Here is a 55486-nt window from a genome sequence, read left to right as displayed (position 1 = left end):
TGGATTTACCCACTACAGAAATTATAGAGCCGCAATTAGTCGCCTCACTTGCACTAGATAATCATGGTGCCAAAATGAAATATTTACTGTTTGCACCAGGCTATATGGTGTGGTACTGTCAGATGAATGCCATTACCATTGCCACAACCTTTATCCCTGCAATTAAGACAGTCTTTGGCTTTGCTGGTAAGGGGACATGGGTAAGTCCAACTCGGACTAAGATGACCAAGAAGGAAGGAGAGAGCTAATGAATTTTTTAGTTGCCATGCCTAGAGAAACAGATACGTCTTTGTTTACGAGTCGTGTCTCACAAGGTCTTTTCCTAATAGTTTGTTTGACTGGTTTAGTCCTGAATATCCTTGTTTTTTTGCAAAATTATCAGAACTTTTCTGATAGACGAAAACAAGAATATGATGATGAAGCAACTCGAGCTGAAGCTATGACATCCAATCGACACGATTTTATTTTCAGTACCTTTATCAATCTAATCATTCTGGTTATCTTCGTCTTTCTGATTGTTAAATTTACCATACTTCTTCTTGGTTTTTAAGTGGTAATGTAGGCTTTACCTGCTCAGATATCGAAAGCGCCAAGAAAGATGAAGATGTCATTATGCCAGGCACGAACCTTTTTCAGGTTATAAATGCGCCATGATTTTGGTTAATCAACAACCCATTAAATTGATTGAGACAAGGCTCACAGAAAAAGAAATCTGGGGTGACGGTATTTTTAAAGATAGTTTACTTTATCTAAACAATCATTTGAAGCAAAAGTCATGATGGCGTATTTCTAAGATAAGATTGATAAGAAAGCTGAGTTTATCTCAGTTTTTTTGGTATAATAGAAGAATGGAAATTGAAAAAACCAATCGGATGAATGCGCTGTTTGAATTTTATGCGACTTTGCTAACAGAAAAACAGATGAATTATGTCGAGCTTTATTACGCAGATGATTATTCATTGGCGGAAATCGCAGAAGAATACAAAATCAGTCGGCAAGCCGTCTATGATAATATCAAGCGGACAGAAAAAGTCTTGGAAACATATGAGACCAAACTCCATATGTATTCAGACTACATTGTGCGCGAGCAAATTTTTGCCGAAATTTTAGCAAAATATGCGGATGATACTTATCTGGTTGACAAAATCACGATTTTACAAAGTTTAGAAAATGAATAGCTATAAAATAAAAAATAGAGAAGTAATCATCTATAAGACTTCAAGTCTATTAAATATTCTAGAAATTGTTTTTGCTTGGCTACTTGTTTTTGTTTTTTTAGTAATTTTAATCAGTGATATGGCTGGCATATTAAAGATATTCCTATCTTCAATAATTGTTTACTTCTTATTTTTCATTTGTAAAGCTATTTTGAAACTTAAGCGTATCACTTTATTAACAAATGAAGAGATTTTGATTGTTGAGCAAATTGGTAGAAGTAGAACGATTTCACTGAGTGAAATTGCCTATGTGACAGCGGATAACAAATTAGAGATTGAAATGGGAGGGGGACCTCACAAACTTTTTCAATTCGTCTGGTCAACTTATCCAAAAATCGTTTTGAAACCCATGATGAATAACCTAACTTTTGTAGCAAACGATAATAGGTTTCTTTACATTCCGGAGTATATGAACACTCACAAGAGAAAAAATTTAAGTCAAAAATTAAACTGTCCCTACCTAAATTATAAAAAGAATCGAGAATAGAAAATTATGGCATTTGAAAATTTAACAGAACGATTACAAGGCGTTTTTAAAAACTTACGCGGAAAGAAAAAAATCACTGAAAATGATGTTTTAGAAATTACCAAAGAAATCCGTGTGGCATTGCTAGAGGCCGATGTCGCGCTACCAGTTGTCAAAAAATTCATCAGAAATATCCGCACACGTGCGATTGGTGTTGAAGTTTCTGAAGCTCTGCAACCGGCGCAACAAGTCATCAAAATCGTTGATGAAGAATTGACAGCAATCTTGGGTGGTGGGGAAGCAGAGCTTGCTAAGTCACCAAAAATCCCAACGATTATCATGATGGCAGGTCTCCAAGGGGCCGGTAAAACAACCTTTGCAGGGAAATTAGCCAAACGCTTAAAAGAAACTGAAAATGCACGGCCTTTAATGATTGCGGCTGACGTTTACCGGCCTGCGGCAATAGAGCAGCTGAAAACAGTGGGGAGACAAGTCGATGTACCGGTTTATGATGAAGGCACTGACGTTAATCCAGTAGAGATTGTTCGTCATGGTTTGGCTTTGGCGGCTGAAAAGCGTAACGACTATGTTTTAATTGATACGGCTGGTCGACTTGAAATCGATGAAAAATTGATGAACGAGTTGGTACAAATCAAAGATTTGGCACAACCGACTGAAATTCTATTAGTTGTTGATGCTATGACCGGTCAAGTCGCAGCCGATGTCGCCAAGAAATTCAACGAAACATTGGAAATTACTGGTGTTATCATTACTAAATTGGATGGTGACACGCGTGGCGGTGCTGCATTATCTATCCGAGAAATCACAGGTAAGCCGATTAAATTTGTCGGGACGGGTGAGAAGTTAACTGACTTAGAAGTTTTCTATCCTGACCGGATGAGCTCACGCATTCTTGGCATGGGTGATATGCTGACTTTAATCGAGAAAGCACAAAGTCAATTTGATGAGGCGCAATCTGCTAAGATGGCAGAAAAAATGCGTGAAAATTCCTTTGATTTTAACGATTTTATCGAGCAATTAGACCAAGTCCAATCAATGGGTCCTTTGGATGAAATCATGAAAATGATTCCAGGTATGTCAGAAATTCCAGGCGCTGCCAATATCAAGGTAGATGAAAAAGAGATTGCCAGAAAACGTGCGGCAGTCTTATCCATGACACCAGAAGAACGTGCCAATCCTGATATTTTATCACCGTCACGTCGTCGTAGAATTGCTGCAGGCTCAGGTAATACTTTTATCGAAGTTAATAAACTCATCAAGCAATTTAATGAGTCTAAAAAGATGATGAGTGGCTTGATGAATGGTGATATGGGCGCCATGCTCAGTGGTATGGGTGGTCAAATGCCAAATATGCCAGGTGGTATGCCAGATATGAGTACGATTGGTGATATGAGCGCCATGTTTGGTGGTGGTCTAAAAGGTAAGGTTGGAAAAATGGCGATGACCGCTGCTATGAAACGTGCCCAGAAGAAAATGAAAAAGGGCAAGAAGAAGAAAAAGTAAGACCTATATTCAATAATATTGTGGTGTGCCAAGCATGATAAAAATAAGGTATAGCTAAGAAGGAATGGAAACTGAGATAGATGACAACATTTTTAATAGGCTTTATGGGGTCGGGCAAGACGACCATTGCAAAATTATTAGCAGAAGACTTTATTGATATGGATGATGTTATCGTTAAGCGTATCGGTATGCCGATTTCGACTTTTTTTGCTGAGGTAGGTGAAGATGCTTTTCGAGAAATTGAATCACAGGTCTTAGAAGAATTGTCACAAAACGAAGGTGTGATTGCGACAGGGGGGGGGATTGTCATGTCTGAAGATAATCGCCGTATTTTAGGTAATGCTGATGCAGAAATCATTTACTTAAAATCAGATTTTGACACCCTTTATCAGCGAATTTCTGCGGATACGACGAATGTTAGACCGTTATTTATCGATAAATCACGAGAGGAACTCCAAGAAATATTTGAAACTCGTGCCCCCTTGTATGAAGCTATTGCGACTCAAATTATTACTATTTCAGGGAGAACACCTGAGGAAATTATAAAGGAAATTAGACGATGAAAATTGGTTTTTTGGGTCCTAAAGCGTCCTTCACTTACGCGGCAGCTCGTGCGGCATTTCCAGATAGTAGCCACCAACTCATTGCCTTTGACTCGATTACTGAGGTCATTAGAAGTTATGAGCAAGACTTAGTTGACTATGCAATTGTTCCTGTTGAAAATTCGATTGAAGGTAGTGTCCACCAGACTGTTGATTATCTCTTTTTACAATCGGATGACACTCGAGCTCAGGCTGAAATCGTCCAACCAATCAAGCAACAGCTTATGGCGACAAGTGCGGATAAAAAGATTGAAAAAATCTTTTCTCATCCCCAAGCGATTGCGCAATCGCTGAAATATTTGCAGTGCCATTTTCCTGACGCAAAAATCGAAAGTACTGATAGCACAGCTTATGCGGCAAAGTTTGTCTCGGAACATCCCGAGAAAAATTATGCGGCAATTGCGCCCACTGCCAGTAGCTTGGAGTATGGGTTGACGATTATAGCTCAAGACATTCAAGAAATTGATGAAAATTTCACAAGGTTTTGGTTATTGGGACATACGACACCGAAAATTCCGCTGCCAGTTGAAACAGAAAAGATGACATTAGCCTTGACACTTTCGGATAATCTACCGGGTGCACTTTATAAAGCCTTGCAAATTTTTGCAGACTTCGGGATTAATTTAACCAAAATTGAATCTCGACCGCTAAAAACTTTCCTAGGAGAGTATTTCTTTCTTATCGATGCCCAGTTTTCTGAGAACTATCTTTATTTGATTCACGCGCTCGAAAAGCTTGGCATTACAGTTAAGCGTTTGGGTAAATATAAAGTCTATAAGATGTCATAACAAACATATAAACTAGCAGAGCTTTCATTATCTGTTAGTTTTTTTTAATAGCAATGCTTAAAATTCCTCTGACTTACATTTTCGTAAGAAAGAAATAGTGAGGTGTAAGGTAGGTGATGATGTAGTATGCGATAATAAGAGTGTTAAGAGGAAAATAAATGAGTTTCAATAACTTAAAATCAAAGGAGTTACAATGAAAAAATTATTAGCAGTTTTTGCAGTGCTTGCGCTTATCGGCAGTGGGCTCTACATGGTTTATAAAAAGAGTTATGGGGGCGATGCTTACTATGTGAAGATTACACAAGATGGTGTAACGACACAAGACTCAGACAGTAGTGGTCGTGTTTATACAACGTATAACTATGAGCTACCTGCTGTCAATAAACGTAACGTTAAGAAAGCAACTAAGTTTACGGCAGACCACAATCTTAGAAAAGGTGCTTACTTAGCATTAACGGTTAACAAAACTAAAGGCGTGACCGGTTACAAAGAAGTCAAAAAATCAGAAATTAAAGCGAGTATCTTAAAGGAGATCAACTAATGTTCTTAGAAGTCAATCATTTAGAAAAAACATTCCAAACACGTTTTTCAAAAGAGAAAACACAAGCCTTGCGAGATGTGAATTTCATTGCTGAAGAAGGTGAATTCATCGCTATCATGGGTGAAAGTGGCAGTGGTAAAACAACACTGTTGAATATTTTAGCTACTTTAGAAAAACCCAGTAGTGGTGAAATCGTTTTAGAGGGCAAAAAAATTAGCACGATTAAGGAGCAACAGTTAGCAGAGTTCCGTCGTGACCACTTGGGGTTTGTTTTCCAAGATTTCAATTTGCTTGATACGCTGAGCGTGCGGGATAATATTTTCTTACCACTTGTTTTGGGGCGTTATAAATATGATGAAATGGCTAAACGTTTGGAAGTTTTAGCACCTAAGCTCAATATTTCAGATTTACTAGACAAACAACCTTTTGAGTTGTCTGGTGGTCAAAAACAGCGTGTGGCTGTTGCGCGTGCCCTGATTACAAATCCAAAATTAATTTTAGCGGATGAACCGACAGCTGCACTTGACTCTAAAAATTCAGATGGCTTGCTTGAATTATTTGAGCAAATCAACGCAGAAGGTCAAACAATTCTCATGGTGACGCATTCAAGTTTGGCTGCTAGTCATGCTAGTCGTGTACTATTTATCAAAGATGGTCAAATCTTCCACCAACTCTATCGGGCTGGTAAATCTAATAATGAGTTTAACCGGGATATTACGACAGCCATCACAAGCCTTTTAGGAGGAGAATAATGTTCTATCTCAAACTAGCTTTTCAAAATATCCGAAAGTCTTTATCTAATTTTTCACCGTTTTTACTCGCAACAACATCTATGTTTGCGATGACGCTAATCTTGTCAAACCTTGCCTTTTCTGAGAGCTTGGACCAGTTAAAAGGTGCTGATGCCGTCAGGATGATGATGAAATTTGGACTTGCCATTATTGTCTTGTTCTCAGTTATCATCGTGAGTTATAGCTACCGTTTCTTACTTAAGCAAAGAACCAGAGAATTTGGACTCTATAATATCTTGGGGTTGAACAAGCGAAATATCGCGACGATTTCATTCTGGGAATTGTTAATGACCTTTGCTGCGACAGTTATCACAGGTACTGTTTTGGGCTTGATTTTTTCAGAATTTCTCTATCTGATTTTTGTTCACCTTATCGGTGGCAACTACTTTAACTTAAAAGTGTCATTCACAGCCATTTTGTTAACATTGCTTGTCTTTGCAGCTATCTTTGCCTTGCTTATGTGCTTTGCCATGGTGACGATTAAACGGAACTCAGCTATCAGCTTACTGAAAGATAACACACGCAGTGAGCGTGAACCTCGTGGTCGTTTAATCATGTCTATTCTCAGTGTCCTGATGCTTGCCGTTGCTTATTATCTGGCGCTTAGCGTTCAAGGACCGATTGAGGCTTTACTTAAATTTTTCATCGCAGTTATCTTGGTTATTTTGGGGACTTATCTACTCTATATCGGCGTAACCATCTTCGTCTTGAAACGTCAGAAAGCCAATAAAAACTACTATTACAAACCTGAACATTTTATCACGACAAGTAGTATGCTTTACCGCATGAAAACCAATGCAGTTGGTCTTGCCAATATCACGATTCTCGTGACCATGACGTTTGTCACACTTGCGACATCTGTCGCTCTCTATGTCGGTGTTCAAAAAGTCGTAGCAGACCAATATCCCAAGAACACAAATATTAGTTTTGCAGGAAAAAGCATTGACGAAAATAAAACAGCCCTGGATAACTTCATTCAAGAAAATGACATAGATCATACAAAAATTGCACCATATTCGACATTTATGGTTATGACAAATTTAAGTGTTGGCGCTGATAAAAAAGCAGTATTACCAGCGGAAAATGCGAAAATGAATGATTATTCAGTAATAAGATTTGTCACGCGTGACGATATGGTTAAATTAGGTAATGATTTACCAGAGTTAGCCCCCAATCAAGTTGTTCTTTATAAAGCATTTGGTGATAGAGATGTCAAATCAGTTGATTGGTTTGGTGAAAATTTAGAGATTGTTAAAGAAGTACCGTCGCTTAAAAACCTCCCTAAATTTCCTGGAGTATTTGATGTCTTTGTACTCGTTGTCTCTGATGAACAAGAACTTACAAAATTGAACGAGCTCAATAATCAAGATACGATTAAGAAAAATTCAGACAATCCAAATGTTGATGCTTTCACAACACCTATTAGCACAGAAATCCTTATTGACTTACCGGCTAAAGAACGTGAGGTGTTAAGTAAAAAGACAACAAATGATACTAACCAAATCAATCAAGTCATTGTTGCAACTGAGAAAGAAAGCAGAGAGGGCATCATGGCATTCACAGGTGGCTTCCTATTCATTGGCTTTATGCTTGGAATTACCTTTATTTTAGGTGCTGCTTTGATTATCTACTACAAACAAATTTCAGAGGGTGCTGAGGATAAACGCAGCTACCGTATTCTACAAGAAGTTGGATTGACTAAAAAAGAAGTTAAAAAATCAATTGATTCACAAGTGTCAATCGTTTTCTTTATGCCAATCATTGTCAGCATCATTCACTTTGCAGCAGCCTTTGTGATGATTTCTAAGTTAATCAACATTTTTGGTATCACTGACATGGGCATGATTGCTAGTGTCAGCGGCATAACGATTCTAGTTATTTCAGTAATCTATTATCTGATTTATCGTAAAACATCAAAAATTTACTATCGCATTGTTGAAAGATAAGTTGTTACCATAGACACCTCCAGATTTTGGAGGTGTTTTTTGTATGGTTTCAAAAAATCATCTTTTTCACGTATTATTTGAAATTAATTAGAAATATGATAAAATAGTAATAGGAATAATATGGTTAAAGATGCTGAAAATCGACATCACTAAGAGAGACGATATAAATTTTTAATCGCCGTGATACACAAACTTAAGGAGGATTGATGATGAAAAAAGTAGTTGTGATGATGATAACCCCTGTACTGGCAGCCTCACTTTTTACGGCATATAAGATGAGTGGCGGTAAAAATATACCTGATTCCCCAGGTAAGATAGCGACAATCAGTACTTTGCGAGAACGTGAGGAAAAAGGTGAGTACGCAGCAACAGAGTGGCCGAATAATTTGCAAACACAACAAATTCCTGAACCGCCATTTGAAATTGTTGGTGAAAATACAATCATTGAGGATGTTGGAGAGGGGACTTATGAAAAAGCTTGCGGTATTCATTTTACCGATGTATCCAGACAGGATGTTAAAACATATGTTAAAACAAGTGTCAAATCTGTGGGTTTTGTTGGGAAAACGATCAAGGATGGTAGTGCGTCATATCATTGGCAAGGAAAAAATGCCAATAAATTAAGTATTGATATTGAGTGGTATGAGGGTGGAAAAATGGTGATGACATTTTTCCAAAACTGATGAATCGCTTATTTGAGTATCGTATTGGTCATAACTGACACAACTCTCTCTTTTCTGGTAAAATAAAGATATGAAAAATAAAATCTTTATCGTTGAAGATGATGAGACGATTGTTAAGCTCTTACGTGAAAAACTTCAAGAAGAATTCCTGGTGACGAGTGTCATGAATTTTCGTGCCGTAGCAGCAGAAATTTCAGAATACCAACCAGATTTGGTCTTGATGGATATTACTTTGCCTTATTTTAATGGCTTTTATTGGACAACTGAAATTCGAAAAACCAATGATTTGCCGATTGTTTTCATCTCATCGGCATCTGATGAGATGAATGCTGTCATGGCAATGAATATGGGGGCAGATGATTTTGTCAGCAAACCTTTTTCTGTTGAGGTGTTAGTTGCTAAAATTAACGCGCTTTTAAGACGGACAAAGGGTCAAGTCAACCATTTAAGTTTTGAACAATTCACGTTAGATTTAGATGGTAATTTTTCGGATGGACAAGAAAAAGTTAGCTTGACTAAGACAGAGATGATTATTTTGAAAGCATTGCTAGAGCAGGCAGGGCATATTGTCGACAAACATGATCTTCTGAAAAAAATCTGGGAGGGTGATGACTATATCGACGACAATACTTTGAATGTCAATATGAGTCGCTTGCGCAAAAAACTCCTGCAAGTCAACTTTGATCACATTCACACCGTTCGAGGTGTCGGGTATGTTATCAAATGATGCCTTATCTACGACTTATTGCCCGTTTTTGTCAGGAGAAATTTAGCGAAATTGCCATTTTTTTGCTCACTGAGGGCGTGATTGTGCTTGTTTTATATCTACAAAACATAGATTTAGCAGCTTTTAAAGTCGCTTTCTTGCTACCCACGTTGATTTTTGTACTTTATCTGAGTTTTGCCTGTCAACGCTTTATTCAGCTCCACCAGTTTTTAGCACGGACTAGTGTGGAAAATTTACCCTATTTTCCTGATACGAGCTTAATTGGTGAAGATTATCAACAGCTACTTATTGGGCTTGAGCAATGGCATCAGGAGAAGTATCAAGAATTGTTGAAATTTGACAAGGATTTGTTAGATTTAACTAGAGTTTGGACGCATCAGATGAAAGTGCCGATTGCAGCGCTCGACTTGATGGCGCAAACAAATAACCTGACACAATCGGATGTACAGCACCAATTATTAGAATTGGATAATTATCTCAATATTTTATTGAGTTATCTGCGGTTACAAAATACATCAACTGATTTCCGATTTGAAACCTTTGATGTGGCAGATGTCACGCGCGACATTATCAAAAAATATGCCAATCAGTTTATTATGAAAAATCTCTCTGTCAGGATTGAGGGGTCTTGGCGACTGACGAGTGATAGAAAGTGGCTGACTGTCGCCTTGGAGCAAATTATTAATAATGCGGTCAAATACACTAAGACTGGTGGTGTGAGGATTAAGTTTGACGAGAGCATCACGATTGCTGATACAGGTATTGGTATTTTACCTGAGGATTTACCGCGGCTCTTTGAACATGGCTTTACCGGCTATAATGGGCGTCATCATCAAAAATCAACAGGACTTGGTCTCTATTTGACTAAAGAAATTCTGGATAAACTTGAGTTGACAGTGACGATGACTAGCCAAGTTGAGCAAGGGACAGAAGTCAAGATTAAAAAGAACTAGTGATGTTACTGTGGCTAGTTCTTTTTTGATTGTTAACGATTTGATATTGTCTGTTAGCCGTGTGTTTCCAAGCGTTAAGAGTAGGTTAAAAACAATGCTAATTAATAGAGAAAAAATAAAATATATGATAAAATAATAAATGATAATAGTGTTTTAAAATGAGAATAAAATATCTTTGTAATAAATATTTTTATCTTAAATTAGAAACAGAAGAAAAGAGGAAGTAACCATGAAGAAAGGGACACTAGAGAGGGCTGAAACCGATTATAAAAAACGGTTTGTGCTTCGAAAAGTGAAAAAAAGATGGGTCGTGACCGGCATTATTTTTGCGACCATTGTACCTAGTTTGTCTTTTGCTGAAAGTGATGTCCTAGCAGACGATGGTATCGTTAAATCAAGTTTTCCAACTTTGTTTGGTCAGACATTGACACCAGTCAAGGCAATCAAGCAAACAGCGTCTATCGTTCCCTATGCAGCGGTTAGCACACCAACGATTGATATGTTGGAAGATACCGAGACTGATTTAAATGAACAACGGACTGTCTCTTATGATAATAGTAATTATCAAAACGTTTTTACGGTCAGTGGTACTGGTACAGATGATTTGGCACATAACGAAACCATCAATGGGACAAATTATACCATTCTTACCCCAACTAAAACTGATGTCAATAAGAAAACGGGTGCCGTTGCTTTTAATCAGCAGATTGATATGACGAAAGATTGGTCTTTTAATTTTAACATTGACCTTGTCCGATTAAATTCTGCTGGTTTTTTAAGCGGTTATGGTGTTGGTGATTTTATCGGTCTAGTTTTATCACCAACAGCACCGAGTCAACTTGCAAGTGCAGGTGGTGCCAAACAATTTGGGGGTGGTTTAGGGCTCAATGGCTTGCCGAACTCATTGAACTGGGGCATTGATTTTTATAACAATAGTGCCTCTCAGGATTCTAACTCAGCTAATTATACACCTGTTGGATTTGGTGATTCATCGCTTGGTATCAATCCAGGTGCGCTCTCTAAAATGGGGAATCAGGTCATGGGATGGCGTAGCACTGGGGCAAACGGACTTTTAAATACTGCCAATTCGACGACTGATCAGCAACAAGCGATTACTACCTTGAATAATGTAACAACAGGTTCAGGAAATAGTGACAACCAATGGGGTGGCTCAGGTGGTGGCCCTAATCTGAGCGCTCCTGTTGCGGTCAGCTATACTTACAATGACGCTAACAACACAGGAACATTAACTGTTAAGGTGACGACAAGCTCACCCCAAACGTTTACAAGAACAATTAATCTGACCAATACCTCAATGTCTGTCGGGGTCATGGCAGGGTATAATTTAGCCTATACCCAAATGGGCACACATATTACTAATTTCACACTAGAGCTTGGTTCAGGCACAACAACAGTCAACTATCTCGACCAAAATAATCAACCGCTTAGAGCGGCAACTCAGTTTATTGCCAATACGACTGATACGATTGGCATTACAGGTGGTTCGCCTAATGCTGATGCGGATACTTACGCTTTTACGGCACCAAGTTTACAAGGCTATTCACTTGTAAAAAATGGGACAGCTGATGTAACAGTCGGTTCAGATACTATCAGCAATGGGGTAACAGTTCCGGGTAATACGATGAATATCCAATATCAAGGCGATTACCAAGCTGCCCCACTTTCTGCTGTGTCTAAGACTGCAGGTGTGCCTGTGCCTGTCAATTTGCCAAAAAGCGATACCGATTATTCGGGTGCAACAAAAGAGCCGATTGCCTTTACCTCAACGGATGCAACTCTGAGCGTGCCGGGCTATACCTATACAGTCACAGGGCCAAATGGCAGAAATTATGATACTTTAGCCGAAGCGGTAGCAGACAATCCAACATTTGATGATACAACAAATGGCTATGTAAAAAACGATGTTTCCCCTCAACCCTTTACGGTCAATTATACAGCGGATAATGTCACTGTTAATTATGGTCTAGTAGATACGAGCGGTAGTGTCGACACTTCAAAAGCCAGTGTGCTTCAGTCAAGTGACACCTTGTCGCCAAGTCAACCCACGATTGGTCAAACACTGACCTCAAGTTTAGCGACGGATGTCACAGCCTCACCTGATATTGAAACACCGAAGTTACAAGCCAGTGGCATTGTACCAAATGGCTATCACCTGACGGGTAAAGTCTACTGGAGTAAGGATGGTGGTGCAACGACGACTGCTGTGCCAACGGTGGCGCTTTCTGTCGATGATGTTAGCAGCAGTGATACGGCTACCTTGCTTTTTGAGGTGGCGAAAGATTATCAAGCTGCTAATGTGACGATTAATTATGGCAATAGTGGTGGGGGAACACCGCCTGCATCAACGACGCTTAGCCAAAATGGCCTGACAGGTGGGACTTTTAGTTTCAACTTGTTAGGTTTGCCGGTACAGGGTTATCATTTGGTGGGTGCTACGGATCCTTCTGGTGCTAATCTATCTTTGCCATTGGCGACGATTTCAGGTCAGTATGATGCTACTAATAATCTGCAAGCAAGCAGTGATAGCGCACCTCAAAACTATACCCTGACTGCGGCGGCGGACTTACAACAGCTCAATATCAGCTATAATTTCCCAGCTGGTCATAATCTATCTAGCCATTTGACAAATGATCAAAAAATGCAGATTGGGACGACAGCAAGTACGTTTGCTAATGTGGCTGTGCCAACAATTGCAGGTTATACAGCGGAGATTACCTATCCCGACGGGACAAAGCAAACAAGTGATACCATCACAGGTATTGTAGCAGATAATACGAGCAATGGGACGAGTCAGATTGACAGTGTACCACAAACAGCGACCGTTAATTATGTCGCCAATGCTCAGACAATTACGGTCAACTATACCAACCCTATTGATGGTACGACATCAACTGATACAATTTCAGGGGTAACAGACGGCACGTATGCAGCAATCCCTATTACACAGATTTCAGGTTATTCATCTAATGTGTCTATCAATAATGGCACATCACAAGTGATGACGACAGTGCCGAGTGGCTCATTCGGGTCAACGCCGATTGTGATTGATGTGACTTATGACCCATGGTCTGCTCAAGTTAATTACTATTCTCAACAAGTAGATAGTGCGGGCAGTCCTATCGGTGCTCTAGATGCCTTACCTGGTAGTTTTGCTAGCCAAACCAGTGGCATTAATTTTGGTTTTGATATTTTATTTGGTACAACAAGTGGGACACAAACAAGTGGTTTGCAAGCAGTTACAGCCATTCCTGCAGGCTATCATGTCTCTAATTTCTATTGGAGCGATAAACCAGACGGGACAACACAAGATAAAACACCACCTTATCATACCGATCAGACTTGGGATAACATGACCAATACGGCAAGCGGTCTTGTGCCAAGTTATCAAGCCGCCATTGTCTACCAATATACCAAAGACGTCCAACAAGCGAATATCAACGTAGCAGGTGCACCAAGTGGGCAAGGTGTGACCAATGGTCAGAACACCCTTTCTGGCATGAATAACGCTCCTTACACTGGCGTCACAGGTGGGACACAAGTCGTCAGCGTGCCTCAGATAAATGGCTATCTGGCGACTGTTACCGATAGTAGCGGCAAGGTTGTCAGTCTGACTAATAGTCAGTTTACCATTACCTATGATGCAACGAATAATGGCACAAGTGCCACAGATAGTGCGCCACAAGACTACACGATTACTTATACTGCAAGAAGTGCCAAAGTCTTGGTGAATTACACCTACGCCAATGGTATCAACACCAACGTGTCATCAAGTTCTTCGGTCGATACCACAGCCTATACAGCACCTATTTTGCCACAAAGTGCGACAATTAATACGCAGACAGATGGCACTTACTCGCTGACTGTACCGACGGTTGACGGCTACACATGGACGGTGTCAGACGGCAAGGGCAATAGCTATACAAGTAGCACCTTACCAGCAAGCTTTACCAGTGATGGGACAAATGTGACCTATACGGTCAGTTATACAGCCAGCAATGCGACACACGTCATCAATTACTATGAAGCGACTTATGATACAAGTGGCAAATACACCTTTACTACAACGCCTGTGCCAAGTCTACCTGCTCAAACAGTGACAGGACCGATTGGTAGCATTCAAACCTTTGGTGTGACAAGTGCCAATATCGCTGTCCCAAGTGGTTGGAGTTTAGATCCGATGGGCGCTTCACTTAGTGCTTTGACAGGGGATAATGATAACCTAAATGGTGGTGACACCGCAAAACGGTTAACCTTTACACCGGGAATGACCGATTATGCTGTCTATCTTTCTCGTGATATCCAAAGTGTTCAAGTGAAATTTGTCAATGATCCGAAAAACAGTAGCACGATTTATCAAGACGGCAAGACTGGCAAGACTTATACCGTGCCAACGACTGGTTTTGCTCGCTCTGGTTATGATTACACCATTAAAGACGCTAGTGGTAATGTCGTGACCGCTATCAACGGCACTTATGATGATACAAGCAATGGCAATGCCAGCAGTCCAGTGTATAACAACGGGGACGGCGACAAGACACCACAAGTCTATACAGTAACCTATACATCGCAAACGCAAGAGGCAATCTTAAAAACAGATAGCTCAGACCCTGACAATGCTGGCGGTTTGACTTATCCATCAGCAACAGGTGCAACCAATAGCAATATTGCATTTGCAACAACAGATAAAACCTTAGCGCGTGCTGGCTATAACTACAATGTGACGGTCAGCTATACAAACTCAAATGGCGATGCTGTTTCGGCAAGTTATCCAAATTTGGCACTCGCTCTTGCGGCTAATGCGACTTATAACGACAATGATGTGGTAGGTGGTCAAGATAGCAATCCACAAATCTTTACGGTCAGCTATACACCAAGCAGTCAAACGGCTATCTTGCAGACTGATGCAACGGATCCAAAAGGTGCGCAAACTGTTGATACCCAAAACGGTCTGACCGCTCAAACCATTACTTTCTCAAAATCTGACAGTGACTTGGCGCGTGCTGGCTATACGTATCAAGTCAAGGTGCCAAATGGCACAGACTATCCGACTTTGACAGCAGCACTTGCTGCTGCTGGGACTTATGATAAGACGCCAAATGGCACGAGTGTAACTGATAGTGAACCGCAGACCTTTACGGTCAGCTATACGGCTAACCCTTTAACGGTGAAGATTAACTATGTTTATGGTACACCTAAAAATGGTGATGTGCCATTAGGTGATTTTAGTACACAAGATGTGCCAACCCAAGCGATTGGTGTAACCAATGGTACGACTTATACCACAGATGTCAATACTACCCCAACACCGATTGCGACAGGTATCACTGTCCCGACTATTCCAGGCTACACGCCAAATGTGACAACGATCACACCGAAATTTACCGTGGATAGCAATGGCAATCCGACAGAACCAGAAATCACTGTGACTTATAATGCGAGTCCGGATTCAGCGACGATTACCTATTCAGATGAGGCAGGTAATAATTTGCTGTCTTACATTGGCAGCAATCCAACCAGTCAAAATGGCTATACAGATGGTGTCATTATGACGAGTGGTCCAAGTGTGCCAGGCTATACGCTTAAAGGTTTTAAATATAATGGTGGCGCACTAGATACCAATCTCGCTGATTTAAACAATGCGTACTATACGACAGATGCAGACAACATTGAATTTGTTTATACACCAGATACACAGACAGTCGCGATTCATTATCTCTATAGCAGTGATGACAACTCTCCGAAAAATGGTGAAGTCCCACTTGCTGATTTTGGTAGCCAAACTGTGACGGACTCTGCTAGTGGTCCGACAAACTCGACAGGGTCAGAAATTACTGTACCAACAATTCCAGGTTATACAGCCAGCGTCTCTAAAGTGACACCAGACTATGCTATTGATCCAAAAACAGGCCAACTCGTGACACCTAGCCTAAATGTCACTTATACGGCGAATAATCAAAATGCTGAGATTTCTTATCTCATTGCACCAAATGCGACGAAAAATCCTGATGGTAGTTACAATGTTGATCCAAATGATTTAGTTTCTGCAACAGCAAGTCAAACTCGAGGCGCAGCGACTAGTGCAGTCGGTGTGACAGACCAAGCGATTGGGGTTTCAGCACCTATTATTCCGGGCTATACCATTTATTCTCGAACAGCTAACGGTGTCACAGTGCCTGATATTAGTACAGTGACTTTTGATGCGACAGCTTACCCAGATAAGTTAGAAGTCATTTATGTCCCTAATCAGCAGACTGTGACGGTTCACTATGTCTTTCAGTTGCCAGCAGATTATAGTGGGTCTTATGGGACTGGTACGCCGATTGATTATGCCACTAACAATGGCAAAGCAGTACCAGGCTTAGATGATAAAGTCGTCGTTGGTTACAGTAATCTCCCAAGTACGACGGATACACTCCCAACAAATATCGAACCGGGTTGGGAAATCAATCCAACGCCTCAAACTATTGATTGGACGACAGGAACAGATGGTAATCTGACTAAGACCGATTATTATTACTATGTTGCGCCAAATACAAATGAAATTGACATTCAATATCTGTCAACGGTCGCTAATACTAATTTAATTGACCTTATACACGCCAATAATATAAATCCAATCTTAACGACAGAAGTCCAAACAGGGTCAAGATTTACTTATAGTGGTGCTTTCGATATTCCAGGTTATGGCTTTAATAAGTATACCTATGGAACTACTGATTCAACAACGAGACCGGATACTAGCACCACGACCATGCCTTATCAAAATGGTGCAACTGCGCTTAATCTCTATTATCAACCCAGCGCACAAAAGGTAGCCATCAATTATGTCTATGATCAAAATGATGGCTCATCTAAACATGGACCAGTCCCATCATCAGACTTTGCATCGGGTTCATCCGTTGTGACTGAAGCTGATGGTGTGACGAGTGGTACGACCTATACGACTAATCTTGATACTAGTACTCAAATACCTGTGGCAACGCCGATTACAGTCCCAACAATTCAAGGCTATGCACCGAATGTGACAAGTATCAATCCAAGTTTTGCCATCAATACAGATGGGACACTGGTTAACTCAACGATTACGGTAACCTACACCGCTAATCAGGATAATGTTGCGACCATGCAATATGTGAATGAAGATGACAACGACAAGGATATTTCACAATATGCCAGCACCCCAGTTTCGCTTAATGCCAGTGGTACGACAGATCAAGTCATTCCGACAAGTGGCGCCGTTAACATTCCGGGTTATACCTTTGATCATATCGAGTATAAAACAGCAGCAGGTGTGACAGATCCAAATGCTGATTTGTCAAACCTCACATTCAGTGGTGGTGGTGCAACACCTGATAATGTTAAGTTTGTCTATAAAGCCAACGACCAAACAGTAAATGTGCATTATCTCTACTCAGGTGGTGGTTTTAATGGGCAAGAAATTCAAGGCTTGACACCAGGAAAAATTCAAGGCAAGAGTAATCAAGCTGCTACAACAACCACTGCACCAAATGCGCCAGTGGGTTATGATTTGGTTAAAACGGGTCTAGTTAATGGCAATAGTCAACCCGTCATGTGGACGACTGTTAACGGTACACTTGTGACACCAGATATTTATTTCTACTATCAAGCTCAAGTGACCCAAGCGACGATTAACTACACGACCACGACAGGTGGCAGCGACCTTAACGCCGTTGTGCCAACAGGAACTGTGACAAGCACAGTCAACGGTCAAACAGACGCCACCATTCCAGTAAGTGGTGCAGTACCAATTGCCGGTTATACGTTCAAGAGCATGACAGTCAATGGTGCTGAAAAGGCGACAAGCGTCGCAGACGCGAATGCTGTCACGTCAGTCTTTACACCAAATGCAACAGTGAGCGATAAAACAGCAATCGAGTACCTCTACACGCCGGATACGCAAAAAGCTATTGTTAAGTTTGTAGATGCGTCTGGTAACCCAATCGTTGATGCATCTGGTACAGCCATTCCAGATGTCACATTGACTGGTACAACAGGTGGCACGATTGATTATAGAGGCTTGACAGATACATACTCAGGTTACAGCTTGACGACAGATGGTCGGGCAACGACAACGACTTATGATAGCAAAGATGATGCTGATCAAGTCGTTTATATGGTCTATCAACCTGATGTCGAAAAAGTAACAGTCAATTATAAAGATAGCAATCAGAATGTCTTGAAATCATCAACTGAGTTAACAGGTGTTTCAAATGGCGTGATAGACTATGCGTCAATTGATGCTAACCTACCAGGCTATACCTTGATGACAGACGGTCGGACAACGACAACGCATTATGATATCGATTCTGGCACAGATCAGACAGTTGATTTGGTCTACCAAGCTAATCAGCAGCAAGTCATTGTTAATCTAAAAGTCAGTCGTGATGGTGGTCAGACATGGGAAAACTTGACAAAATCGATAACATTATCAGGAAACTCTAACGATTCGATTGATTATAAGGCATTACAGACAGCTTATCCAGGCTATAAATTGATAGATGATAGTCAAGAAAATAGCACCAAAAATTATGACACAGCAGATGGCGTGAATCAAATCGTCAACCTTTATTATGCACCACTCAAACAAGTTGCGATTTTGCAAACTGATGCGACTGACCCAGATTATACCGGTGGTAAAAATATCACGACAACGTCAGACGGTTATTCATTTGGCAATCTAAAATTTGCCAGTGATAGTGAGCAAAATCTTGTGAGAAAAGGCTTTACTTACAAAGTTTATGGACCAGATGGTGTTTGGTATGATACGCTAGCCAATGCGATTGCTGCTAATGCGACCTATGACGGAACTCTTAATTCAGATGCGATTGATACGATAGTACCTACAACTCGCGCTCTAGGTCTGGGTAGTGCTCTAGGATTAGGCAGAAGTGTTGCCCCAATCAATCCTGGCATTGATCCAGCTAATCCCGGCATGCAAGCAGACGATTTGGTACCGCAAGTCTTTACAGTCAGCTACACACCAATGCCTGAAAGCATGGTCGTTCAAACCATTAATGACCCAGCCGGTAATAAAGTCTATCCAACAGCCACAGGCGTGACAGGTTTAGACGATAACAATCAGCCGATTGCAAGTACATCACCGATTTATCAATCTGGTATGCAATTGTCACTCGTACCGAATGTTTCTGTTCCCACTAATTTCTACAATGTCAATGTCGTTGATACGCAGTTACAAACAGCGGCATCAGGATTGCCAAATCTGACTAGAAATGGTTATACCTACGTCGTCAAAGCACCAGATGGCACAGAATATCCAACCCTGCAAGCCGCAACGAATGCGGTGCATGTCTTTGATAATGACCCAAGTAGCAATCAAGTCTTTGAAGTCGTCTACACAGCGCAATTGCAAACGGTGAACTTGATGACTGACAGTAGTGATCCTAAAGGTGCACAAACGATTGAATCGACACATGGTCCAAGTGATTCAAATATTTCACTTAATTCAGACGACTCAAATCTGAAACGCAGCGGTTATGTTTATCAAGTCACTGGACCAGATGGCAAAGTCTATCCTACCTTGGCAGATGCTTTGAAGAACAATCCAACGTATGATGCCAATGCTATTGATTCGACAACTGGTATTGATGCAACACCACAAAACTTCACGGTTACCTATACACCAGTCAAACAAACCGCTAATCTAATCGTTAACGGCAAAATATTTGATACAGTGACGGGTGATAGTGACTCAAAACTGATATTCAATAAAACGGATAATGACTTGTATCAATCAGGTTACACCTACAAAGTAACTGCACCAAATGGCAAAGTATACAATTCGTTAGCAGAAGCGCTTAAAGCAGTTGGCAGTTATGACCATAACAATTTAACAGATGGTCAAGATACGACACCACAAAACTTCATCGTTGTCTACACGAAAAATCAAGACAAGGATAAAGAAAATCCATCAGTACCTCGTGCTCAGGGAACAGATGGACATGAATTCGGAAGTTTTGGTGAGAAAATCGAACAATACGGTCTTCTCAGTGCACTATTACTAACCATCCCAATTCTGATTTTCTTAGGTTTAAATAAACTAAAGAAAAAATCTGAATAGAAAGTTAGCTTGAAGTTTAAAAAAGTTAGCTTGAAGTTTAAATCAGTACAAAAAAGACTCACAGATTGATGTGAGCCTTTTTTGGATTGATTAGTGGTTAATCAATCTAAGAAATATTATCAGCGTCTTTTGTCTCAAAAAAATGACTGTAACATGATATAATGGATAGTAATCAACTAGAAGGAAACTAAAGATGTCAAATCATATCAATGTTATCGGCGCAGGTCTTGCAGGCTCAGAAGCCGCGTACCAAATTGCCAAACGCGGTATTCCCGTTAAGCTTTACGAAATGCGTGGGGTTAAGTCAACACCACAACATAAAACAAGTCATTTTGCAGAACTCGTATGTTCCAATTCTTTACGTGGTGATTCAATCACTAATGCGGTTGGTCTCCTGAAAGAAGAGATGCGTCAGCTTGACAGTTTAATCATTAGTTCAGCAGATGAAACACGTGTGCCTGCTGGTGGGGCATTAGCAGTTGACCGTGAGGGCTTTGCAGAACTCGTGACATCAAAAGTGAGTCATCATCCCTTGATTGAAGTTATCAGAGCAGAAGTGACAGAGATTCCTGATGATGCCATCACGGTCATTGCCTCAGGCCCCTTGACATCTGACGATTTAGCAGCGAAAATCCACGCTTTAAACGATGGGGATGGTTTTTATTTCTATGATGCAGCAGCACCGATTGTCGATATCAGTAGCATTGACATGAGTAAAGTGTATCTTAAATCACGCTATGACAAAGGGGAGGCTGCTTATCTAAATGCACCGATGACTAAAGAAGAGTTTCAAGCATTCCAACAAGCCTTGGTGGCTGCGGAAGTAGCTGAGATTAAGGCTTTTGAAAAAGAGAAATATTTCGAGGGCTGTATGCCGATTGAAGTGATGGCTGCGCGTGGCTTTAAGACCATGTTGTTTGGCCCCATGAAACCGGTGGGGCTTGAAAATCCGAATGAGACCTATACCGTAACCAAGCGAGATGGGACAACATATGAAACAAGTGTCCCTTATGCAGTAGTGCAACTCCGCCAAGATGATGCAGCAGCGAGTCTCTATAATATCGTTGGTTTCCAAACGCATCTAAAATGGGGGGAGCAAAAACGTATTTTCCGCATGATTCCAGGTCTTGAGAATGCTGAATTTGTCAGATATGGCGTGATGCACCGAAATTCTTACATGGATTCACCAAATCTTTTGACCCAAACTTTCCAATCTAAGAAGAAAGACAATCTCTTCTTCGCTGGTCAAATGACGGGTGTAGAAGGCTATGTTGAGTCAGCTGCCTCAGGTTTAGTGGCTGGGATTAATGCGGCTAAATTATTTCAAGAGGCATTACCAGTTGTTTTTCCTGAAACGACTGCCATTGGTGCCTTGCCATATTATGTGACCCACGCTAACAGTAAAAACTTCCAACCAATGAATGTCAATTTTGGCATCATTAAGGAGCTTGAGGGCGAACGCATTCGAGATAAAAAAGAACGCTACACAGCTATTGCAGAACGTGCCTTGAAAGACTTGGCAAACTACCTAGATGTTTAATTTTACAGTATTATAATTATGTAAAAAACTAATTAATAATTGACTGACACCAGATGTGAGTTAGAGAAAATATGAGGAGCAACCATGAAAACACCCTTCGTTACGGCATCGCAACTTGACAAAATTACTACAGAATACCCGACACCGTTTCATTTATATGATGAAAAAGGTATACGGGAAAAAGCACGTGCAGTCAATCAAGCTTTCAGTTGGAACCCTGGTTTTAAGGAATATTTTGCAGTTAAAGCCACACCGACACCAGCTATCTTGAAAATTCTTCAAGAAGAGAACTGTGGCGTTGACTGTGCGTCAGAGATAGAATTGTTAATGTCTCACAAGCTCGGATTTGAAAAGCAAGATATCATGTTTTCATCTAACGATACACCTGCTCAGGAGTTTCAGTATGCTAGAAAACTGGATGCCACAATTAATCTGGATGCCTATGAACATGTTGCATTCCTGAAAAATGTCACAAGCATACCTGAGATTATTTCTTGCCGCTATAACCCTGGTGGTATCTTTGCCCTAGGTACGGATATCATGGACAATCCGGAAGAATCAAAATTTGGCATGACTAAAGACCAACTGATTCAAGCCTTTAAAGACCTGAAAGCACTTGGCGTGAAAAAATTCGGGATTCATTCTTTCTTAGCCTCTAATACGTTGACAAACGACTATTATCCAGTTTTGGCTAAAGAATTATTTGAATTAGCAGTAGAAGTGGTCCAAATGACGGATGTTGATCTTGATTTTATTAATTTATCTGGCGGCATTGGCGTTAACTATAAGCCTGATGAAGTAGAAAACGACATCGCTAAAATCGGTGACGGCGTTCGTCAAGCCTATGAAGCGGTGCTGACACCTAATGGTCTCGGCAATGTCAAAATCTTTACAGAACTCGGACGTTTTATGCTTGCCCCTCACGGCCACCTCATCACTAAGGTCATCCATAAAAAACAAACTTACCGTGATTACGTGGGTGTCGATGCGAGTGCTGTCAATCTTTTAAGACCAGCCATGTATGGCTCATACCATCATATCAGCATTGCAGGTAAGGAAACAGCACCTCAAACGCACATGTATGATGTTGTTGGCTCACTCTGCGAAAATAACGATAAATTTGCTAAACAAAGGCTGATGCCTGAAGTCCATGTCGGTGACACACTAGTTATTCATGATACCGGCGCGCACGGCTTTTCGATGGGATATCAGTATAACGCCAAATTACGTTCCGCAGAAATTTTGTTGCAAGAAGATGGCACTACCCGCCAAATTCGGAGAGCAGAGACGGCGGAAGATTATTTTGCGACTTTATATGGTTTTGATTTTGATTGAAAATAGACAGATTATGTAAAATTTGATATAATTAACCGAATAACAAAAGAGAAGAGAGATAAAAATGCCAATTTTACTTGCTATTTTATTAATGATTGTTACCGCTCTTGGCGGCTTTGCTTTAGGTTTGTTCTTGAGCCGTCGTCAAGTGAAACAAATGCTAATGGAGAACCCGCCATTGAATGAAGATGCTGTTCGGACGATGATGAGCTCAATGGGTCGCAAACCAAGTGAAACACAAGTGCAACAAGTTTTGCGTCAAATTCGTGCAGCTGCTAAACAGGCTGATAAGAAAAAATAAGGTTTAGGGGACGCTCTAAAAACTCAGTTTTTGGGTTTCATTGTAAGAGATAGACTCGCACGATTTGTCGTTCTTGCATCTTTCCCTCAAATAACTGAGATATACTTTTTAGAGATTCCCGTAAAAGCTGAGATTTTCTCGGCTTTTGTTTTTGTGAGGTAAGTAAGATGGATAATCGACCGATAGGTTTTTTAGACTCAGGTGTTGGCGGTCTGACAGTGGTTAAAGAATTAATGCGCCAATTACCCGATGAAGAAGTTATTTATATCGGAGATTCAAGACGTGCGCCTTATGGACCAAGACCTGCGGCACAAATTCGACAATTTACCTGGGAGCTGGTTAATTTTCTCTTATCAAAAGATGTTAAAATGATTGTCTTTGCTTGTAATACGGCGACAGCTGTTGCTTGGGAGGAGGTCAAGAATCAGCTTGAGATTCCAGTACTAGGTGTTATTTTGCCTGGCGCCAGTGCAGCGATTAAAGCAACAACAACTGGTCGTATTGGTGTGATTGGTACAGCTATGACTGTCGCATCGGATATTTATCGAAAAAAAGTTCAGCTCTTGTCGCCCAACTTAGCCGTAACTTCCTTGGCTTGTCCTAAGTTTGTACCAATCGTTGAGTCAAATGAAACAACGTCAAGTGTTGCTAAGAAAATTGTCTATGAGACTTTGAAACCACTAGTTGGACGTGTCGATACTCTCATTCTAGGCTGTACACATTATCCCTTGTTAAGACCTATCATTCAAAATGTGATGGGGGATGGGGTCAAATTAATTGATAGTGGCGCAGAATGTGTACGAGACATTTCCGTCTTGCTCAATTATTTTGAGATTAATCGAGAGCGTACAATTGCGATGAAATCACATCAATTTTATACGACAGCAAGTAGTCAAGCTTTTGATGATATTGCTGAAAATTGGCTACAAATGCCTATTAAATCAAGGACATTGAAATTATGAAAAAACTATATAAGCACCAGACAACAGATATTTTTGCCTATATATTAGAGGAAAAAAGGGTGCTCGCCATTGAAAATATTTTTGGTGAACAGCTAGAAATCCCCCTATACTCAGTCTTTTTTAAATATTTTCCAATCGAAAAAGGCTTAAAAATTGTCGCAGTAGATGAAACACCTGCTGATATCATTGACTTATTTTTCCAAGTTTTGAGGGATGTGACTGGTCTGAACTATCAGTATAGTCTTAATCAGGAATTGACAGTTGAGTTAGAGGGTCAAGTCTTACACACAGAGACAGTGAGCCTACAAAGCAAGACGAGAAAAACGCTACTTATTGCCACACGTAATGAAGGAAAAACAAGAGAATTTAAGGCAATGTTTAGCCAATTAGGTTATGATATTAAAAACCTCAATGATTTTCCTGAGTTACCAGAAGTAGCTGAAACTGGTATGACCTTTGAAGAAAATGCGAGATTAAAAGCTGAAACGATTTCCGAATTGACAGGTGAAATCGTTTTGGCTGATGATAGTGGCTTGATGGTTGAAGTATTAGGTGGTCTGCCGGGTGTCTGGTCTGCTAGATTTGCTGGAGAACATGCAACAGATGCAGCAAATAATGCCAAGCTCCTGCATGAACTTGCAAGTACAGCTGTCTCACCCGAAAAACGAAAAGCAAAATTCCATACGACCTTGGTCGTTGCAGCACCAGAAAAATCGTCCCTTGTCGTAGAGGGCGAGTGGCACGGTGCGATTGCGACAATTCCGAAGGGAGATGATGGATTTGGATATGACCCTTTGTTTGTTGATGAGGAGACTGGCAGAACTGCTGCTCAAATGACACTTGAACAAAAAAATAAAGTATCTCATCGCGCTCGCGCCCTACAAAATTTGTTGAAAGAATGGCCTGACTGGCTAAGACAATGAGGTTTTTATGATAATTGTTATGAGTGATTCCCATGGCGAATCAAAAATTGTTCAAGAAATAAAGACTAAATACCAAGACAAAGCGAGTGCCATTATCCATTGTGGCGACTCTGAAATAGATGCAACGGATAGTATCTGGGAGGGGATAACAGTCGTCAGAGGTAATTGCGATTTTGATGATGGTTTTCCCGAAACAGCTATATTAGATGCAGATGATGAAACTATCTTTGTAACCCACGGGCATTTATTTGGTGTTAATTTTGGGTTGCAACGCTTGACAAATACAGCCCATGAACATGCGTGTGAAATAGCACTATTTGGGCACCTTCATACACCAATTGCAGTGATTGAAGATGATATCCTCTGCTTAAATCCAGGTAGCGTGTCACAACCACGTGGCCGATACAATATCAAAATGTATGCCATCATCGAGCCCACTCCAGATACTTTCCAAATCAGTTATTTAGATAGAGAACATCAGCTTATACCTAATTTACAGTTTGAATTACCGAGGTCAAACAAATGATTGACAAAAACATCGAATGTTTCTTTATGAAACAAAGTGACACTTTTTTAAAACCAGCAAGTGAAGTCGCTGTTTTACTTGACGAGCATAACATTTCACATGCTAAAATTTTGTTGAGCCAATACAAGTACTCTAAAGTACCCGTCGTCAATGAAAAACGTGAATTTGTAGGCATTCTAGGCTGGACAGATATTATTAACTTTGAAATGCAACATGATTTTTTCTACGAAAAATCGGATAGGACTCCCATTTCAAAAATTGTTAATAAAGATATTGATACGGTTCAAAAAGATTATGAATTGGAAGATATCCTACATTTATTAGTTGGCGAACCTTTTTTACCAGTTTTGAAAGGGACAGAATTCTATGGCATCATTCCACGCCAAGAAATTCTCAAAGCCGTTAATGCATTTGCCCATACTTTTACGAAGGATTATGAAATTATTGAACGAACAAACGATTAAAGCCTTCATAGATAGTCGACCAAAGGCATCTGATAACACAAAACTTGCTTACTTCTACGATTTACGGGCTTTTGTGACGTTTATAGAAGGCAAAGAACTAACTCAAACTCAGCTAAACCTTTATCAGCTTGAGTTGCAAAATCTCGCGAAATCTTCTCAACATCGAAAAATAACGAATATCAATACTTTTCTGAAGTATCTTTATCAAAATGGTAAGCTGGCTCATTTTTTTGAGCTGCATATTGTGCCCTATCAACATCAGGAATTACAAGACAATGACAAAAGACAGCCAAAACTACTGGATGTCAGTCAGTACTATTTACACGTCAAAAAACCAGGTGATTTGATTGCTTTACTGATTTTAGAGTTTGGCTTAAAACCATCAGAAATTCAAAGTTTAAAGTGGTCAGAATTTAATTGGGATTTTAAAATTTTAACCGTCGCCACAGGTGGCATTAAACGTATTTTGCCTATTCGAGATAAGTTTGCTAGACTGGCACGCCCGATACAGAATGCTGACGAATTATTTTCTAAATCTCGACAATTTCTACACTATGAACTCAAAAAAACAAGTACTTTAACCTCAACAGAATTGCGAGAACAGTATATTCTACAGCGTGTTGCAGAAAGGGTCTCTATCTATGATTTAGCCGAAAATCTAGGATTGAAATCCATTCACTCTCTTGATAAATATTATAGATAAGAGGTTTTACATAAAATGAATTATGTAAAAGAAGAAATCAATATTAAAATCCATGATTTCGAAGGACCACTAGATTTATTATTACATCTGGTCAATCAATACAAGGTTGATATCTATGAAGTCCCTTTAGTTGAAGTGATTACACAATATCTAGCCTATCTCGATGCGATGAAAGAAAAGGCGCTAGATTTGGCGTCAGAATATCTTGTTATCGCAAGTCAATTGGTCTTGATTAAGTCACGTCGACTCTTACCAACTGTTTCTGAGGCTTTTGAAGAAGAAACAATCGATTTAGAACAAGAAATTTTATCACAAATTGATGAATATCGAAAATATAAGGCACTAAGTTTGGCATTGGCTGATAAACATGATGATCGTGGTCAGTTTTACTCTAAAAGTAAAACGGAGATTGTCGCAGAAGAAATTGCACTAGCTCATGATAAAAATGTACTAGACTTATACTTTGCCTTTTCTGCTGTTATCCAACGTAAGCAAGCTGAATTTCGTGATCATCACCATACGATTAACTCAGATGAATTTTCAGTTGAAGATAAAATAAAAGATATCTTGTCTTTTTTTCAGCATGAAAAGACAGTTAGCTTTATGCAGTTTTTTGAGCCTTCTCATTCTTTGGATGAAGTGGTAACTGTCTTTTTAGCTATGCTAGAATTGATAAAAAATCACGCCATTAATTTTCAACAAGATGATACATTTGGTGAAATTATCCTAACAATAACAGAAAGCGAGGCCTTAATTGAATAAAACAGCTGAACTTGAAGCCTTGCTTTTTGTGACAGGCGAAGAGGGATTAAGCCTCAGAGACTTATCTAGCTTGTTAAATATAACGCCAAGCGCTATCACCCAACAAATTGAAAAGCTATCCCAGAAATATCAAGCGGATGATGAATCTGCTTTTACCATTATTGAAACGGCTGGTAAGTATCGCTTGGCAACAAAAGTTACGCTTAATGCCTTACTTCAACACTATGCCAAAACGCCTATGAATCAATCACTCTCGAAAGCAGCACTGGAAGTATTAGCGATTGTTGCCTATAAACAACCTTTGACGCGTATAGAAGTTGATGCGATTCGCGGAGTCAATTCGTCTGGGACAATGGCAACACTTCAAGCTTTTGATTTAATTGAAGTGATTGGTAAAAAAGAAGTGATTGGTAATCCTAACCTTTATGCAACAACTAACCATTTCTTGGATTATATCGGCATTAATACGCTAGAAGAATTGCCCGAAATAAACGAAGAATCACTTATGAATATTGATGATGTCGATATTTTCAACGAAAAGGAAATCACTACAAATGAGAATTAATAAATATTTGGCACACGCAGGTGTTGCTAGTCGTCGTAAAGCAGAAGAATTGATTAAAGCAGGTGATGTGACTGTCAATGGTGGAGTCATGACAGACTTAGCCTATCAAGTTAAATCTGGCGATACAGTTGAAGTCAAACAAACGCAAATCTATAAAGAAGAACCTGTTTATTATGTATTAAATAAACCTCGTGGTGTGATTTCCTCTGTATCTGATGAGAAAGATCGCAAGACTGTTATGGACTTTTTCCGTCATATTCCAGAACGAATTTATCCTGTTGGTCGTCTTGACTGGGATACAAGTGGTTTAATTTTAATGACAAATGATGGCGAATTTGCTAACTTGATGACTCACCCTCGTCATGAAATAGAAAAAGTCTACATTGCAAAAGTAGAAGGACAAGCCAATAAAGAAAATCTTCGTCCATTGACCCAAGGGGTTAAAATCGATGGTCGTAAAACAAAACCTGCTGTTTATCAAATTATCAAACAGGATATTTCAACTAAAAAATCAGTTGTTCAGTTAACGATTCATGAAGGTCGTAACCATCAAGTTAAGAAGATGTTTGAAGCAGTTGGTCTCCCCGTCCAAAAATTATCACGTGTACAATATGGTACGCTTGACTTAACTGGCTTACAGCCAGGAGAATTCCGTCGTCTGTCTAAAAAAGAAGTAAGTCAGTTGGTCAATGCTGCTCGCGGATAATATTTTACATATTTTAAAATATGTAAAAAGAACTGTTCAATGGCTATTTCATAAAAAAATAATCAAAAGACTTGCGGTTTAGCAAGTCTTTTGATATAGTTAAGGTGTCTTCAGGGCGGGGGTCGTTTCCCCACTGGTGGTAAAGTCCATGAAGCTTGAGTATAGCACTCAAGCCCGAATCGGTGAAGTTCCGATACCAACTGTTAAAGTCAGGATAAAGAGAAGACAAGAAAATTTACATAGTTAAAGAGTATCTTAAAAAAACAGCTTTGTTTCTTTTAGTTAAATCTCCCTATCACATTGTTATTATTTGGCATCTTGTAGCTGTGGTGAGTTATCGCAGTTGCAAGCTTTGTCGCAGTGACTATTGTTAAGAAATTTTAGCTCAAAAAATATTAAAAGCAGTTTTTAGAGGTACCACCTGTGTCTTTTTCAAGTCTTCTAAATAAAATTTAGGAGGTGCCCCAAATGACAAACACAACTCGCACACGCAAATTGGTTTTAATCGCCATGCTTGCCGCTATCTCTTTCATCTTGATGATTTTTCCGCAATTCCCTTTAATTCCGGCTGCGGACTTTCTCAAAGTTGAATTTTCAATTATTCCGATTTTAGTGGGTCTCTATCTATTTGATTTACCTGCTGCCTTCTTGATTTTAATTTTACGCTCTGTGCTTAAATTATTATTGAATAACGAAGGTGTCACGACTTGGATTGGCTTGCCACTTAATATCGTGGCAGTTGGGTCGTTTATCTTGATCTTTGCTATCTTCTTTAAGAAAGATAGCGGAACAAGAGCTTACATCATGGGGAGTATTTTAGCAACACTTGTCATGACAGCAGCTATGGTTGTTGCCAACTTCGTTTATGCGATACCATTATATGCTAAGTTCGCACATTTCGACATCAATCAAATTTTTGGTGCTAGTAAATATCTAATGACTATGGTAGTTCCTTTCAACTTATTAGAAGGTGCTATCTTCTCTGTTAGTTTTGCGGTTATCTTTATTGCTATCAAATCTATCTTAGAAAATATGTCTAAAAAAATAAAAGTAAATCATTAAAATAAAAAAACTTAAATAAAAATACTTGTCAAAGTGAAAAAACTCTGCTATAATAAAATAGTTGTGAAAACAACATGACCGAAGACAGTTGGTGACATTCGTCGTAAATCCAACCGAGGACATTTATTTATTAGTTGATAATGAATTTTTGTACTCTCTATGTCTATGGTTGACGTGGAGTTTTTTTACGTCATCAAATAATAGAGGAGGAAAAACAAACAATGAGTGAAGCTACAATCGCTAAAAAAGCTGAGTTAGTTGACATTATTGCCCAAAAATTTGCAGATGCATCTGGTATCGTCGTTGCAGATTCTCGTGGACTTACAGTTGGACAAGATACTGAATTGCGTAAACAATTACGTGAAGCTGGTGTTGAGTTCAAAGTTATCAAAAACTCAATCTTGCGTCGTGCTGCTGAAAAAGCTGGCTATGCTGACCTTACGGATCAATTCGTAGGACCATCTGCCATCGCATTTTCAAACGAAGACGCAATTGCTCCAGCGAAAATCTTATCAGATTTCGCTAAAACAGCTGACGCACTCGAAGTTAAGGCTGGTGTTATCGAAGGCAAAGTATCTTCAAAAGAAGAAATCGCTGCTATCGCATCACTTCCAAGCCGCGAAGGATTGCTTTCTATGCTCCTTTCAGTACTTCAAGCACCAGTTCGCAATGTTGCATACGCTGTCAAAGCAGTTGCAGACAAAGCAGAAGAAGCAGCTTAATTTTCATAACAACTTCGTTCAAGCATCAGTTCTACTCTGATGTTTGAACTTGCACTTTTGAAAATTGACTTGCTAATTAAATGCGTGCAAGTCGCATCTTATCCTTGCATACTAAAATAAAAATTCTAAGGAGATTCCAACAATGGCATTGAACATTGAAAACATCGTTGCTGAACTTGAAACAGCAACTATTCTTGAACTTTCTGAGCTTGTAAAAGCAATCGAAGAAAAATTTGACGTATCTGCAGCAGCTCCAGTAGCTGTAGCAGGTCCTGGTGCAGCTGCAGCAGAAGAAAAAACTGAATTTGACGTTGAGTTGACTTCAGCAGGCGACAAAAAAGTTGCAACAATCAAAGCAGTTCGTGAAGCTACTGGTCTTGGACTTAAAGAAGCTAAAGATCTTGTTGACAGCGCACCAGTTGTTATCAAAGAAGGTCTTCCAAAAGCTGAAGCTGAAGCAATCGTTGAAGCTATCGGCGCTGCTGGTGGTTCAGCAGGTCTTAAATAATCTTTTGATTATAATAAAGAGGTACCTTTCGGGGTATCTTTTTTTGATAGATTCATCCTAATAGGGGGCTGTAGTTTTGCCCTTTTTTTGTATCATTTTTTAATGTTATTTTTTGAACCGTTTATCATCTGCTAGCCACGTGAAATAGATAAGGCAACTCATTTTTTAGTGTTTTTTTGTGTTTATATATCTATCGTTTTATAAAATTTGTATTGAAATATTGATTAAAGATGATATAATAATTCTTTGTGTAAAGATATTGGTCTAGTCCAATAGATTATCAATAAAGGAGATACAAAATGGAACGTTTCATTTTAACTGAAAAAGAACAACAAGTTTTTAAGCTGTGTAGTTGTTTACTAAATAAAGATAGTAGCGGTATGAGCTTTGAAGAGATTATAAAAGAAATAGGGTTATCCAAAACGACAATCAATTATGCTATTTCAAAACTTAGACAGGTATTAAATATAGTTATTGGAGAAGATGGGTACTTACTTTATAAATCAACTGATACATTGTATCTCGAAGTTTATCAGTCCATTTCTTTTCAAATGTTAAAAAACAAGTATATATCTGGTGTTTTTTTTCTTCATTTTTTCCAAGAGGCTTATCACGAGCGTTTTTCTAGCTTGATGAAAGAAGTGGATGCTAAATTTATGAGCTATGAGACAGGAAAGAAAGAGCTTGTCAAATGTAGAGCATATATGAAACATTTTTCTCTTCAACTTTTCACAAAAAGGAAAGTGGAAAATATGATTGATGGAGAAGAAAAACAAATTAGATTTATGTTTTTCTGTATGGTACTTTCTCAATTTCAGTGTAAATTCATCGACTTTTTTGAATCAGAAAATATACAATTAAATCTCTTTTTAGACAATATAGTCAAAGCCTTTCCTTTTATTTTTCAATCCTCTAAATTAAAAATAAAAATATTTTATCGCATTGCATTAGATCGAATTGAAAAAGGGCATTTACTGCCAGAAGATATGATATTTCCAAGCTATTTTGAATGCCCAGTTTTGTCATTAGAGATGTTTACGCAAAGAGTAGAGATGTTATTTATAGATTTAGATTTAACAGCGCAACAGAAGAAATTGGAGATTGATTTTTTATATTTTCTATTCTGCACTTTAATTTATCAACCAGCATATACTCTGGAAGGTATAGATTGTCAAGATAACGACTGCTTGACATTTATTAATACGATTGAAACAATAGGCGGCATGACACTCACATCAAAAGAAAAACAGTATGTTTGCTATGCACATAAGCAGTGTATTGTTTGGCACCAAATGTTTCATGTTTCGTTTTGTTTTCATCATTTGATGACTGAACAGGAACGCTTTACCGAGAAAAATAGTGATTATATGTTGCTTTGGAACCAGATAGCATTAGCTTTACAGGAAGTTCCGATTTATCATGATGCCTTTTTACAACACCCTAATATGACATTCTTTTTTCAACGTATTTTTAACACTATTTCATTTTCAAGGGAGATTCCCTGTAAAGTTTTTCTGTTGTGTTATTCAGCTATTACGCAATCAATCGCCATGGAAAATTTGAAGAATAGACAATTGACGATTAAGATTGACTTTGTCAATACAATTGAAGAAGCTGATATCGTGATTAGTGAACTAGATTTACCAGATCAAGAACCGTCGCCAAAGCATATCTGCTTTGTTAATTTGCCATTTGATCTTAGGGATTGGAAGAACATAGAGAACACGATTATTAAATGGCGCACTTCTGAATAAAGTTTGCCGCGTAACAAAAGAGTGTTTTTCTAATTCTATTTTCTAAATTTATACCTTACAGCATCAATAAAAAATTATAAAATAAGAGTTGTTAATAGCAAGCTTATTGCTATTAACCATTAACCTACATCATGTTTGATTGAAGCAAACTGACTTCTTCCCCTCTAGTTTGTTTCAAGAGCGTATGATTCATGCTAAATGCCCTCAAAAAAATATTTTTGGGGGCATTTGGGTTGTCTATGAGTTGTTATTTTACGAATAACGAGAAATATGTTAAGCTAATATTAACGGATAGCTATTGATTATGACTGGTGGGGCATGTCGTTTTACAGAAATTGCGACAAATATCGATTATCCGCAAAATCGAAATCAGTGAAGGCGTTTTCGTTAAAGAGAGCGGCGAGAATGTTTACAAGGTTGATTTTAAACGCAAAATAGCACAGTTTCTGCCGTCACATGCTTAGAAGAAGGAAAAGATGGCTAAAATCATCGCTATTAGAGAACAACCAGGATATTTAGACAGAGCAGTAGATTATTTCTCATCTTTATCAGATAAGTAGTTCAAAAAATAGAAGATGATGTGCTATTAGAGAGTAGATTAGCGGTAGGATTCATTTTTTAATTAAGTATTCTCTAGGAAGCTTTATGAGAGGTTACACTAAAAACCCACCAACATCTTTCCGAAAAACTTTAATTTTCTTGACAAATGTTGGTATATCCCTTATACTAGTCTTATGAAACGAGAACGCTTAATTGAAAATATCGAGGACTTAAAAAACATCATGCCAGATTTTGTACTGGAATATTATCGTTCTAAGTCCGCTGTCCCATACTCACTTAATACCTTGTATGAATATCTCAAAGAATATCAACGCTTTTTTAGCTGGCTTATAGATGCCGACATTTCAGTTACTTCAAAAATATCTGATATTTCACTAGAAACTTTGGAAAAATTAACCAAGCATGATCTTGAAAGCTTTATTTTATACTTACGTGAGCGACCAAGACTTAATACCTATTCGACGACCTATGGTGTGTCTCAAACGACAATTAATCGGACGCTTTCAGCTCTTTCTAGCCTTTATAAGTATCTGACTGAGGAAGTTGAGGATGAAAATGGCGAGCCCTACTTCTATCGTAATGTCATGAAGAAAGTCGCAACGCAAAAGAAAAAAGAAACACTTGCCTCGCGTGCAGAAAATATCAAAAATAAACTCTTTTTAGGTGATGAAACGCAAGGTTTTCTAGACTTTATTGATGATGAGTATGAATTAGACCTATCAAATCGTGCTAAATCTTCATTTATCAAGAACAAAGAACGTGATTTAGCTATTGTCGCCTTGATTTTAGCTTCTGGAATTCGCCTGTCTGAAACAGTTAATATTGATCTTAACGATTTAAATCTGAAAACTATGGTTGTTGACATCACGCGAAAGGGTGGCAAGCGAGATTCAGTTAACATCGCAGGCTTTGCTGCACCATATCTGATGCAATATTTGGCAATTCGTGAGAAACGATATCATGCTGGTAAACGTGATGTGGCTTTGTTTTTGACCTCCTATAAAGAGCAGGCTAATCGTATTGACAACTCTAGTGTTGAAAAAATGGTCGCCAAATACTCGAAAGTCTTCAAAGTACGCGTGACGCCTCATAAACTACGACATACCTTGGCGACAAGGTTGTATGCTGAGACCAACTCTCAAGTTTTGGTTAGCCATCAGCTAGGGCATGCCTCTACGCAAGTCACTGACCTGTATACGCATATTGTCAATGAAGAGCAAAAAGATGCTTTGGATAAACTTTGAGTCAAGCATATCAGACTGCTCTAGGTTGCGAAATATTGAAAAAATGCTATAATTTAAACTATCTGCAGATTTTATCCTCCTCTACTACTTCTACCAGGTAGGTAGATATCAGTAACATCTAATTTTTAATTGAAAATAGAAAGCACATTATGCTCATTAATTTTATTTTACATATCGACCAACATATTTACACAATGGCCCAATCTGTTGGTAGCTGGACCTACTTACTACTCTTTCTCATCATTTTCGTTGAGACCGCTGCAGTCGTAATGCCTTTCTTACCTGGCGATAGCTTACTTTTCGCTGCGGGTGCTTTAGCGGCTAATCCTGATATGCCGTTTAATATCTGGATTTTCCTGATTCTCTTCTTCTTTGCGGCATTTCTAGGTGACACAAGTAACTTTTTCATTGGTCATACGGCTGGTTACAAGCTGATTAATCATAAATTTTTCAGCAAACTTATCAAACCTAAACATATCGAAGAGGCTGAACTGTATTTCGAAAAAAATGGCTCCCTTGCTATCATTCTTGGACGATACATTCCGATTATTCGCACGTTTGTGCCATTTGTAGCGGGTATCAGCCAATTCAGTGCAAGTGACTTCATTAAGCGCGCTTTTATCGCAGCCCTATCTTGGTCGCTTATCGCAACTGGAGCAGGCTATTTGTTTGGTAATATTCCATTTGTGAAAACACACTTCTCAGTTATCATTTTAGCTATCATTTTCGTTACCCTGCTACCAAGCTTTATCACCGTCATCAAGTCAATGACGCGTGCTAGAGCTTAAAATAAAATGAATATCAAAAAGTCACCTAAGTCTAGTAGCTTAGGTGACTTTTTGATTAAAAATTATTTGGTAACTTTATTTTCTATTACTTGCCAAATATAGCCAATAACAAGCCCAATTGCTGCTGGTAAAATCCAACCCATGCCAATTGAAAAGAAAGGAATGGTATGTTTAGCAAAGTCCAGTAAATTTGTCATTAAAACATTTGGATGTTCACCCATCGGAATAGCGTTAAGCCCATCAAATATTGCCGCAATAAAGGTAAAGCCAGTTGTGACTTGATATACCCGTTTAGAATGATGAAATAACGGGCTAAACAAAGCTAAAATAATTAAAGTAATTGCAAGAGGATATAAGAACATCAAGACAGGAATTGAAATCTGAATCAAATTCGTCAACCCAACATTCGCAAACAAACATGGTAGCACACTAGCCAAAATCACATAAAAACGGTAAGAAAATCGAGGGAAAAGCTCAACAAATGTTTCTGAAAAAGCTGTAATCAAGCCAACTGCTGTTTTCAAACAAGCAATAACAATGATTAAGGCCAAGATAATCGTCCCAAAAGTTCCCAAGTAGTAATTTGAAATTTGAGACAGTGCAATGCCACCATTTTCACTAAGTGCGAATTTACCAAGACTCATCGTCCCCAAGTAAGACAGACAGGTGTAAATAATTCCCATGAGTAGCACACTAACCCCACCTGCTTTGATGGTATCAATCGCAATCACCTTAGGATTTGTCACACCACGTTGACGAATGGTCGTGACGATGATAATACCAAAGGCCAAGGCCGCAAGCGCGTCTAGTGTATTATACCCTTGGGTAAATCCAGATATAAAAGCTGAAGATTGATAGGCCTTGCCGACTACTGCCTGACTAATACCACCCATTGGACGTGTAAAAGCAACAACAAGTAAAAATCCTAATAAAATCAGAAATAGAGGATTTAAAAATTTCCCGATATAATCTAAAATTTTTGAGGGCTTGCGAGAAAAGAACCAAGCAGCAAAAAAGAATAAGACACTAAAAAGAGCTAAAACAGGTTTTTGTGCATTGTCTGAAAGAAAAGGTGACAGCCCTACTTCAAAAGAAGTTGTTGCTAAACGAGGTAAAGCAAAAAAAGGACCGATAACTAAATATAATAGCGTTGTAAAAATATAAGCGTACTTGCGATTAATACGTGATGCCATATCAAAAAGACCAGAACTTTGAGAAAGACCCACCGCAATAATACCTAAAAATGGCAAGCCAATACCGGTCACCAAAAAGCCAAGATTAGCTTGGAAGATTGCAGAACCTGCTTCTTGTCCCATATGTACAGGAAAAATTAAATTTCCTGCACCAAAAAATAACCCAAATAACATTGAACCAATCAGTAAATAATCACTAATTCCTAGCTTCTTATCCATAAAACTCCCTTTTAAAATAATAGTATCTTATATAGAATAGCAAAATGTTGTTTTAATTACAATAGGCTTAAATCTCTAGGTTAGCTAATCTTATTATTCTAGGAAATAAAAAAAGTTTACATAATTTTAATTATGTAAACTAATATGAGTTTTATGATTTAGGCATCAATATCAACTTTATAAATCCAGCCTTCCGGTGCTGCCACATCACCTTTTTGAATGCCCACTAATTCGTCATAAAGCTTGTGAGTAATTGGTCCGACTTCTGTTTCACTATAGAAAACATGGTAATCATCACCGTTTTGAATGCCACCAATAGGTGAAATCACTGCTGCTGTCCCACAAGCTCCAGCCTCAGCAAATTTCTCAAGGTCATCGACATAAACATCACCCTCATAGGCTTTCAGTCCCAACCGATGTTCTGCAAGATATAACAGAGAGTATTTGGTAATTGACGGTAAAATTGAAGGACTAAGCGGTGTCACAAATTCATTATCTTTGGTAATGCCAAAGAAATTAGCTGAGCCAACTTCTTCTATTTTTGTATGGGTCGAAGGGTCCAAATAAATGACATCAGAATAACCTGCGTCATGGGCTTCTTGTCCTGGAAGAAGACTGGCAGCATAGTTACCCCCTACTTTTGCCGCCCCTGTTCCATGCGGCGCAGCACGGTCAAAGTCTCGTGAGATGATAAACTTAGTTGGTGCTAATCCACCTTTGAAATAATTACCAACCGGCATAGCAAAGACAGTAAAAATATACTCTTTTGCACGTTGAACGCCAATAACATCACCAACGCCAATCAAGAGAGGACGTAAGTAAAGACTGCCACCACTTTCATAAGGTGGTACATATGCATGGTTAGCTTTAACAACTGCTTTAGCAGCATTGATAAAGAGCTCAGTCGGTACTTGTGGCATTAACAAACGTTGCGCAGTTCTTTGTAGGCGTTCAGCGTTCTGGTCTGGGCGAAACAATTGAATCTCACCAGATTTTGTTCGATAGGCTTTCAATCCTTCAAAGGCTTGTTGGCCATAATGTAAAGCAGGAGATGATTCAGAGAGATGTAGTGTCGCATCTTCTGTTAAACTCCCCGCATCCCATTGACCATCTTTAAAATGGGCAATGAAGCGATAGGGCAAGTTCATATATTCAAAACCAAGATTTTCCCAATCAATATTAATCGTCATAAACAACCTTCCATCTGTCAAGCAATAATGGATTTCTGAAACCCATCTTATCTAAAAATTTGTTATACTTATTTTAGTCCTTTTTGCACATTTTTGCAAGAATTTACTACAATTTTCTGAAAATTATTGATTTGGAGTGTCTATTTTGAAATACTTACATCTAGAAAAATTATTGGATACTGCAGTGGAAAAAATCATTTATATCATCATCGCAAGTGTCTTATTTTACATTTTCTACCGCATTTTAAGAAAAATTATCAAACATTTATTTGATAACTATAGTCGCATTAACCTTGTTGATAGTGCTCGCGTTCTAACACTTTCTCGATTAACCTTATCAGTATTCCAGTATCTTACCGTCTTTCTTTATATCTACACGATTTTAGGTGTCTTTGGTCTACCAGTCGCAAGTTTGCTTGCTGGTGCTGGCATTATCGGTGTTGGTCTTGGATTTGCTGGGCGAGATTTGATGACAGATATCATCAATGGTTTCTTCATTATCGTTGAGCACCAAGTCAATGTCGGCGATACCGTCAATTTCAAAAATTTGGATATTACAGGAACCGTCACAGTCATCGGTATTCGTTCTTTAACCCTCAAAACTGGTGCGGGCGCTCTAGTTTTTGTACCCAATCGAAATATTACAGCACTTGCCAATCTTTCACGATTTGATCATTATATTTTCCTGGACATACCGGTTACCTCGGAAAATGTTGCAGACGTTAAGGAGCGGATGATAAAAGTCAACAAAAACTATCCGAACACAGAATTTGTAGGTGTTCAGATAGTTGATGAAAAAGTGTATTTGCGGTCTCAACTGACTGGTCCATATCTTGAAATTTCTGAGCTGAAAGCTCAGATTCTCTCTCAATACTATCGCTTAGATGATTAAATATGATGAATCATTGATTTTATTGGTTCAAAAGATTGACGATGAATATCTGTGAAACCTTGCTTAGCAAGTCCTTCCAGATGTTTTTTTGTACCGTAACCAGCATTGTGTGCAAAATCATAGCCAGGATATTTTTGCTCATAATCGCCCATAATTTTATCACGCGTCACCTTAGCAACAATTGATGCTGCTGCTATGGACATGGACTTAGCATCTCCTTTAATCAGAGAAGTTTGAGGGATGTCAGTATCCAAAGACATGGCATCAATCAGCAAATGTTCTGGCTTAAGCTTTAGATGCTCAATCGCCTGTAACATAGCCAATTTAGTCGCCTCATAGATATTAACTTGATCAATCTTGTGATTATCAATAATGCCAATGCCAACTGCTAGTGACTCTGCCATGACGCGGTCATAAACTACTTGGTGGTGTGCTTTGGGAATTTGTTTGCTATCGTTTAGACCAGGGATTTTACAATTCTCCGGTAAAATAACGGCTGCTGTAACAACAGGACCTGCTAACGGACCACGACCGACTTCATCAATGCCCGCAATTAACGAGATGTTTTGGGTGTAGAGTTGTCGTTCATAGGCTAGCAAGTTATCAAGTCGTGCAGCTTCATCAAGTGCCGCTTGAATGTCGCGTTGCCGTTTGTTGATTAACTTTTGGACACCTTGCCGTGTGTCTTGTGACCAATGCTCAAATAGGGGATCTGATAGTGTTTGGGCCGACTTCAGTAGTTCGCTAACTTCTTTAATCGTTGTCATCTTGTGTATCCTCTTTGTCAAGGTCTGATACACGGTCGAGTGTATATGTTCCTAGCTTACTATCACGGACATCTTTGATAAATAAGTCGTAAAAACGGTCGTAATCATCTCGAAAACCATATTTTTGAGTCAACAAGATAATTAAGTCAACAGCTGATAAGCTCATTTGATCATCTGTTAATTTAAAACGATGTTGCAGTTCATCTGGATAGTTTGCTTTGAAGAAATCCAGACCGAAAATCGTAATCTCGTCTTTTGGAATCAAGTCATCTTTAATAGCCCCTGTTAGTGCTAGTTTCAAGCCAACTTTTTGATCCTCAAATTTAGGCCACAGGATACCTGGTGTGTCAAGAATTTCTAATTCTTCATTGGTTTTTAGCCACTGTTGTCCTTTGGTAACCCCTGGTTTATTCCCTGTGATGGCAATTTTTTTACCTGCTAAACGATTCATGAGGGTTGATTTACCAACGTTAGGGATGCCGATAATCATGGTTCTGATCGCTTTATTTTGAATACCACGCTCAGAGGCACGTTTGATTTTTTCTTCAAGAACTTCTTTAGCAGCCTTGGTTAATTTTTTAACCGTTTGCTGCTCTTTCGCATTGATTTTGACCGCTAAAATGCCTTGTGCTTCAAAATAATGCACCCATTTTTGAATTTCTAGGTCATCACCTAAATCTTTTTTATTAATGATGACAAGCCGTGGCTTAGTGCCGATAATTTTATCAAGCATAGGATTACGGCTCGATAAAGGCAGTCTAGCATCGACCAACTCCATCACCAAATCAACGTGTTTTAAATTTTCCTGAACTTGCCTGCGTGCTTTTGACATATGCCCTGGGAACCATTGGATTACTACCATTTTCTTTATCTCCTTGTGTGCCAAAGCTTGACAGCCTTGGTATTATCTAATTTTCATTTTTGTGGGTGAAAATTTTTAAAAAATAACTCACCAACCCAAACTTATTTGTTTATCACGTGCTATAATAAAATTTGTTTATGGCATTAAAAAATGATAAAAATGTATCACTGTACTCGATACTAATTTTACCATATTTCTCAGTTATTTTCAGGAGGTGTGGTAACTTAAACGTTACAGTAATTTAGCCATATAAAATTCATCAACATAGTTGCCATCAATCAACATTGCATTTTTCTTTGTCCCCTCTACCACAAAACCTTTCTGCTCATATAATTGTTTGGCTACAATATTGGTGCAGATGACCGTTAATTCAAGTCGCTTAATATCGTTATCTTTTGCCCACTTATCTAGATAGGCAAAAAAAGTTTTGCCAATGCCTTTTCGACGGTGGTCTTTATTTATACCTGTTACAATATAAGCGGTATGTTTAAGTCGATTAGGCTTGCCACGCAAGGCTAAAATATAACCAACAATCTGCTGGTTCACTTCTGCAACTAACAAATAATTGTCATTATCAATGGCACTTTGTATCAAATCTTCAATCGCCTTGATATCAGACGATGTTTTGGTTCTCTCGCCAGGTTCATACATCATGAATTTTGTTTCATTGTCCAACTCAGTCATCATGTTCCAAAATAACTGTGCTTCATCAATTCGTAATTTTCTATAGGTAATCTGAGTCATAACACCTTCCTTTTCTAAATTCATTTAAAAATAAAATTTCAATTCAATATCGTCTCGCTATAGCATGATTACCGATATATTATATCATAAAATTAATAACTGATTAGATTCACAACACAAAATAAAAAATACCCCAAAGAGCACAGTTGCTCTTTGAGGTTCTATCATTTTTAAATTTTAACTTCATCCCTAAAAATGCCCATAATCAAGCTATCATGATACTTACCATTGGCATAAAAGTGCTGGCGTAAGCGGCCTTCTTGAACAAAACCAGCGCCCTCATAGATGTGAATACCAACTTGATTATCAACATCAACATAAAGATAGACTTTGTGCATATTAAGCATATTGAAAGCATAATTCAATCCCTTACGAATAGCTTGTTTCGCTAATCCTCTACCTTGATAAGCTTTTCGAACAATAATCTGAATTTCTGTTGTGCGATGAATATAATCAATCTCTACTAATTCAATGACACCTGCAAACTCACCGTCAAGATCAATAACAAAACGACGTTCACTAATATCATGGATGTGTTTGTCATACAAACTGTTCAATTCGTCAATGGATTCATAAGGTTCTTCAAACCAAAGTGCCATTGTGCTCTGATGATTATCGAGTTGATGAATAAAGGGTAAATCATTTCTTTCTAGGGGCCTGATTTGCATAAATAGCTACTCCTTTTTTTATTTTTTAAAATATAATTACCGTTTTGACATAATTATAAATATGTCAAACCATAAAATACTCCAATTAATTGAAAGGTGTTAATCCCACCAAAGCTTAATCAAAGCTTGTGTTCCTGCGTCACTAAATCCTTTGTCTGCCAATTTTTCATATAAGTCTAGGGCACCTTGTGTTGCAGGTAAGTCTAAGCCCATTTTTTGCGATTCATCCAAGGCAATCTTCAAGTCTTTGATAAAATGTTTGACAAAAAAGCCTGGTGAATAGTCATCTTTTAAGATACGAGGACCATAATTCGCCAGTGACCAAGTATTTGCACCGCCAGCTAACAAGGTTTCAACGACTGCTGGCAAATCCAGATCTGCTGCTTTGGCATAGACCAGTAATTCTGACATAGCAGTCATGGTGCCAGCAATCCCAATCTGATTGGCCATTTTAACATGTTGACCGCTACCTGCAGGTCCAAAATATTGTGCTTTTTTAGAGATTTTGTCGAATATAGGTGCAACTTGCTCAAAAGCTGCTTGGTCGCCACCTGCCATAATTGTCAATGCTCGATTTTTAGCACCAATATCACCACCACTAACGGGTGCATCTAATGTCAAAACATTTAGTTCAGATGCTTTTTCAGCAATCTGTTTAGCCAATGTGGGTGTTGAGGTTGTCATGTCAACTAAGATTTTTTTCGCTGAAATCCCTGAGAAAATACCTGTTGCTTCATCAAAGTAAACTTCTTCTACATCTGTTGGGTAACCTACCATCGTCATGATCAGGTCGCTTGCTGCTGCAACTTGGCGTGGTGTTGGCAAATAGCTAGCACCATTGGCTACCAAATCGTCTGCTTTTGAGGCTGTGCGATTATAAAGGTAGAGCTCGTAGCCGTCAGCGATGAGGTTAGCTGTGATAGCGTGCCCCATTACGCCCAAACCGATAAAACCAATTTTCTTAATTTCTGTCATGATGATACCTCCACTCAAATTTTAACACAAAATGTGGTAAAATAGTGTCATGACATTTAAATCTAGTTTAGCGGTTTTCTCCGGAAAATCTAGCCAATTTATACTTCAAAAATTTTTCAAGCGTGGGTCGACTTTCCCAGGTCGTTTGGCGCTCAAAATTGATCCTAAAATCCTAGACACGATTGCGCGTGATTATGAGATCGTCGTCGTGACCGGCACTAACGGCAAGACTCTCACAACTGCACTGACCGTGGGGATTTTAGAAAATGCCTTTGGTCAAATCGCGACCAACACGACAGGCGCTAACATGATCACCGGTATTGTGTCGACTTTCCTGTCTGCCAAGCGAAACAAAACGGGTAAAAATATCGCCGTGCTTGAGATTGACGAGGCTAGCCTACCTGCTGTGACTGAATACATCACACCGAGCCTCTTTGTTTTCACTAACATTTTCCGCGATCAGATGGATCGTTATGGTGAAATCTACACGACCTACGACTTCATTATTAAGGGGGCCGCTAAAGCGCCCAATGCGACTGTCCTTCTGAATGGCGATAGCCCACTTTTTAATTCGAAAGACTTGATTAACCCTGTTAAGTATTATGGCTTTGACCACGAGCATCATGCGCCTAAGCGCGCACATTATAATACTGAAGGCATTGTCTGCCCCAACTGTTACCATATCCTAGATTACACGATGAACACCTATGCCAATCTAGGTGATTACATCTGTCAGAACTGTGGTTTCCACCGTCCCGAACTCGATTATCGCTTGACAGAGTTAACGACTATTACCAATACGACATCTGAATTTGTGATTGATGGTGCGACTTATCATATCAATGTGGGTGGTCTCTACAATATCTACAACGCCCTTGCAGCGGTATCAGTTGCTGAGTTTTTCGGTCTTGAATCTTCTCTGATTACGCAAGGCTTTAACAATTCTCATGCTGTCTTTGGTCGTCAGGAAAGCTTCAACGTTGGCGATAAAAAATGTACGCTTGTCCTCATTAAAAACCCAGTGGGTGCCAATCAAGTCTTAGACATGATGAAACTAGCACCCTATCCTTTCGCTTTAGTGGCTTTGCTGAATGCTAATTATGCGGATGGTATTGATACCAGCTGGATTTGGGATGCGAATTTCGAGACGATTCATGACTTAGATGTTACCAGTGTGATTACGGGTGGCGTTAGACATACTGAGATGGCACGCCGCATTCGTGTTTCAGGATTTAATCCTGATAAAATTACGGAGAGCGAAAAACTCGCTGATGTGCTTGACCTCATTGAACAACAGGACAGTGAACACGTCTATATCTTGGCTACTTATACAGCTATGCTTGAAATGCGAGAGATACTGGCCAATCGCCACTATGTGAATGGAGAAATGAAATGACCTATACGTCTATTAAATCTGAAGGTGATTTCCCCTATGACCTACGTGTCGCTCATCTCTATGGGGATCTCATGAACACCTATGGTGACAATGGTAATATCCTCATGCTCAAATATGTCGGTGAAAAATTAGGCGCCCGCATGACTTTCGACATTGTCTCACTTGAAGATGACTTTAACGCTGACGACTATGACCTGGTCTTTTTCGGTGGCGGTCAGGACTACGAGCAATTTATCGTCAGTCAAGATTTACCGACAAAAGCAGTTGAAATCAAAAGATTTATCGAAAATGATGGCACTATGTTAGCCATTTGTGGCGGTTTCCAATTCCTCGGCAAATATTATATTGAGGCGAGTGGCCGCAAGATTGACGGCATTTCTGCTATGGACCACTATACTTTGAACCAAGAAAACAACCGCTTTATTGGTGACATTGAAATTCATAATGATGAGTTTGACGAAACATACTATGGCTTTGAAAATCACCAAGGCCGCACATTCTTGGCTGAAAACCAAAAACCACTTGGACGTGTGATTATCGGTCAAGGTAATAACAATGAAGATGGCACAGAAGGCATGACTTATAAAAATGTTTTCGGCTCCTACTTCCACGGTCCGATTTTGTCACGCAATGCCCGTCTTGCTTATCGCATCGTGAGCACTGCCTTCCACCAAAAATATCCAGATGTTGCTATTCCAGCCTTTGAAAACATCTTGGCGGATGAAACAAAGGGTCAAAAAATTACAGATATCAAAAGAAAAGTTGAGAAATGAGGTTTCTCAACTTTTTTTATACTAATGAACAAAAATTTTCAGCAGTTATTATTGTGCTATTCAACTGTCACAGACTTAGCCAAATTACGTGGTTTGTCAACATCTAAGCCACGGTGTAAGCTAGCGTAGTAGGCGATAAGTTGTGTTGGAATGACCATTGAAATACTTGATAGGTAGGGATGAACGTTATTAATCACAATGTCGTCGCCTTCAATGGCAGCGTCTTGTTCTACTATTGTCACAACGTTTGCACCGCGTGCTGCAACCTCAGATACATTGCCACGGGTGTGAGCAGCGACTTTGGGGTTATTTGAGATAAGTGCGATAACTGGTGTGTTATCTTCAATTAAAGCGATTGTGCCGTGCTTGAGTTCGCCTGCTGCAAATCCTTCACATTGGATATATGAAATTTCTTTGAGTTTGAGGCTCGCTTCCATTGATACATAGTAATCTTGTCCGCGCCCAATATAAAAAGCATTACGAGTTGTTTCCAGCAATCCTGTTACTTTGCTTTCTATTAACTCTTTTTCAGATAAGGTAGCTTCAATTGATTGTGCGACAATTGATAACTCGTGGACGACATCGAAATTTGCAGCTTTCTCATTATGAATTGCAGTACCTGTGGCTTTCGCTAAAAATGCCAAGGCTGCAATTTGTGCAGTGTAAGCTTTTGTAGAGGCTACGGCAATTTCAGGTCCTGCATGTAAGAGCAGTGTGAAACTTGCTTCACGTGACAAAGTTGACCCCGGAACGTTGGTAACTGTTAGACTTGGAATGCCTAATTCATTTGCTTTCACTAAAACTTGACGGCTATCAGCGGTTTCACCTGATTGTGATAAGAAAATAAAGAATGGTTTTTTAGAAAGACGTGGCATATTATAGCCCCACTCTGATGCAATACCAAGCTCAACGGGTTTTTCAGTCAATTCTTCTAATAAATACTTGCTAGCATAGCCAGCATTGTAGGAAGTCCCTGCAGCAATGATATAAATACGGTCAGCTTCAACTAGAGCCTGAACAATAGCATCATCTACTTTGACATTACCTGACTCATCTGCATAGACTTGGCTAAGTTTACGCATAACAGCTGGTTGTTCATCGATTTCTTTAAGCATGTAGAAAGGATAAGTTCCTTTGCCGATGTCAGAAAGATCCAGTTCAGCTGTATAACTGTCTCGAGACAAGATATTGCCTTCCAAATCATGAATTTCAACAGCGTTTTGAGTCAAAATCACTAATTCATGGTCGTGAATTTCCATAAATTCACTTGTTTCACGGATCATAGCCATGGCATCTGAACATACCATGTTATAACCATCACCAAGACCAATTAAAAGTGGTGATTTATTTTTAGCAACATAGATGACATCAGGTTCAGTTGCATCCATCAAGGCAAAAGCATAAGAACCTTCAATAATTGTTAGGGCTTTTTTGAAAGCTTCAAGTGTACTAATGTTCTCAGTTTCAGCAAGTTTAGCCACCAAATGAACAGCAACTTCTGTATCAGTTTGGCCATTGAAAGCGTCTCCTGCTAGGTATTCGTTTTTGATATCAAGATAGTTTTCAATGACACCGTTATGAACTAGAACGAAGCGACCGTCTGTTGATGTATGAGGATGTGCATTGGTTTCCGAAGGTTTACCATGTGTTGCCCAACGTGTATGACCAATCCCCGCAGTGCCAGCTACGTCCATGCCGATTTTTTCGCGTAAGTCGGCAATTCGACCAACTGACTTGATAAGTTTTGCATTTTGATTTTGATTGGTAACGAGTATCCCAGCGCTATCATAGCCGCGATATTCAAGTTTTTCTAATCCTTGCATTAAAATATCACGTGCATTTTTATTTCCAACTACTCCGACAATCCCACACATATTATTTCCTCTTTTTAAAATTGGTATAGTTCAATAATTCGTTTCACGAACTTGATATATGTATGATAAACAAAAGAATTAGGAATGTCAAGTGATAACTGTTTTTTTATTGGTATAGTTCAATTAGATATCAACTGGAAAGAAATTGCCAATGATTTTTCCGACAATGCGCGGTTCTTCGTCATAAGGTGCAAATTTATCTTGATATTTTTCATTAATAGAAACAAGTCGTAGACCTTCTTCTTCTTTATAGACTTTTTTGATATAGGTCTGCCCTTCCCAATCAATGGCATAAATCGCCCCATCATAATCAAAAGAGGTATCTTTAATCAAGACCACAGAACCATTAGTATAAACTGGTTCCATTGAGTCGCCATAAACCCAGCTGGCAAAGTCATATGCTAATTCAGCATCAAAATAGACGGTATCATAGCTACCATCGTCCATATATGAAAATCCTGTACCTGCTGATAATTTTTCGTAGACTTTATATGGAAATAACTTAACGATTTTTTCAGCTTGCACTTGATTTTGTTCTGACAGTTGGTCTTGTGTATAGCTCATGACTTTTTCCTTTCGTTTATCTGTTAGCTGATGAAATGCTGATAATAAATCTGCCGCCTCATCTTTGATTAAATTTTCATAGGGGATACTAAAGATATTAGAGAGCTTCAACAAATTATCCTTTTTTGGCTTTGTTTTACCGCGCTCCCAGGCAAAATAAGAAGTATTGGCAACTCCTATTTTTTTAGCAACTTCACGTTGAGATAAACCTTTAGCTTCCCTGAGTTGCTTTAATTGATTTGCGATTGACATGTCATCCTCCTATACTATTGTTAGTTTTTTAAACTAACAATAGTATATAATTTTTATATTACCATGTCAAATCAATAGTTTTTTTGATATAATGTAGTAATGACAACGATATTATTATTATTATTAGTCGCCTACTTATTAGGTTCGATTCCTTCGGGTCTGTGGATTGGTCATTATTTTTTCCACAAAAACTTACGTGACTTTGGTTCTGGTAACATTGGTACGACCAATACTTTCAGAATCTTAGGTAAAAAAGCAGGTACAATTGTCTTTGCAATGGACTTGCTAAAAGGTACACTAGCTACTGTTTTACCATTAATTTTCGGGATAGAGACAATCTCACCGGCCTTATTTGGTTTATTCGCCGTACTGGGTCATACTTTTTCTATCTTCAACCATTTCCAAGGTGGTAAGGCTGTCGCAACAGCGGCTGGTATGCTTTTAGGTTATAGTCCTAAATTTATCCTACTATTGGTAATTGTGTTCTTTATTACGTTTTATTTAACCAGCATGGTATCATTTGCCAGTGTATTGAGTGCAGGTGTTGCGGCTATTTTATTATTAGTTCTCCCAGCCTTTCATCTCATATTCACTTCTTATGATTGGTTATTTACAAGTGTTGTTTTATTTATAGTTTGTTTCATTATCGTTCGACATCGCGATAATATCACAAGAATCCGAAATAAAACCGAGAATATCTTTAACTTCGGTTTAAACATAACCCACCAAAAACACAACATATAGTGGGTTGTTCAGAAAAACATCACAATATCTAGTTTAAATTGTTGACTAGATATTTTTTTATTGCTAAAATATAGAGACAATAAACTAATAAAAGGGGTATCCAAATGGTAACCGTATTTTCAAAAAATAATTGTATGCAATGTAACATGGTTAAAAAATGGTTGACTGATAAAGCAGTCCAATATAAAGAAATTAATATCGATGACGAACCACAATATATCGAGGAAATTAAAGCAATGGGCTTTATGGCTGCACCAATTATCGTTAAAGATGAGGTGTCATTCTCAGGATTCCGTCCTACTGAATTAGCGAAATTGATATGAAAATTGCCTATTATAGCGTGACGAGACAAGTTAGTCGTTTCGTAAAAAAGCTGACTCTAGCTGATGACCAGGCTGTCGCAGTCACTGATACGCTCATTTTATCTGAACCATTTATTTTAATCATCCCAACTTACGAGAAGGAAATCCTTCAAGAGGTTTGGGATTTTATGGTAGAAAATGCATCTAATTGCCAAGGAATTATCGCCAGTGGTAATCGCAATTTTGCTGAGCTTTATATTTATTCTGCTAAAGATTTATCGGCCGAGTTTAACGTGCCGATTTTATATGATTTTGAGTTCAATGGAACTGATGAAGATGTCACTGCTGTTAACTCTATCTTAGAAAGCTATTAACCTATGTCTTTAAAAACTTTGGAAAATGTGTCATATTTCCGTTTAAATAATGAAATCAATATCCCTGTCAATGGTCAAATCCCTTTGCACAAGGATCACGAGGCTCTACTTGCCTTTTTCGAAGAAAATGTGCGACCTAATCTCAAAACCTTTCCAACAGTTGCAGAAAAAATCACCTATTTATTAGAACATGATTATATCGAATCAGACTTTATCAAAAAATACTCGATTGATTTTATCACTGAGCTGTCCGACTGGCTCTATGCGCAAAATTTTCAATTCAAATCATTCATGGCTGCCTATAAATTTTATCAACAATATGCCCTGAAAACGAATGATGGTGAATTCTATCTAGAAAATATCGAAGATCGTATTTTGATGAATGCGCTATATTTTGCAGATGGTGATATCGAATTAGCGCAATCACTAGCTGATGAGCTGATTCACCAACGTTATCAACCGGCGACACCAAGCTTTTTAAATGCTGGTCGTTCGCGTCGTGGCGAGCTTGTATCATGTTTCTTGATTCAAGCAACTGACGATATGAACAGTATTGGTCGTTCAGTCAATTCAGCCCTGCAACTCTCTCGTATTGGTGGCGGTGTTGGAATTAACCTTTCTAACCTCCGCGAGGCTGGTGCACCGATTAAAGGCATTGAAAATGCTGCTAGTGGTGTTGTTCCTGTCATGAAACTTTACGAGGATAGCTTCTCCTACTCTAATCAACTTGGGCAACGTCAAGGGGCTGGTGTGACTTATCTCAGCGTTTTCCATCCGGATATTATGGCCTTTTTGTCAACTAAAAAAGAAAATGCCGATGAAAAAATCCGTGTGAAAACTTTGTCACTAGGTGTAACAGTTCCAGATAAATATTATGAACTTGTACGTGAAAATGCGGATATGTTCCTGTTTAGTCCTTATGACGTTGAGCGTATCTATGGTAAACCTTTCAGCTATATTGATATTACTGCAGAATACGATAATCTCCTTGCCAATCATAACATCAAAAAATATCGTATTCGTGCTCGTGATTTAGAACAAGAAATTGCTAAATTACAACAAGAATCTGGTTATCCATATATCATTAACATTGATGTTGCCAATAAAGCCAACCCAATCCACGGTAAGATTGTCATGAGTAATTTGTGTTCAGAAATCTTACAAGTGCAAACAGCCTCAGAACTTAATGAAGACCAAACTTATAAAACTTTAGGTACTGATATTTCATGTAACCTCGGCTCGACTAACGTTGTCAATCTGATGCAATCTCCTAACTTCGAAAAATCAATTGATAGCATGGTTAAAGCGCTAACGTTTGTTACGGATCATTCAGATATCGATGCTGTCCCAACGATTAAAAACGGCAATAAAAAAGCCCATACGATCGGTCTTGGGGCAATGGGCCTTCACTCATATTTCGCTAAACACCATATGGTTTATGGCTCACCTGAGTCAATTGAATTCACAGATATTTATTTTATGCTGTTGAATTTCTACACGCTAAAATCATCTATGAATTTTGCTCGCAAAACTGGTCAAACTTTTGATGATTTCGACAAATCAGCCTATGCTGACGGCACTTATTTCGACCAATATATCGAAGACAAACACCTTTCAGATAAAGTGTCTACTTTATTTGAAGGCATCCACATTCCAACTGCTGACGACTGGCGTGAACTGCGTCAAAATGTCATGACACACGGTCTTTACCACCAAAACCGTCTAGCAGTGGCGCCAAATGGTTCGATTTCATATATCAACGACGTTTCTGCAAGTATTCACCCCATTACCCAACGTATCGAAGAACGTCAAGAAAAGAAAACAGGTAAAATCTACTATCCAGCACGCGATTTAGCGACTGATACGATTCCTTACTATACAAGTGCTTACGATATGGATATGCGTCGTGTGATTGATGTCTATGCTGCAGCGACGAAACACGTTGACCAAGGCTTGTCAATGACCTTGTTCTTACGTAGCGAAATGCCTGTCGGCCTTTACGAATGGAAAACAGATACCAAGCAAACAACGCGTGACCTGAATATCTTACGTAACTATGCCCACCACAAAGGTGTTAAATCAATTTACTACATCCGCACATTTACCGACAACGGTGATGAAGTTGGTGCCAACCAATGTGAATCTTGCGTGATTTAATGACCATCATCAATAAGCAGACTGCCGCATATCGTGTAGTCTGCTTATCGCGTTGATCTTTAAAATAGAATTATTGTCCAACTAGGGACGTGATTTGATTAGAAACGGAAAAAAGAATGATAAATCCAAACTTTACCAAAGCTATCAACTGGAATAATATCGAAGACTTAATTGATAAATCAACTTGGGAAAAATTAACTGAACAATTCTGGTTAGATACGCGTATCCCACTTTCAAACGACTTAGACGACTGGCGTGGTCTGTCTGACGTTGAACGCCACTTGGTCAGCCATGTATTTGGTGGCCTGACGCTATTAGATACAGTCCAATCTGATACAGGTATGGACTCTCTACGCGCTGATGCGCGGACGCAACATGAAGAGGCTGTCCTAAACAACATTCAATTCATGGAATCAGTTCATGCTAAGTCCTACTCTTCTATTTTCTCAACGCTCAATACCAAGACTGAGATTGACGAGATTTTCTCTTGGATTGATACCAACGAAAATCTGCAATACAAGGCACAAAAAGTCAACAGTATTTATAAAAATGGTACACCACTTGAAAAGAAAGTCGCATCAGTTTTTCTTGAAACATTCCTTTTTTACAGTGGTTTCTACACCCCTTTGTATTATTTGGGCAATAATAAATTAGCCAATGTTGCAGAAATTATCAAATTAATCATCCGCGATGAGTCAGTTCATGGTACCTATATTGGCTATAAATTCCAACTTGGCTATGACGAGCTCTCTAGCGACGAACAGGAAAAACTCAAAACTTGGGCTTACGAACTTTTGTATGACCTCTATGCCAACGAAGAAATCTATACAGATGACCTCTATGGCGTTCTAGGCTGGTCTGAAGAAGTTAAGACCTTCTTGCGTTATAATGCCAACAAAGCTTTGATGAACCTTGGGTTCGATCCCTTGTTCCCTGACAATGCGTCAGACGTCAACCCAATCGTCATGAATGGGCTCTCAACTGGTACCGTTAACCACGACTTCTTCTCACAAGTTGGTAATGGTTACCTGCTTGGTCAAGTCGAAGCCATGAGTGATGACGATTATGTCTTTGATTAAAACATAGAAAAATCTTCAGTCTTGATAAAAAGATTGAAGATTTTTTAATTATTTGTTCCAAATACTTGTATCAGGACCCAAGGGGATAATATGGTTAGGATTCCCCTCTAAGTTATTTAAGGCAAATCCTTTTTTGATGGCATCAAAGTTTGTCGTCTCTCGAAAAGCAGGGATTTGATAAAGTTCTTTTGCATAGCGCCAGAGGTTTGGAAAATCTGTCAAGCGATTGCGGTTAGCACGGAAGGTCGAATAGTAGGCTACATCAAGTCGTGCTAAACTAACATACAGACGAATATCGCTGTCCGTCAATTGCTCACCGAAAAGAAAACGACGGTCTGCTAAGCGAACATCTAGTTCATCAAGTCGATTGAAAAAAATGCTGAAATATTTTTCGTAGTCAACTTGAGTTTTAGCGTTTTTCATCTTATAGACACCTTGGTTGATTTCTTCGAGTAAAATAGCGTTCAAGGCATCTATATCAGCACGAAGATTTTTGGGATAGAGGTCTGGTGCATCTGATTTAACGAAATCAGAAAAGTTGGTTTCGAGCTGTAGCATGATTTCTTGCGACTCATTGTTGACAATTTTTTTCGTTGTCACTTCAACAATGACGGGAATCGTGGCACGACCTAGATAATTCACATCAGTTTGCTTATAAATTACCATGAGATAATCGATATCTAAAACTGGGTCACGTTGACCTTCGTCTAATGAAAACTGCCACCCTTGTTCAGTAATAACTGGATTGACTTTGCCCTCGCTGATGATATCCTCTAGACCCAACAAACGACGAAGAATCGCGATACGCTGACTCCAAGGACAAATTTCGCTCCAAATTAAGCGATATCGTCCTGCTTCTATTGGATAGGCAGCACTGCCTAGTATACCTGCAAAATGTGGTACTGGTGTTTTTGTCATCTCTTCTCCCACTTTTACTTTCCTCCTAGTTATTGCTTATTTCTTATTTATTGTAGATTTTCGGTCCTTTTCGCATGTGTTTTCGGTCATTCTTGGTAGGCGTTTCTTGACTAGAACGACCACCACCGGCTTGTTTCTTTTTGATGATTTCTAACATCTTTTCTTTGGTTGTTTGATTCACTTTATTTCTCCTTTATTAAAAGTCTACAACGCGACTATCTTTTCTATTATAACAGAAATAATAGGTTTAGCTAGCCTATCCTGTTTTTTAAGTCAGAAAAATAAGATGTTGTGAATTGAGGCTATTACGATCACCTTAATTCACAGCATCTTATCATGTGATTAAACGATTAGCGTGTACGGCCTTAGTTTTGATCCGCACCTTTCACTTTTTGATAAACAAAATTTAAAATCAAGCCAAACACAGCAACTGCTATTGCAACATAAAAGGCTTTTGAAAAATCCCCTTTGGTTACTTTTGACAATACTGACAGAAATTTAGGGGCGAAGAAAGCCGCAACAGAATAATCACAAAAGACAATACCATAGTTGACACCTTGGTTGATTGGGCCATAGTTTTCCATTACAAGTGGCGGATAAACCCCCATGACACCACCAAAACAAATTACCAAAATAATAAGATTGATTGTAAATCCTGTAGCTGATGATAAACTCAGTAATAACACAAAAACGAATATAATCACACATAAGATGGTATCTATTGAAAAATCGGAATAAATAATGTGTCAGGATCATATTGTTTCTGACTTTTTCATCTCTATAAAAAAGCAATTTCGACTGTTATCGAAATTGCTATAAACCTTTATATGTTAAGCTCCCACATTTGAAAGCAACTCGACAAATACCACATGCGTAGCAAATCCCATAGTTCTTCTATATTCATACATTTCAAGTAAACACTGTACTTGAAAAGCATAACCCTGACGAAGCGCAGAATCAATGATATATTCTAAAATACAAAATTGTACCTTTGCTGGTAGAGAATCAAATAATTTTCCATCTATATTATCCATAAGTAATCCCTCCATTTCTTTTGGTACTACCATATAGCCATACTATTTCCTATTTATCAAGTAATAGACCAGTAATCTTTGACACTTTAGTCTATTTTTAGAACTTCCAAAACAAATACTCCACGTTTACAAATCGCCTACTCAAAGCCTTTCTAGGCATTTTAACTACTCCATGGTCAAGCCATAAATCACCCGAATACATCAAAAAAGAGCAATCTCAGCAGAACCGAAATTGCTCAAAAAACCTTTATATATCAATCTTTAACCCGTGTCAGCAATCCCACACACTCCACGTGATGCGTCTGCGGAAACAAATCAACTGGCTGCACCTTCTCAAGCGCATAACCCAATTCTTCAAACCGCACCACATCACGCGCAAACGTCGCTGCATTACACGAAATATAAACAATACTTCGTGTGCCAACGCTCGCAGCTGATGTAATAAAGGACTCATCTAAGCCTTTGCGCGGTGGATCGACAAGAATGACATCAGGTTTCACGCCTTCAGTCACCCAGTCACCCATGACTTTCTCGGCTTTACCGGTCACATAAGTCACATTGTCAATACCGTTCAACTCAGCATTCTTACGCGCATTTTCAACGGCTGCTTCTACAACTTCAACACCATACACATGTTTGACTTTGTCAGCAAACGATAAACCAATCGTTCCAATACCTGAATAGGCATCAATCACAACATCATCGGCGTTTAAATCTGCAAACTC

Annotated in this window: 52 protein-coding genes, 1 pseudogene, 1 riboswitch and 1 other annotated feature (1 of these 55 running past the window's edge); of the genes and pseudogenes, 39 read left to right on the top strand and 14 right to left on the bottom strand. The window is 38.9% G+C overall.

Annotated elements, in window-relative coordinates; genetic code table 11:
• The 31 genes and pseudogenes from RR45_RS03365 to RR45_RS03215 form a co-directional block, all read left to right on the top strand.
• Positions 1-248: pseudogene (locus tag RR45_RS03365) on the top strand (hypothetical protein); the annotation flags it as partial.
• Positions 248-550 carry a hypothetical protein gene (locus RR45_RS03360; protein ID WP_031365525.1) on the top strand — a complete coding sequence of 101 codons (303 nt, stop codon included), beginning with the start codon at positions 248-250 and terminating at the stop codon, positions 548-550. The pseudogene RR45_RS03365 and the gene RR45_RS03360, both read left to right, overlap by 1 nt.
• Positions 551-848: 298 nt before the next feature.
• A complete protein-coding gene (locus tag RR45_RS03355; protein ID WP_031365526.1) occupies positions 849-1178 on the top strand; it encodes a putative DNA-binding protein in 330 nt (109 codons plus the stop codon).
• Entirely contained in the window at positions 1171-1704 is a 534-nt protein-coding gene (locus tag RR45_RS03350) for a hypothetical protein (protein WP_031365527.1), read from the top strand. Before RR45_RS03355 ends, RR45_RS03350 begins: the two co-directional genes overlap by 8 nt.
• Before the next feature lie 6 nt (positions 1705-1710).
• Positions 1711-3207 (top strand): signal recognition particle protein, encoded by a 1497-nt coding sequence (gene ffh / locus RR45_RS03345; protein WP_031365528.1) that lies wholly within the window; start codon positions 1711-1713, stop codon positions 3205-3207.
• Positions 3208-3287: 80 nt separating this feature from the next.
• Positions 3288-3770 (top strand): shikimate kinase, encoded by a 483-nt coding sequence (locus RR45_RS03340; RefSeq protein WP_031365529.1) that lies wholly within the window; start codon positions 3288-3290, stop codon positions 3768-3770.
• A complete protein-coding gene (gene pheA / locus RR45_RS03335) occupies positions 3767-4597 on the top strand; it encodes a prephenate dehydratase (RefSeq protein ID WP_031365530.1) in 831 nt (276 codons plus the stop codon). The genes RR45_RS03340 and pheA overlap by 4 nt, the downstream gene beginning before the upstream one ends.
• A 193-nt stretch (positions 4598-4790) precedes the next feature.
• Positions 4791-5138 (top strand): YxeA family protein, encoded by a 348-nt coding sequence (locus RR45_RS03330; RefSeq protein WP_031365531.1) that lies wholly within the window; start codon positions 4791-4793, stop codon positions 5136-5138.
• Entirely contained in the window at positions 5138-5890 is a 753-nt protein-coding gene (locus RR45_RS03325) for an ABC transporter ATP-binding protein (RefSeq protein WP_031365532.1), read from the top strand. The genes RR45_RS03330 and RR45_RS03325 overlap by 1 nt, the downstream gene beginning before the upstream one ends.
• Positions 5890-7875 carry an FtsX-like permease family protein gene (locus RR45_RS03320; RefSeq protein WP_031365533.1) on the top strand — a complete coding sequence of 662 codons (1986 nt, stop codon included), beginning with the start codon at positions 5890-5892 and terminating at the stop codon, positions 7873-7875. Before RR45_RS03325 ends, RR45_RS03320 begins: the two co-directional genes overlap by 1 nt.
• Before the next feature lie 206 nt (positions 7876-8081).
• On the top strand, positions 8082-8558 hold the full coding sequence (locus tag RR45_RS03315; RefSeq protein ID WP_031365534.1) for a hypothetical protein: 477 nt from the start codon (positions 8082-8084) through the stop codon (positions 8556-8558).
• A gap of 70 nt (positions 8559-8628) precedes the next feature.
• A complete protein-coding gene (locus RR45_RS03310) occupies positions 8629-9285 on the top strand; it encodes a response regulator transcription factor (protein ID WP_031365535.1) in 657 nt (218 codons plus the stop codon).
• Positions 9282-10238 (top strand): sensor histidine kinase, encoded by a 957-nt coding sequence (locus RR45_RS03305; protein ID WP_096823149.1) that lies wholly within the window; start codon positions 9282-9284, stop codon positions 10236-10238. Before RR45_RS03310 ends, RR45_RS03305 begins: the two co-directional genes overlap by 4 nt.
• A 229-nt stretch (positions 10239-10467) precedes the next feature.
• Positions 10468-20358 (top strand): mucin-binding protein, encoded by a 9891-nt coding sequence (locus RR45_RS03300; protein ID WP_031365537.1) that lies wholly within the window; start codon positions 10468-10470, stop codon positions 20356-20358.
• Between the two features lie 193 nt (positions 20359-20551).
• Positions 20552-21898: a methylenetetrahydrofolate--tRNA-(uracil(54)-C(5))-methyltransferase (FADH(2)-oxidizing) TrmFO gene (gene trmFO, locus RR45_RS03295; protein WP_031365538.1), complete on the top strand. Its 1347-nt coding sequence runs from the start codon at positions 20552-20554 to the stop codon at positions 21896-21898.
• An 84-nt stretch (positions 21899-21982) separates the two neighbouring features.
• Complete coding sequence (locus tag RR45_RS03290; RefSeq protein WP_031365539.1) at positions 21983-23233, top strand: diaminopimelate decarboxylase; 1251 nt, start codon at positions 21983-21985, stop codon at positions 23231-23233.
• Positions 23234-23297: 64 nt separating this feature from the next.
• Positions 23298-23534: a YneF family protein gene (locus RR45_RS03285; RefSeq protein WP_003140136.1), complete on the top strand. Its 237-nt coding sequence runs from the start codon at positions 23298-23300 to the stop codon at positions 23532-23534.
• Positions 23535-23701: 167 nt separating this feature from the next.
• A complete protein-coding gene (racE, locus tag RR45_RS03280; RefSeq protein ID WP_031365540.1) occupies positions 23702-24496 on the top strand; it encodes a glutamate racemase in 795 nt (264 codons plus the stop codon).
• Positions 24493-25419 carry a nucleoside-triphosphate diphosphatase gene (locus tag RR45_RS03275; protein WP_072353425.1) on the top strand — a complete coding sequence of 309 codons (927 nt, stop codon included), beginning with the start codon at positions 24493-24495 and terminating at the stop codon, positions 25417-25419. The genes racE and RR45_RS03275 overlap by 4 nt, the downstream gene beginning before the upstream one ends.
• A 7-nt stretch (positions 25420-25426) precedes the next feature.
• Positions 25427-25945 carry a metallophosphoesterase gene (locus tag RR45_RS03270; RefSeq protein WP_031365542.1) on the top strand — a complete coding sequence of 173 codons (519 nt, stop codon included), beginning with the start codon at positions 25427-25429 and terminating at the stop codon, positions 25943-25945.
• Entirely contained in the window at positions 25942-26409 is a 468-nt protein-coding gene (gene cbpB / locus RR45_RS03265) for a cyclic-di-AMP-binding protein CbpB (RefSeq protein ID WP_031365543.1), read from the top strand. Before RR45_RS03270 ends, cbpB begins: the two co-directional genes overlap by 4 nt.
• A complete protein-coding gene (gene xerD / locus RR45_RS03260; protein ID WP_031365544.1) occupies positions 26381-27112 on the top strand; it encodes a site-specific tyrosine recombinase XerD in 732 nt (243 codons plus the stop codon). Before cbpB ends, xerD begins: the two co-directional genes overlap by 29 nt.
• 15 nt (positions 27113-27127) lie before the next feature.
• Positions 27128-27874: a segregation/condensation protein A gene (locus RR45_RS03255; protein ID WP_072353424.1), complete on the top strand. Its 747-nt coding sequence runs from the start codon at positions 27128-27130 to the stop codon at positions 27872-27874.
• Positions 27867-28439, top strand: a complete 573-nt coding sequence (gene scpB / locus RR45_RS03250; protein WP_031365546.1) for an SMC-Scp complex subunit ScpB — start codon at positions 27867-27869, stop codon at positions 28437-28439. The genes RR45_RS03255 and scpB overlap by 8 nt, the downstream gene beginning before the upstream one ends.
• Positions 28429-29145, top strand: coding sequence for a pseudouridine synthase (locus RR45_RS03245; protein WP_031365547.1), 717 nt, complete (start codon positions 28429-28431; stop codon positions 29143-29145). Before scpB ends, RR45_RS03245 begins: the two co-directional genes overlap by 11 nt.
• A gap of 102 nt (positions 29146-29247) precedes the next feature.
• A riboswitch (FMN riboswitch) is annotated at positions 29248-29376 on the top strand.
• Between the two features lie 237 nt (positions 29377-29613).
• Positions 29614-30207: an ECF transporter S component gene (locus RR45_RS03240; RefSeq protein WP_031365548.1), complete on the top strand. Its 594-nt coding sequence runs from the start codon at positions 29614-29616 to the stop codon at positions 30205-30207.
• Between the two features lie 60 nt (positions 30208-30267).
• Positions 30268-30402: a sequence feature (ribosomal protein L10 leader region), on the top strand.
• Positions 30403-30428: 26 nt separating this feature from the next.
• On the top strand, positions 30429-30929 hold the full coding sequence (rplJ, locus tag RR45_RS03235; protein WP_031365549.1) for a 50S ribosomal protein L10: 501 nt from the start codon (positions 30429-30431) through the stop codon (positions 30927-30929).
• A 142-nt stretch (positions 30930-31071) separates the two neighbouring features.
• Complete coding sequence (gene rplL, locus RR45_RS03230; RefSeq protein WP_031365550.1) at positions 31072-31437, top strand: 50S ribosomal protein L7/L12; 366 nt, start codon at positions 31072-31074, stop codon at positions 31435-31437.
• A 299-nt stretch (positions 31438-31736) separates the two neighbouring features.
• Positions 31737-33191, top strand: a complete 1455-nt coding sequence (locus RR45_RS03225; protein ID WP_031365551.1) for a helix-turn-helix domain-containing protein — start codon at positions 31737-31739, stop codon at positions 33189-33191.
• A gap of 734 nt (positions 33192-33925) precedes the next feature.
• Complete coding sequence (gene xerS / locus RR45_RS03220; protein ID WP_031365552.1) at positions 33926-34996, top strand: tyrosine recombinase XerS; 1071 nt, start codon at positions 33926-33928, stop codon at positions 34994-34996.
• Positions 34997-35142: 146 nt separating this feature from the next.
• Positions 35143-35784: a VTT domain-containing protein gene (locus tag RR45_RS03215; protein WP_031365553.1), complete on the top strand. Its 642-nt coding sequence runs from the start codon at positions 35143-35145 to the stop codon at positions 35782-35784.
• 62 nt (positions 35785-35846) lie between these two features.
• Here RR45_RS03215 and brnQ read toward each other — a convergent pair whose 3' ends face one another.
• Positions 35847-37196, bottom strand: a complete 1350-nt coding sequence (gene brnQ, locus RR45_RS03210; protein WP_031365554.1) for a branched-chain amino acid transport system II carrier protein — start codon at positions 37194-37196, stop codon at positions 35847-35849.
• 158 nt (positions 37197-37354) lie between these two features.
• Positions 37355-38386 (bottom strand): branched-chain amino acid aminotransferase, encoded by a 1032-nt coding sequence (locus RR45_RS03205; protein WP_031365555.1) that lies wholly within the window; start codon positions 38384-38386, stop codon positions 37355-37357.
• A 136-nt stretch (positions 38387-38522) separates the two neighbouring features.
• On the opposite strand from RR45_RS03205, the gene RR45_RS03200 reads away from it, so the two are divergent.
• Positions 38523-39278, top strand: a complete 756-nt coding sequence (locus RR45_RS03200; RefSeq protein ID WP_031365556.1) for a mechanosensitive ion channel family protein — start codon at positions 38523-38525, stop codon at positions 39276-39278.
• Here RR45_RS03200 and rnhB read toward each other — a convergent pair.
• From rnhB to RR45_RS03175, 5 genes are all read right to left on the bottom strand, one after another.
• Entirely contained in the window at positions 39275-40045 is a 771-nt protein-coding gene (gene rnhB, locus RR45_RS03195) for a ribonuclease HII (protein ID WP_031365557.1), read from the bottom strand. The two genes, RR45_RS03200 and rnhB, sit on opposite strands and share 4 nt — an antisense overlap.
• Complete coding sequence (gene ylqF / locus RR45_RS03190; RefSeq protein WP_031365558.1) at positions 40032-40907, bottom strand: ribosome biogenesis GTPase YlqF; 876 nt, start codon at positions 40905-40907, stop codon at positions 40032-40034. Before ylqF ends, rnhB begins: the two co-directional genes overlap by 14 nt.
• A gap of 231 nt (positions 40908-41138) precedes the next feature.
• Entirely contained in the window at positions 41139-41675 is a 537-nt protein-coding gene (locus RR45_RS03185) for a GNAT family N-acetyltransferase (RefSeq protein WP_244148277.1), read from the bottom strand.
• Positions 41676-41821: 146 nt separating this feature from the next.
• Entirely contained in the window at positions 41822-42319 is a 498-nt protein-coding gene (locus RR45_RS03180) for a GNAT family N-acetyltransferase (protein WP_031365560.1), read from the bottom strand.
• A gap of 99 nt (positions 42320-42418) precedes the next feature.
• On the bottom strand, positions 42419-43285 hold the full coding sequence (locus RR45_RS03175) for an NAD(P)-dependent oxidoreductase (RefSeq protein WP_031365561.1): 867 nt from the start codon (positions 43283-43285) through the stop codon (positions 42419-42421).
• A 58-nt stretch (positions 43286-43343) separates the two neighbouring features.
• Between RR45_RS03175 and murT the strand changes: the two genes are divergently transcribed.
• Positions 43344-44690: a lipid II isoglutaminyl synthase subunit MurT gene (gene murT / locus RR45_RS03170; RefSeq protein ID WP_031365562.1), complete on the top strand. Its 1347-nt coding sequence runs from the start codon at positions 43344-43346 to the stop codon at positions 44688-44690.
• Positions 44687-45463 (top strand): lipid II isoglutaminyl synthase subunit GatD, encoded by a 777-nt coding sequence (gene gatD, locus RR45_RS03165; RefSeq protein WP_031365563.1) that lies wholly within the window; start codon positions 44687-44689, stop codon positions 45461-45463. The genes murT and gatD overlap by 4 nt, the downstream gene beginning before the upstream one ends.
• A 56-nt stretch (positions 45464-45519) precedes the next feature.
• On the opposite strand, the gene glmS is transcribed toward gatD, so the two are convergent.
• Positions 45520-47337 carry a glutamine--fructose-6-phosphate transaminase (isomerizing) gene (gene glmS, locus RR45_RS03160; protein WP_031365564.1) on the bottom strand — a complete coding sequence of 606 codons (1818 nt, stop codon included), beginning with the start codon at positions 47335-47337 and terminating at the stop codon, positions 45520-45522.
• Positions 47338-47460: 123 nt separating this feature from the next.
• Positions 47461-48153 (bottom strand): S24 family peptidase, encoded by a 693-nt coding sequence (locus RR45_RS03155; protein WP_031365565.1) that lies wholly within the window; start codon positions 48151-48153, stop codon positions 47461-47463.
• A gap of 99 nt (positions 48154-48252) precedes the next feature.
• Between RR45_RS03155 and plsY the strand changes: the two genes are divergently transcribed.
• The 5 genes from plsY to nrdF all read left to right on the top strand — a co-directional run bounded on the left by plsY (position 48253) and on the right by nrdF (position 52809).
• Positions 48253-48897, top strand: a complete 645-nt coding sequence (plsY, locus tag RR45_RS03150) for a glycerol-3-phosphate 1-O-acyltransferase PlsY (protein WP_031365566.1) — start codon at positions 48253-48255, stop codon at positions 48895-48897.
• A gap of 104 nt (positions 48898-49001) precedes the next feature.
• The gene (gene nrdH / locus RR45_RS03145; RefSeq protein ID WP_031365567.1) at positions 49002-49220 is read left to right on the top strand and encodes a glutaredoxin-like protein NrdH; all 219 of its coding nucleotides are present in this window, start codon (positions 49002-49004) and stop codon (positions 49218-49220) included.
• Complete coding sequence (gene nrdI / locus RR45_RS03140) at positions 49217-49573, top strand: class Ib ribonucleoside-diphosphate reductase assembly flavoprotein NrdI (protein ID WP_031365568.1); 357 nt, start codon at positions 49217-49219, stop codon at positions 49571-49573. Before nrdH ends, nrdI begins: the two co-directional genes overlap by 4 nt.
• A gap of 3 nt (positions 49574-49576) precedes the next feature.
• Positions 49577-51730, top strand: a complete 2154-nt coding sequence (gene nrdE, locus RR45_RS03135) for a class 1b ribonucleoside-diphosphate reductase subunit alpha (protein ID WP_031365569.1) — start codon at positions 49577-49579, stop codon at positions 51728-51730.
• 116 nt (positions 51731-51846) lie between these two features.
• Positions 51847-52809 carry a class 1b ribonucleoside-diphosphate reductase subunit beta gene (nrdF, locus tag RR45_RS03130; RefSeq protein ID WP_096823147.1) on the top strand — a complete coding sequence of 321 codons (963 nt, stop codon included), beginning with the start codon at positions 51847-51849 and terminating at the stop codon, positions 52807-52809.
• A gap of 48 nt (positions 52810-52857) precedes the next feature.
• Here nrdF and RR45_RS03125 read toward each other — a convergent pair whose 3' ends face one another.
• From RR45_RS03125 to rlmD, 5 genes are all read right to left on the bottom strand, one after another.
• Complete coding sequence (locus tag RR45_RS03125; RefSeq protein ID WP_072353434.1) at positions 52858-53727, bottom strand: glutathione S-transferase C-terminal domain-containing protein; 870 nt, start codon at positions 53725-53727, stop codon at positions 52858-52860.
• A gap of 43 nt (positions 53728-53770) precedes the next feature.
• Positions 53771-53908, bottom strand: coding sequence for a hypothetical protein (locus RR45_RS11155; RefSeq protein WP_167362552.1), 138 nt, complete (start codon positions 53906-53908; stop codon positions 53771-53773).
• A 184-nt stretch (positions 53909-54092) separates the two neighbouring features.
• Positions 54093-54413 carry an MFS transporter gene (locus RR45_RS03120; protein WP_143465080.1) on the bottom strand — a complete coding sequence of 107 codons (321 nt, stop codon included), beginning with the start codon at positions 54411-54413 and terminating at the stop codon, positions 54093-54095.
• 144 nt (positions 54414-54557) lie between these two features.
• A complete protein-coding gene (locus RR45_RS03115; protein ID WP_031365573.1) occupies positions 54558-54794 on the bottom strand; it encodes a hypothetical protein in 237 nt (78 codons plus the stop codon).
• Positions 54795-55015: 221 nt separating this feature from the next.
• Positions 55016-55486 carry the 3' portion of a 23S rRNA (uracil(1939)-C(5))-methyltransferase RlmD gene (rlmD, locus tag RR45_RS03110; protein ID WP_031365574.1) on the bottom strand. It continues 897 nt past the right edge of the window, so 471 of the gene's 1368 nt are visible here — the last part of the coding sequence; its start codon lies beyond the right edge, outside the window; its stop codon occupies positions 55016-55018.

It is taken from the genome of Pseudolactococcus chungangensis CAU 28 = DSM 22330, assembly GCF_002441885.1.
GTDB classification, from domain to species: domain Bacteria; phylum Bacillota; class Bacilli; order Lactobacillales; family Streptococcaceae; genus Pseudolactococcus; species Pseudolactococcus chungangensis.
The sequence above is the reverse complement of the archived record's forward strand: the minus strand, read 5'-3'. Positions and strand labels throughout refer to the sequence as shown.

Coding starts and splice junctions, on each gene's coding strand:
- RR45_RS03360 (WP_031365525.1), top strand. CDS start 248: ATGAATTTTTTAGTTGCCATGCCTAGAGAAACAGATACGTCTTTGTTT.
- RR45_RS03355 (WP_031365526.1), top strand. CDS start 849: ATGGAAATTGAAAAAACCAATCGGATGAATGCGCTGTTTGAATTTTAT.
- RR45_RS03350 (WP_031365527.1), top strand. CDS start 1,171: ATGAATAGCTATAAAATAAAAAATAGAGAAGTAATCATCTATAAGACT.
- ffh (WP_031365528.1), top strand. CDS start 1,711: ATGGCATTTGAAAATTTAACAGAACGATTACAAGGCGTTTTTAAAAAC.
- RR45_RS03340 (WP_031365529.1), top strand. CDS start 3,288: ATGACAACATTTTTAATAGGCTTTATGGGGTCGGGCAAGACGACCATT.
- pheA (WP_031365530.1), top strand. CDS start 3,767: ATGAAAATTGGTTTTTTGGGTCCTAAAGCGTCCTTCACTTACGCGGCA.
- RR45_RS03330 (WP_031365531.1), top strand. CDS start 4,791: ATGAAAAAATTATTAGCAGTTTTTGCAGTGCTTGCGCTTATCGGCAGT.
- RR45_RS03325 (WP_031365532.1), top strand. CDS start 5,138: ATGTTCTTAGAAGTCAATCATTTAGAAAAAACATTCCAAACACGTTTT.
- RR45_RS03320 (WP_031365533.1), top strand. CDS start 5,890: ATGTTCTATCTCAAACTAGCTTTTCAAAATATCCGAAAGTCTTTATCT.
- RR45_RS03315 (WP_031365534.1), top strand. CDS start 8,082: ATGATGAAAAAAGTAGTTGTGATGATGATAACCCCTGTACTGGCAGCC.
- RR45_RS03310 (WP_031365535.1), top strand. CDS start 8,629: ATGAAAAATAAAATCTTTATCGTTGAAGATGATGAGACGATTGTTAAG.
- RR45_RS03305 (WP_096823149.1), top strand. CDS start 9,282: ATGATGCCTTATCTACGACTTATTGCCCGTTTTTGTCAGGAGAAATTT.
- RR45_RS03300 (WP_031365537.1), top strand. CDS start 10,468: ATGAAGAAAGGGACACTAGAGAGGGCTGAAACCGATTATAAAAAACGG.
- trmFO (WP_031365538.1), top strand. CDS start 20,552: ATGTCAAATCATATCAATGTTATCGGCGCAGGTCTTGCAGGCTCAGAA.
- RR45_RS03290 (WP_031365539.1), top strand. CDS start 21,983: ATGAAAACACCCTTCGTTACGGCATCGCAACTTGACAAAATTACTACA.
- RR45_RS03285 (WP_003140136.1), top strand. CDS start 23,298: ATGCCAATTTTACTTGCTATTTTATTAATGATTGTTACCGCTCTTGGC.
- racE (WP_031365540.1), top strand. CDS start 23,702: ATGGATAATCGACCGATAGGTTTTTTAGACTCAGGTGTTGGCGGTCTG.
- RR45_RS03275 (WP_072353425.1), top strand. CDS start 24,493: ATGAAAAAACTATATAAGCACCAGACAACAGATATTTTTGCCTATATA.
- RR45_RS03270 (WP_031365542.1), top strand. CDS start 25,427: ATGATAATTGTTATGAGTGATTCCCATGGCGAATCAAAAATTGTTCAA.
- cbpB (WP_031365543.1), top strand. CDS start 25,942: ATGATTGACAAAAACATCGAATGTTTCTTTATGAAACAAAGTGACACT.
- xerD (WP_031365544.1), top strand. CDS start 26,381: ATGAAATTATTGAACGAACAAACGATTAAAGCCTTCATAGATAGTCGA.
- RR45_RS03255 (WP_072353424.1), top strand. CDS start 27,128: ATGAATTATGTAAAAGAAGAAATCAATATTAAAATCCATGATTTCGAA.
- RR45_RS03245 (WP_031365547.1), top strand. CDS start 28,429: ATGAGAATTAATAAATATTTGGCACACGCAGGTGTTGCTAGTCGTCGT.
- RR45_RS03240 (WP_031365548.1), top strand. CDS start 29,614: ATGACAAACACAACTCGCACACGCAAATTGGTTTTAATCGCCATGCTT.
- rplJ (WP_031365549.1), top strand. CDS start 30,429: ATGAGTGAAGCTACAATCGCTAAAAAAGCTGAGTTAGTTGACATTATT.
- rplL (WP_031365550.1), top strand. CDS start 31,072: ATGGCATTGAACATTGAAAACATCGTTGCTGAACTTGAAACAGCAACT.
- RR45_RS03225 (WP_031365551.1), top strand. CDS start 31,737: ATGGAACGTTTCATTTTAACTGAAAAAGAACAACAAGTTTTTAAGCTG.
- xerS (WP_031365552.1), top strand. CDS start 33,926: ATGAAACGAGAACGCTTAATTGAAAATATCGAGGACTTAAAAAACATC.
- brnQ (WP_031365554.1), bottom strand. CDS start 37,196: ATGGATAAGAAGCTAGGAATTAGTGATTATTTACTGATTGGTTCAATG.
- RR45_RS03205 (WP_031365555.1), bottom strand. CDS start 38,386: ATGACGATTAATATTGATTGGGAAAATCTTGGTTTTGAATATATGAAC.
- rnhB (WP_031365557.1), bottom strand. CDS start 40,045: ATGACAACGATTAAAGAAGTTAGCGAACTACTGAAGTCGGCCCAAACA.
- ylqF (WP_031365558.1), bottom strand. CDS start 40,907: ATGGTAGTAATCCAATGGTTCCCAGGGCATATGTCAAAAGCACGCAGG.
- RR45_RS03185 (WP_244148277.1), bottom strand. CDS start 41,675: ATGAATTTAGAAAAGGAAGGTGTTATGACTCAGATTACCTATAGAAAA.
- RR45_RS03180 (WP_031365560.1), bottom strand. CDS start 42,319: ATGCAAATCAGGCCCCTAGAAAGAAATGATTTACCCTTTATTCATCAA.
- murT (WP_031365562.1), top strand. CDS start 43,344: ATGACATTTAAATCTAGTTTAGCGGTTTTCTCCGGAAAATCTAGCCAA.
- gatD (WP_031365563.1), top strand. CDS start 44,687: ATGACCTATACGTCTATTAAATCTGAAGGTGATTTCCCCTATGACCTA.
- glmS (WP_031365564.1), bottom strand. CDS start 47,337: ATGTGTGGGATTGTCGGAGTAGTTGGAAATAAAAATGCACGTGATATT.
- RR45_RS03155 (WP_031365565.1), bottom strand. CDS start 48,153: ATGTCAATCGCAAATCAATTAAAGCAACTCAGGGAAGCTAAAGGTTTA.
- plsY (WP_031365566.1), top strand. CDS start 48,253: ATGACAACGATATTATTATTATTATTAGTCGCCTACTTATTAGGTTCG.
- nrdH (WP_031365567.1), top strand. CDS start 49,002: ATGGTAACCGTATTTTCAAAAAATAATTGTATGCAATGTAACATGGTT.
- nrdI (WP_031365568.1), top strand. CDS start 49,217: ATGAAAATTGCCTATTATAGCGTGACGAGACAAGTTAGTCGTTTCGTA.
- nrdE (WP_031365569.1), top strand. CDS start 49,577: ATGTCTTTAAAAACTTTGGAAAATGTGTCATATTTCCGTTTAAATAAT.
- nrdF (WP_096823147.1), top strand. CDS start 51,847: ATGATAAATCCAAACTTTACCAAAGCTATCAACTGGAATAATATCGAA.
- RR45_RS03125 (WP_072353434.1), bottom strand. CDS start 53,727: ATGACAAAAACACCAGTACCACATTTTGCAGGTATACTAGGCAGTGCT.
- RR45_RS03115 (WP_031365573.1), bottom strand. CDS start 54,794: ATGGTAGTACCAAAAGAAATGGAGGGATTACTTATGGATAATATAGAT.